This is a genomic window from Sphingobium baderi (assembly GCF_001456115.1).
Classification (GTDB): Bacteria; Pseudomonadota; Alphaproteobacteria; order Sphingomonadales; family Sphingomonadaceae; genus Sphingobium; species Sphingobium baderi_A.
On sequence record NZ_CP013264.1, the window covers coordinates 2,806,124 to 2,863,794 of the forward strand.

Here is a 57,671-nt window from a genome sequence, read left to right on the forward strand (position 1 = left end):
AACCGGCTTGCATTACCTCGGGCGGCGGCAGCGGCAACCCTTCGGTTGGGTAGAAAGCGAGCCACTGCGCCATGCGGTTGGGCATGATGTCATCCCAAACTTCCTTCGTTTCCGCGACGTTGGCGCCGAGCGAACCCATTTTTGCGGCTTCGGCCCGGCACAGTGCGATCACCCGGGCGCTTTCGGGCCCGGCATAGCGCTCTGTGAAACCGAAATCGTCGGTCCAGGCCAAGCGCATGCCTTTCACGCCCCTGTCGATCCCTGCCAGGAAATCATCGGGCTCGGTCTGGATCGAAAAGGGATCGCGGCCATCGGGGCCTGCCATCACCTGTGTCACCAGCGCAGCATCGCGGACGCTGCGGGTGAGCGGACCGACCGTGATACCAGCGGGCGGACGTGGTTTGGTATAATCGAGTTCGGGGATCAACCCGCCGGTCGGATGCATGCCCACGACGCCGCTATAGGCTGCCGGTAGCCTGGTGGAGCCGCCGCCGTCCGATCCGATGGCAACCGGCAGCATGCCGGCGGCCACGGCCGCTGCGCCGCCGGAACTCGACCAGCCGGGCACACGGCTGGTGTCCCAGGGGCTGCGGGCTTCCGCGTCCCAGTTGAAGGGTTTGAAAATGCCTTCGCCTGCCAGCGCACCACCGCCGCCTGCACCGAGCATGCTGTTGGTGCCCATGATGATAGCACCGGATTTTCTGAGACGCTCGACGCCGAAATGATCATTCCGGGATATCGCGGCAGGCTTATCGCCCACCTGATGTCCTTTAAGGCCCGCAACCGGAATATGATCCTTGACCGCGATGGGAACGCCGTGAAGCGCCCCCAACCGATCGCCGCGGGCAATCGCCGCATCGGCTGCCCTGGCCTGCTCCAGCGCTCCGGCTCGATCGAGCGTGGCATAGACGTGAAGCGTCTTGTCGAGCGTGTCGGCACGGTCGAGGAAGTGCTGCACAACCTCCGTCACCGATACATCCTTGCGCGCGATCCGATCGCGAAGGTCGGTTGCCGTGGCCCAATGGAGATCGTTACTCCCAGCCGCAGGGATTGCCGCGCTCACGGCCGCCGGCGCCAATATGCCAGCGGTCGCGCCCGCTGCACCTTTTGCGAAATCCCGCCTTGTCATCGTCATCATCCTCTCCTTGCGGGGCTGGTCACTTGGGATCGACGCAGCTGTAATTGCCTGCATCGAAACCGAAATCGCCCGGTCGTCCGTTGAATTTCGCTGTTTTGGGATAGGCGCACATCAACACCGTGCGGGTCGGGGAAATCATGGCATCGGGAGCCGGGCGTCCAGGCATACCCTCGGGCAAGCCCTCTGGCACGCTGGGGCCTGTGCCAACGATAGTGTCGGGCGCAATGTCGCGCTCACGCCAGGCGATAAGCTTTTCAAGTGCGCGATCGGGGACGTCCTGCGGTCCCATGCCTCCTCCGCAGTGATATGTTCCCGGTGCCAGAAACAGCCGTGCGAAATCGCTGCTGCCGGGGACGGACTGTTGAAGGTCGTTGTAATGGGTGATGATCTCGCTGACCGGGATTCCGGGGTCAGCGATGCCGTGCCAATAGATTACCTTGCCGCCCTTTGCCTTGAAGGCCGAGAGTTTTTCCGGATGACGGGGGGACAGGTCCGCCCAATCATAGCCTTCGGCCAGCCGCTTGACGTCTGCTGGATTGTCGAAACTGAATCCGTCGATCACGTCCAGCTTGGGGTCACGGATGAACATATCGCGCATGAAGCTGTTCGCGATGATGTAGCCTGCCGTTGGGGGCGACGGCGCCCAGGGATTGGCCTGCCCCTTAACGGGCCGGGTGGCGCCCATGAAGAACTGTGTCCAGCCGGTAGGATTGGTAAGCGCAAATCCATTGCGTGGCCGACCGGGATATACCGCGGGCGGGCCAAGGGCGATCGCCTTGACGGTATCTACTTCATCCTTGGTGAGGCAGTTGGGGCCATCGCCTCCTTTGCACAGCAAGGATGCCGGGTCGAAGCCGCAGCTATTGGGGTCTGCGACCAGCCCATTGGGTGACGCACATTGCTTGATGACAGTCCGCTCGATCAGCGCCAGCTTGGCGGGCGCAACCCAGGCATTAGGCGTGCGGAATATCTGCTGCGTGGTCCAGGTGAACCAGGACGGGTCCCATCCCAGCCCCGGCGCCCCCACGACAGCGCCATCGAAATCGTCGGGATAGCGTTCGATAGCCTGCTCGGTCATCCGGCCGCCGCCCGAGCAGCCGAGCATATAGCGATACATTTTCTGAGCGCCATAAAAGGCCCGCGTCAAAGCCTGCGTCGCGACAGCGGTGACATGACCGGCCCGATGGGCGTGGTCCAGCATCGCGGTCGGATTATCCTTTGCAAAACTCCAGTCGAGGATCGTGCCCTGATGTCCCGTATCCGTCACGGCTACGGCGAAGCCCGCGCCAAGCAGCTTGGGGTTGGCAGGCGGCATAAAACCGGCAGCCCCGCCCAGACCCATGAAATAATAGCGGCCGTTCCATTCGTTAGTGGGCAGCGAGAGAGTGAAATTGATCGTGGAGTCGGGCTTGGTCGCCTTGGCGGTTCCGACAATCTTGCAAAAAGGCGTCGGCATCTGCAGTTGATCGGCGCTCAGGATGTTGGTGCCCTGGGGCGCGATTTTCTGGAGCGCATCGACGCTGCATTGCGCCTTGGGTTCTGCGGAGGTGGGGGGAGGACTGTCCGCCGCCACGGCACTCGCGGATGCGATGGCCAGGGCGGAGGTAATAAAAAGACTGATCTTTTGCATGTTCATCTCCTAAACTGCGTTATGATCGGCGCCGCGAGTTCCCCCTTCCGCGGCGCCGCCCTTCCATCAGAATTCAAAGCGTCCTTCCACGCCGAACATGCGCGGTTCGCCATAGAGATAGGCGACCGTCCCGAACTGGGTGGGGAGCTGATTATTGCCGCCGACGATATAGTCCTTGTCGGTGACGTTGCGGGCGAACACCGCGGCGCTGAAGCCACTGCCGGCGATACGCCGCCAGTCGAGACGCAGGTCTATCTTGGTATAGGACGGCGCGATGGAGCCAGGAACGCTGAGCGCCGCTATGGGATTCCCGTTAAAGCGGTTCACCGGATCGAAGGCGATCAGGCTTTGATAGTAAATATTCGCCGTTGCTGTCACGTTCCCCAGGCTTTCCGGTATAGGCAATGTTATGCGCGGCGTGACATTGAGCTGATGCTTGGGCGAATTAGGAAACCGGCTATTGCTCAGGTCGCCAAGCGAAGGGTCGGTGTAGCTGTCATATTTAGCATCTAGATAGGTATATTTGACAGCCACATCGAACCATTTGACAGGTTTGACCACCAGATCGACGTCAACTCCCTTGATCTTGCCTGCCGCCGCGTTCCGGGTGACGGTCGACGCCGGCGTCGTATTGAGGTTCACGAAACGCTGGATGTTTTTGTAGTCGTCATAGAAAAGGTCGACATTGGCTCTGAGCTGCCACCCGCCAAGCTGCCATTGCGATTTCAGGCCGATCTCATAATCCGTAACGGTTTCTGGCGCGAAAAAACGGTCAGCGGGATTAAGCGCAGTGGAATTGAAGCCGCCGGATTTATAGCCCTTCCGGACGGATGCGTAGACGTTGATATCCCGATTAATCTCATAGAGGGCGTTTAGATTCCAGGTCGTCGCCTTGAACGTGCCTGAGACCGTTGCGCCTCCCAGCGGAATTTCAACGCCGGGGAAGGGCACAAGCGTCGTTGCACTGGTCGAAGAGCGGAAATCCTTGGTTCTGCGTATACCAGCGGTAAGCGTCAGTCCGTCGGTCGGACGGAGGTCGAATTGTGCATAACCCGCCTTGCTGGTGTTTTTGCTGTTGCCGATGGCAAAGGCCCTGATCGGCCCTCCGAAAGGCACCAGCACATATTGCACCGTGTCGAACCCAACGCTGGGCGGCGATTTGAAATATTCGTCATAATAGCCGATCGTGCCGGTCAGCATACCGAATTCACCGTGCAGTTGCACTTCTTCGGTACGTTCAATATTGAAATCGGATTGATAGGGATTGCTGACGTCCAGAATGGGCAATGGCGTGCCGTCGATATCATAGTCGGTCTTCTGCTTGAACAAGCGTCGGCTGAAGATGTTCTTGACCGAAATATTGTCGTTGATCTTAGCAGTCGTGGTGTTGACGAAACCCTTGGATTTGAGACCATTGCCCAATGGGAAATTGACATTGATTGTGCGCGGCCCTCGCGCAAGCTGTTCCGCCAGATAGGTGGTCAACTGACCTTCGAGTGGGGCAATGTTCGGATTGAGAGAAGCTGGCGTGAACCCGGCGATGGCGGCGCCGGAGCCTGCCTCATTGATATGGGTATATTGATAGATGAAATAGTTCTCCAGCCATTCAAAAGGCTGGATAACGACGCTGGCCCGGAACGAGGTTTTGCGTTCATTGTCCGTGCGTGAGTTGTCGAACAGGTTTTTGGTGAACCCATCACGGCGCAGAATCTGTCCTGACAAGCGAACCATGAGCTGATCGGGAATGAGCGCACCGCCCATCGCGAATTCCAGATCGTGCCGGTCATAGGAACCAAGACGCCCGATCACATAACCGGAAAACTCATTGCCGGGCTTGCGCGGCACGAACAATACGGCGCCGCCTGTGGTGTTACGGCCGAATAGCGTGCCCTGCGGCCCCTTGAGGACCTGCACATTTTCCAGGTCGAAGAACTGCTTTCCGAAATCGGGCACATCCGCAAAATAGGTGACGACGCCTGGCGAGTTCTGACCGAATGTCTGGCCTTGTCCACGGATGGAAAAGGTGGTGTCGTTGCGGTTGGACGCGGTGTTCTGGACGCTCAGACCGGCGGCCACTGCGGGCAGGTCGTTCAGCGTCTTGACGTTGCGCTCGTTCAGGGTGTCGCCATCAATGGCGATGATCGAAATGGGCACGTCCTGCAACCGTTCGGATTGTCGCCGGGCGGTAACGATGATGTCTCCGCTGAGATCGGAGGATAATTGCGCGGGCGAACTTTGCTGCGCCAGCGCGGGTTGCCCTGCCAGACAGGTAGCGAGCGCCGCCAGGCCAACTTGAAAACGATGATTCATCTGCATCCCCTCCTGTTTTCCATGCCGCCGCCTTTTATGGCCGCTGACAATCAGAAGCTTAGCGGGATGACTCTCCGAAAATAGTGGGCACAATAGATTGGCGCACTCGGATCATTTTGCCGAAGCCGGCCCCATCATGATGAATCGGACATCGAAAAGCCAGAAATGTGCGTCGATGCGCCCACTCTATTGCCCAACCCTCGGAAAAGAGAGAATCCCTTTTTAATCCTCCGCAAGGCGAGCCAAACGGATGTATCAATCAGTTGTTCTCAATTCCGGGAACGGCAGGAATCTGGGCCGTAGCATTTGACGCCTGTCGTTTCGTTTATGCAATCCGTGCCTTCGATTTCGCAGAGGCACGGATTGCATCAGGCATAGCATCAGAAGCGATAGCCGACCGTGCCCATGACATTGCGGGGCGCACCTACGAAACAGTCGCCGCGTGCAAGGCAAGAGGCATAATATTTGTTGTTGAGCAGGTTGGTCGCGTTGACTGCAAAGCGCCAGCTCTGCCAGTTGATCTCCGCCAGAGCATCAACCGTAGTGCGAGACGGGGTGACGATCGACCAGAGCGAGCTGGTCGATATGCTCTTGCCACTATAGACCACGCCGCCACCCAGGCGCAGCTGGGCCGCGTCGGCGAGGCCGAACGTCTTGGTCGACCAGATCGACGCCGTGTGGCGCGGCATATAGTCGAGACTGGTGTTCACTTCAGACTTGAGCTTGCTGTAGCCATAATTGGCGAGCAGTTCGAAATTGCCGGGCAGGGTGTGGCTTGCCTCAACTTCAAAGCCCTTGGTCGTCAGTTCGCCCGACTGGGTCGTCGCATTGCCCGCCAGATAGAGTAGGCGGTTGCGCTCCTTGATGTGGAAGGCGGTGACCGTCACCAATGTGTTTGGCGCGGGCTGCCATTTCACCCCTGCCTCGAATTGGGTGCCGGTCTGGGGCCGGTAGGGAGAACCGATGGTGCCGTCGACATTCTGGATGGAACCTGCGACCGGCAGAAAGCTCTCGGTATAGCTGAAGAAGGGCGAGATGCCGGCACCCATTTCACCGATGATGCCGGCGCGGAAAGTCGTGGCATTGTCTTTTTGGCCCGACGAACCGGTGACATGGTCACGGCGGGCGCCCAGCACGACCGAGACGCGATCGAAGAAGCGAATCTGATCCTGCACATAGACGCCGAGCTGCTTCTGCGATTCATAGACGAAAGGGCCGGTTGGATAGTAGGTCAGCAGCGCATCCCGATCGATCTCGTAGAGGTCGATCGTCTCAACCCCGCCGGCGTAGCGTTTGCCGACCTTGTTCCAGCTATAGTCGACGCCGACGAGCAGCTTATGCTCGATATTTGCGCCCGTGTTAAAGGTGAACTGGAGATTGTTATCGGTCGAGAAGACGTTCATCCGCGCATCGCTGGCGTCTGCATAGAGGCCGATGGTTCGACCATCTGTGTCGAAGGGATTGGTTGGATTGGTGTAGCTGTCGGTATAATGGGTAAAATATTCAAGATTGCTGTCGATATAACGCGCCTTGAGGCTGAGCCGGACTGCATCGGAGAAGCTGTGGGTGATGGAGCCGCCGCCCTGAAGCGAACGGCCATTATAGCGGTCCCAGCCGGGCTTGCCGACGAAGGCATATTGGCCGAGCCGACCAGAAGGATAGGCCTCGTTCGGGCGGAAAGTGCCGACGATCGGCAGGAATTGAGAGGTCGAACCGGTGTCGTCTTCCTGATAGAGGCCGGTCAGGACAATGTCGGTGTCAGGGGTCGGTTGCCAGCGAATCGAGGGCGCGAACATCACGCGGTCGTCGGGAACATGATCGATATAGGTATCGGCATCGCGGACACGGCCGACCGCGCGGATCGCCAGATTGTCGGTCAGTGCGACGTTAACGTCACCCAACGCTTCTTTGCGGTCGAAACTGCCGTAAACCATGCTGATTTCACCGCGCGTCTCGAACCCCGGCGTCTTGGAGACGAGATTGACGAGGCCGCCGATCGAACCCTGGCCGAAAAGCACGGAGGCCGGACCACGCACGATCTCAACGCGGTCGAAATTATAGGGGTCGGATGTGATGCTGGCATAATAGGAAAAGATATCGCGCATGCCGTCACGGAACTGCAGGGCATCGATGCCACGCACGTTGAAACCGTCGACGCGGGTGTCGCGACCATAAGGATTGGCGAGCACGCCTGCGGCATACTTCACCGTATCGCTGATGCTGATCGCGCCCTGCGAAAGATATTGGTGGGAAGAGATAACCTTGATTGGCTGAGGGAGTTCGATGAGCGGCGTTTCCGTTTTCGTGCCGGCATTAGCGGCGGTGACGACGATGCTATCCTGTGCGTCGTTTGAATTTTCAGGAGAAGCGGCGAGCTGATCTTCCGCCCGCGCGGTGGCGTTCGCCGACAAGGCCAGAAGCGCGACTCCGCAAAGAGCAAGCGAGCGAGCAGCGAGCATGGACATCTCCTTCTATTGCGACGCAGTCTTAACTAAGGCGCACGTAGGGCTATTAATAATGAATCGCAATATATGATTTTACATAGGCTGCGATGGCCATGCCCAGGCAGGCATGGCGCAGATCGCCGCCTCACCCAATTTACCGGATAATCACGACGACTATGGTGAAATGGTCGTATAGACCGCCTCGGCATCTGCGATGAATATCGGCTATTTGCCGACCCTTCTTGATCCGTTCCTGCATTATTTTGTTAGGCTTGACGTTGTGAAGATGCATGGGCCACAACCGCTCAATAGAGCGGGATGCATGAGCAACCCAGTCATATCGCTCCATTATTTCAGTGTCCGGGGTCTCCATCCGGCGCGACAGCAACAGGAGGTGAAGCATGCCGGCACTTGGTGGACGTACTGCGATCGTTACCGGCGGGGGGCACGGCGTCGGGCGCGGCATTGCCTTGTCGCTTGCCGAGGCGGGGGCTCAGCTTGTCATCTGCGGCCGCACACCGGAAACCTTGAGTGCTGTACGAAAGGAGGTCGAGGCTAGGGGAGGCGTCGCGCTGGACATAGTGTGTGACATCACCCGCGTAGCCGATCTGGAGCGGCTGGTGGCGGCGACCCTGGAACGGTTCGGCGGCATTAATATCCTGGTTAACAATGCCGCTATCGTACCCCATGGGACGCTGCTGGAGATTGATGATGCGCTAGTGCAGGCGGCTTGGGAGACGGGCCCCGTTGCCACGCTTCATCTGATGCGCCTATGTCACCCACACCTCAAAGGCGATGGCGCGATTGTGAACGTTTCCTCGGGCATAGCCATCTCCGGCAACGCCCATCGGCGTGGCATCTATGCTGCGACAAAAGCGGCGCTCAACGCCATCTCTCGGGCCGCTGCCAACGAATGGGGACCGGATGGAATTCGGGTCAACACCATCATGCCTGTGGCGCGGACTGAGGCTGTGGAACGCTTCTTCGCGGATGAACCGGAGCGGGCAGAGGCCATGTTGGCCGCCATACCGCTGGGGCGGGTGGGTGATACCGAAGAGGATATCGGCCGCGCGGTGGCCTTCATCGTCAGCCCTGACGCCAGATACATTACCGGCGTGACTATCCCCGTCGATGGAGGCTCAAGCTATATCCGCTAGCCGGACGGCCACGGTCGTGGTCCGGTGGGCTGCCGTGTTGAAAGAAGGCCTTCCAACACGGCGACGCCAGGATGACATAAAAGCCTTAGCCCTTTTTCAGGTGGCGGCGGCCTAGCAGTTCCGCAATCTGCACCGCGTTGAGCGCCGCGCCCTTGCGGAGGTTGTCGCTGACGCACCAGAGCGAGAGGCCGTTATCAACGGTTGAATCCTCGCGTACGCGGCTGATGAAGGTGGCATAATCGCCCACACACTCGACCGGGGTGACGTAACCGCCATCCTCGCGCTTGTCGACGAGCATCACGCCGGGCGCCTCGCGCAGGATATCCTGCGCTTCCTTGGCCGATATTTCCTTCTCGAACTCGATGTTCAACGCTTCGGAGTGGCCCACGAAGACGGGGACACGGACGCAAGTCGCCGTGACCTTGATCTTGGGATCGAGGATCTTCTTGGTTTCCGCGACCATCTTCCATTCTTCCTTGGTCGAACCGTCGTCCAGGAAAACGTCGATATGCGGGATCACGTTGAAGGCGATCTGCTTGGTGAACTTCTTCGCCTCCGCCGGATCGCCGACGAAGATGTTGCGCGACTGTTCGAACAGTTCGTCCATGCCCGCCTTGCCCGCGCCGGAAACCGACTGATAGGTGGCGACGACGACACGCTTGATCGTGGCTGCGTCATGCAGGGGTTTGAGCGCCACGACCATCTGCGCGGTGGAGCAGTTGGGATTGGCGATGATGTTCTTCTTCTTGTAGCCGTCGATGGCGTCCGGGTTCACTTCGGGCACGATCAGGGGCACGTCCGGGTCCATGCGGTAGAGCGACGAATTGTCGATCACGACGCAGCCCGCCGCCGCCGCCTTGGGCGCATATTCAGCCGTCGGGCCGGAGCCTGCGGCGAACAGGGCGATGTCCCATCCGGCGAAGTCGAAATGTTCAATATTCTTGCATTTGAGTGTCTTGCCAGTGTCACCGAAATCAACGTCGGTGCCATGCGACCGGGGCGAAGCAACCGCCGCGATCTCGTCAATCGGGAACTCGCGTTCGGCGAGAATGGTCAGCATCTCGCGGCCCACATTGCCCGTGGCACCAACGACGACGACCTTGTAACCCATGACTAAACACTCCACTCCATGCAAAATTGCGGAGTGGGCGCCATAGCGTCGTTGCGTCATTTGTCCAGCTTTATGCGGTTTATTGCGCGAAAGCGTAGCTTCTGGAGAAGGATGTTGGCGCAATGCGGATTGGACCGTCGTCAGGGGGCTGCACTTTCCGGCTTCCCGCCGCGCCGGTCTAGAAAATCCTCGATCGTGCGCCACAGGTGGACGCTGACGCCGGAACCGCCGACGCGATGGGTCTGGCCAGGATAGGCCATCATCTCGAACGGAATACCTGCGCGCTGCATCTTCGCCACGATCGCGGTGGCGTTGTCGAACACGACATTATCGTCCGACATGCCGTGGATCAGGAGCAGGGGGTCCTTGATTTTCACGGAATCGTCAACCGCATCGGATGCCGGGTAGGCGCTGGGCTTGTCTTGCGGCTTGCCCAGATAGCGTTCGGTATAGTGGGTGTCGTAAAGCTCCCACTTCGTGACCGGTGCGCCCGCGATGGCGGCGGAAAAGACGCCGGGAGCCTTTTCCAGCAGCTTCAACGACATATAGCCGCCATAGGACCAACCATAGGTCGCGATCCGGTGCGGGTCGACATAGGGCTGGTTCTTCAGCCATTCCACGCCTTTCAGTTGATCGTCCACCTCGACCGTGCCCATGGCGCGGAAGATATGATCCTCGAACGCCTTGCCGCGATCGGGCGTGCCGCGGTTGTCGATGGCGAAGACGACCCAGCCCTTGCTCACCAGATATTGGTAAATCGGCGCGCCCCACTGGTTCGTCACCTGTCGGCCGCCGCCAGGGCCGCCATAATGTAGCATGAAGACGGGGTAGCGTTTGCCCGGTTCCAGCGGTGGGGTCATGATGCGGACGTGCAGCGTGGTGCCGTCCCCGGCTTTCAGGGTATAGAAGCGCGTCTTTGCATGGTCGGCGAGATAAGGGGCGTAGGGATGTTCGCCCCGGATCGCGTTTTCCTCCAGCCATTGCAGTTGTTTGCCATTCGCGTCGGCGAGATAAACCTGCTTGGGCTGGTCCGTATTGCTGCGGGAGACGACGATCCGGCTCGCCTTGCCATCCATGACAGCATCGTTCCACCAGCCATTCCGGGTGAGTTGGCGGAGTGGTCCCGCTTTGTCGATGGGGGCGACATAGACCTGCTGCTCCAGCGGAGTTTCGCGGTTGGCGGTGAAGTAGACAAGCCCTTTCGACTCATCGACCCCAATAATGTCGCGGACTTCCCAGTCACCACTGGTGAGGGGCGTCCATTGGCTGTCACGGATGTGATAGAGATGGCCATGGCCGGTCTTTTCCGACCACCAGAGGAAGCTGCCGTCGCTTAGCGGTGTGAAATTGTTGGAAAGATTGATCCAGCTTTTGGCGATTTCGGTGAGGACGACCTTCGCCTTGCCCGTCCTTGGATCGACGGCGAGGAGGTCCAGGCGTGTCTGATCGCGGTTTTCCCGCTGGACGTAGAGGGTTTTGCCATCCTTCGACCAGTCCACGCGGGCGAGATAAATGTCGCGATCGGGACCAAGGTCTACTTTAGTCTGACGGGTGCCGTCGGGCCTCATAATGTAGAGGTCGACAAGGGCATTGGCGGTGCCTGCGGCGGGGTAGCGTTGCTGGTAGACCTTCGTGCCCTCTCCGCCGATGGCGGTGCGGGTGACGATACCGACCGGGCTTTCATCCACCCGGGCGACGGCGATATGGGCTTCATCGGGCGCCCACCAATAGCCGGTGCGGCGATCCATTTCCTCCTGCGCGACGAATTCGGCGACGCCCCAGGTCAGCATGTCGCTGGCGTCGTTCGTAAGCTGCCGGGCTTTGCCATCTATGGGCTGAACGAAGAAATTACCCTCTCGGACATAGGAGACATAGCCGCCCTTGGGGCTGACGATACCGTTCAACTCACCTTCGGGCGTGTCGGTGAGGCGGGTGACTTTTCCGTCCAGTGCGGCAAGGTAGAGATCGCCGTCCACAGGGACCAGGATATTCCTGCCATCAGGCGCCCAGTCATAGGTCGCTATGCCGGAGCTGCCCGCAACGGAGCGGTCGCGTTCCCGCTGCATCTTTTCGGCTTCGGAAAGATCTGCTCCGGTTCCGGCCTTCTTCGAATCGACCAGCATCCGCTGCGCGCCCGTGGCCGTATCGACAGCCCAGAGATCGAGGCGATCTTTCTCATCTTCACGGGGCTTGAGCAGGGTGACGAGCTTTCCGTCAGGGGAAAGTTTCAGCGCACGGGGCTGGGGGCCGGAAAGGTCCGGGCTGGCGAAAACCCGCTCCAGCGTCAGCTTTCCCTGCGCCATGGCCGGGAGAGCCGGAACAGCCAACAGGGCCACGAGCGCGGTAGAGCGGGAGAGTTTGGAGGGCATCGTCATCCTTTCGCCTTGGCGCCCTCGCGCGGCCGCCAGATCAGGCGCACAGAATTAGCGTGCGTTGGATGAAAAGATCAATGCCGGGAAATATTATGTCCAGCCATGGCGGCAAGGCCATGGTGGGCGCGACAGGGATTGAACCTGTGACCCCACCCGTGTGAAGGGTGTGCTCTACCGCTGAGCTACGCGCCCGCTGAGGGAGGTGGGCCATTGGCATCCGTGGCGCAGCCTGTCAAGCAGGTGCGACGGGGCAAATTCACAAAATGGGTTTATGCCTCGCGCTTCTCGGCGCTATAGTCGGTCCGTTATCGAAAAGGAGTGTTTATTCCATGCGCCAAACCGCTGCCCTTGTGATTGCCGGGCTTCTTCTTTCCGCCCTGGCCGCCTGCAATACGGTCAAGGGGGCTGGCCGGGATATCGAATCCGTCGGCAGAGCTGGTGAAAAGGTCATCAACTGACCGGGACGGGATGTCGGATCATTCCCTGACTTATTGAAGGACGCGGCCGGCGACGGGCGCGTCCTTGAGCAAGCGGACGCCATCGCAATCGGGTTCCCCGCAGTCGCATGATTCGACAGTGTAGCGATTGCCGCACATCACCAGCACATCCTGGTCGAAGGAATAGTTGGAAATTCCCGCGCGCTCGACCTTTTCACGAGCTCTGGCCTTGAGGGACATGCACGTCCTTTCCGTGTTGCTGCGATGCACAATGCCAGAGTCGCAGGGCTTGTTCCAGTGGCCCGCGGGGGATCGTCTCCAAAATGACACAATTGGACGCCTGCCGGGCGATGCTTGCATGGCTGCGTTCTTCATCCCATATGCCGGGCCATGAACGACCAACGCAGTCATTCCATGCCGGTATGGCATGGCACCACCATCATGTCCGTCCGCAAGAATGGCAAAGTCGTCGTGGCCGGCGACGGACAGGTTTCCATGGGCCAGACGGTGATGAAGCCCAATGCCCGCAAGGTCCGCCGCTTGCATGACGGGTCGGTGATCGGCGGCTTTGCCGGAGCCACGGCGGATGCCTTCACCCTGTTCGAGCGGTTGGAGGCGAAACTGGAGCGGCATAACGGCCAGCTTATGCGCGCGGCCGTCGAACTGGCGAAGGATTGGCGGACGGATAAATATCTTCGTAACCTCGAAGCGATGATGATCGTCGCGGACAAGGATGTCACTTTGATCCTGACGGGCAATGGCGACGTGCTGGAACCATTGAACGGCGTGGCGGCGATCGGGTCGGGCGGGAATTACGCTCTGGCGGCGGCGCGGGCGCTGGTGGATTATGAAGAGGACGCCGAAGTCCTTGCCCGCAAGGCAATGGCGGTTGCCGCCGACATCTGCGTCTACACCAACGACCAATTGACCATCGAAGAACTGGCGAGCGCAACCTGACGCTTGCCGCCCTGTCTTTCTGCGGATTTCAAGACACGATCATGAACGACAACCTTACCCCCAAAGCCATTGTTTCGGCGCTCGACGCGCATATCATCGGACAGGCGGACGCCAAGCGCGCAGTCGCCGTGGCGCTGCGTAACCGCTGGCGACGCCAGCGCCTGCCCGCTGACCTGCGTGATGAGGTGACGCCCAAGAACATCCTGATGATCGGCCCCACCGGCTGCGGCAAGACGGAGATCAGCCGACGCCTCGCGAAGCTGGCCGATGCGCCCTTCGTCAAGGTGGAGGCGACCAAGTTCACCGAGGTCGGCTATGTCGGTCGCGACGTCGAGCAGATCGTGCGCGATCTTGTCGAGGAAGCGGTGCGACTGGAACGCGACCGCCGCAGGGAAGCCGTGCGGGAGGCGGCGTCGGAGGCGGCGATGCAGCGGTTGCTGGACGCGCTCACCGGCAAGGAAGCGAGCGAAGCCACGCGTCTGTCCTTCCGTCAGCGGATCGAAAGCCACCAGATGAATGATGTGGAGGTGGAAGTGGAAGTCGCCGAGGCTCCCTCCATGCCCATGGAAATCCCCGGCATGGGTGGTCAGGTCGGCATGATAAACCTGTCCGACATGATGTCGAAGGCGTTTGGCCAGCAGCAGAAGAAGCGCCGCAAAATGCGCGTTGCCGACGCCTGGGACAAGCTGGTCGAGGAAGAACAGGACAAGAGGCTCGATCAGGACGATGTCGCTCGCGTCGCCATTGCAAGCGCGGAGCAGAACGGCATCGTTTTCCTCGACGAGATCGACAAGATCGCCGTCAGTGACGTGCGAGGCGGATCGGTAAGCCGCGAAGGCGTGCAACGCGACCTGCTGCCACTGATCGAGGGCACCACGGTTTCGACCAAATATGGGCCGCTTAAGACCGATCATATCCTCTTCATCGCATCGGGTGCCTTCCATGTGGCAAAGCCCAGCGACCTTCTGCCCGAATTGCAGGGGCGTTTGCCAATCCGCGTGGAATTGAAGGCGTTGACCGAGGATGACTTCGTGGCGATCCTGTCGGACACGAAGGCCAGCCTCGCGGCGCAGTATCGGGCGCTGCTGGCGACGGAAGGCGTCACCATCGATCTGACCCCCGATGGCATACGCGCCGTCGCGCGCATCGCGGCGGAAGTAAACGGCGAAGTGGAGAATATCGGAGCGCGCCGTTTGCAGACGGTCATGGAAAAGCTGCTGGAAGATGTGAGCTTTGAAGCGGAGGACCGGCAGGGCGAAACGCTGGTCATCAATCAAGCCTATGTCGAAGGGCAATTGAGCAGCATCGCGCGGGACACGGATCTCAGCAAATATGTGCTTTAAGGGCCGTGCGGGGATGGCGGTCGCTTTCTCGACACGGAGCGCCCTTCCTTTTGCTGCCACCGTCATGAAGGATGCAGGCCGTGAATGAAGCGGGAATCGAAACGTTGGAGATCAAGGGTTTCGATGGCCTGCCCATTGCTGTGCATGTAATGGGCGAAGGACGCGACGTGGTGCTGATCCACGGTTATTTTTCCAACGCCTACACCAATTGGATACGCTATGGCCACGCGGCGAAGCTGGTGGAGCATGGCTTCCGCGTCATCATGCCGGACCTGAGAGGGCATGGCGAAAGCGGAAAGCCCCACGATGTCGAGGCCTATCCCGCCGATGCCCTGATGCAGGACGGTTTTGCCCTGGTGGAGCAGTTGGGCCTTACCGATTTTGATCTGGGCGGCTATTCGCTGGGCGCGCGCACCGCGGTTCGCATGGTGGTGAACGGAGCCGCGCCGCGCCGCCTGATCGTGGCGGGCATGGGCGTGGAAGGACTGGTCGATACCCATGGCAAGGGTGGCTATTACCGCAATGTGCTCACCAATCTCGGCACGTTCGAGCGCGGCACGTCCGAATGGATGACCGAAGCCTTCCTCAAGACGACCAAGGGCGATCCGGTCGCTCTGCTGCACATATTGAAAACTTTCGTGGATACGGAACGGGAGGCGTTAGCTTCCATTGTCCAGCCCACCGCCGTCATCTGCGGCCAGGAAGATCAGGATAATGGCAGTGCTTTAGCTTTGGCCGAAGCGTTGCCGGATGGACGTTATATCGAGATTCCCGGCAATCATATGAATGCCGTCACGCGTAAGGAACTAGGACAGGCCATGACGGATTTCCTGTCCGCTTGACTGTATCGCTTCGCTAAGTCACTTTGGCCCCATAGAGACATCTGCAAGGGGCTGTTTCCATGAAAATGCTTGCTTCCATGGCCGTGCTTTCGGCCGCGCTCGTCGTTTCCCCGGCCGTGGCCCAGCAGGAGACGACGCCTCCGGCCACCAACGCCAACGCTTTCCTCGAAAAGGCGGAAAAGGCGATGTTCGATCAGTCATTGGTTCAAAACCATGCGGACTGGATCAATGCCACCTACATCAATGACGATAGCGACGCGCTGGCCGCTTATTTCGGGGCGATCCGCACGCGAATGACAGTGGACTATGCGCTGGAGGCGGCGAAATTCGCGGACGCGCCGGGGCTGAGCGCGGAAACGAAGCGGCGACTGCTGATGCTGCGGACCGCACTGACATTGCCTGCTCCGACGACGTCGGGGGCGGCGGATGAGTTGAACAGCCTCGCGACCAGCCTGCAATCGGCTTATGGCAAGGGAAAAGGGACTTTACGCGGCCAGCCCATCAACGGCAGCGATATCGAAGCCGCCATGGGCACCAGTCGCAACCCCGATGAACTCAAGGAAATGTGGGTGAGTTGGCACGACAATGTCGGCGCGCCGATGCGGCAGGATTATACGGAGCTGGTTTCTATCGCCAATGCCGGAGCGAAAGAACTGGGCTTTGCCGATACGGGAGCTATGTGGCGATCCAAATATGACATGCCGGCCGATGATTTCGCCAAGCTGACCGACAGGATATGGGCGGAAGTGAAGCCGCTCTATAACGATCTGCATTGCTACACCCGCACCAAGCTCAACGAGAAATATGGCAATCCGGTGCAGCCCGACAACGGGCCGATCCGCGCCGACCTATTGGGCAATATGTGGGCGCAGGAATGGGGCAATATCTATGACATTGTTGCGCCCAAGGGCATTGGCGACCTTGGCTATGACATTGGCGACTTGCTGACGGCCAGGGGATATGATCCGATAAAGATGGTGAAGGCGGGCGAAGGCTTTTACAGTTCGCTGGGATTCAAGCCGCTGCCGCAGACATTCTGGGACCGCTCGCAGATCGTAAAGCCGCGGGACCGCGACGTGGTGTGTCATGCTTCGGCATGGGATCTCGATAATAAGGACGACATCCGGATCAAGATGTGCACAAAGGTCAACAGCGACGATTTCGTGACTATCCATCATGAACTGGGCCATAACTATTATCAGCGCGCCTATCAGAACCATCCTTACCTGTATCTGGATGGCGCCAATGACGGCTTCCATGAGGCGATTGGGGATTTCGTCGCGCTGTCGATCACGCCGGATTATCTGGTGAAGATCGGGCTGCTCGATGCAACAAAGGTGCCGGGCCCGGACAAGGATATGGGGCTGCTGCTGCGGCAGGCGATGGACAAGGTAGCCTTCCTGCCCTTTGGCCTGCTGATCGACAAGTGGCGCTGGGGCGTGTTCGACGGGACCATCGCGCCGGATCATTATGAACAGGCGTGGAACGATCTGCGCCGCCAGTATCAGGGCATCGTCCCGCCGGTGTCCCGCGATGAGACGGCGTTCGATCCCGGCGCCAAATTTCATATCCCCGGCAATACGCCCTATACACGGTATTTCCTGGCGCGCGTCCTTCAGTTCCAATTCTATGAGACAGCGTGCAGGCAAGCCGGATGGAAAGGGCCGCTCCATCGCTGTTCTTTTTATGGAAACAAGGCAGTAGGGCAGAAACTTAACACTATGCTCGAAATGGGGGCTTCCAAGCCATGGCCGGATGCGTTGCAGGCTTTCACCGGTCAGCGGGATATATCAGGCAAAGCGTTGCTCGCATATTTTGCGCCTTTGCAGAAATGGTTGCAGGAACAAAATAAAGGAAAGTCTTGCGGCTGGTAATCGTAAAGTAAAGGCATTAATGGGTAGGACCTGTGAACCCTGCCATCATTCTCCTTGCCCTGCTTTTCTTCACCAGTGCGATTATGGCAATCGCTATGGGGATCGCCTGGACGCAATTCGGTCGCCATCGCCATGTGCGAAGCTGGGCGATCGCTTATTGCATATCGGTCGTTCAATGGGCGCTGAACGGCGCTGGACTGTATTTTGGCAGCCCATTGTTGATCAGTATGACGGCGCTGGCAATCATGGCCAGCGCCACCTTCACCTTTATCGGCGTTCGGCAGCGGGCGGGGAGAGCAGTTCCCTGGCGGTGGCTGCTTGTGCCGATCATTCCGTGTGCGATCGTGGGGGTTTATGCGGCTTTGACAAGAAATGGACCGCTACAGGGGATGGCGATCCCCGGATATGCCGGCATCATGATGCTGAGCTCGGCTGCCGCGCTGTGGCCACGGGGCCGCCGCTTCAGCGCGCCGGAAATGGCTTTCTTCGCCCTGCTGTTGCTGTTCGCTGTCTTTGAAGCTTGTCTGGCGACCAGCGCGGGCCTGAACTGGGGAGGACAGCAAGACGCCATGGACAGCTACCGGGTGATCATGGCGTTAGGCTTACCATCAATCTACGTAGGCACCTGCGTTTCGGCCGTGCTCGTCGTCGCGGGGGACCTGGCCCATGAACTGCGCCTCAGGATGCAGCGCGATGTGCTGACCGATGCGCTCAACCGCCTGGGCCTGGAGGCAGCTACCGCGCGCGCAATTGCCAATGCCAAGCGGCATGGTCGTCCGCTGACACTGGTCATTTGCGATTTGGATGGCTTCAAGGCGCTGAATGACAACCATGGTCATATTGCGGGAGACGCGGCCCTGCGGAGTTTCGTCCAACTGGTGACAGCGACGATCCGGCGAGGGGATATTGTGGGCCGCCTGGGTGGCGACGAATTCGGGTTACTTCTGGTGGACAGCGATTCCACCTCGGCCGCTGACGTCATGGAGCGCATTCGCATGGAGATTGGCTGCATGGCATTGCCGCAAGCGCCGCAGGTGAAATTGCAGGCCAGCTTTGGTATCGCGGACCTGCATGAAAAGGACGAATGTCTGGACGATATGGTCGCGCGCGCCGATAGCGCGCTCTATCGGGCCAAGAAGGACGGCAAGGATCGGGTCCGCATCTGGCGTGCAGCCGCCTAACTCCGATCAACGGAAGGGCGGCTCGTTAAAGGCTCTCAATTTGCGGCTGTGCAGCCGGGGGCCTTCCTGACGCAACAGTTCACAGGTTTCTATGCCCACACGCAAATGTCCTGCAATCGCCTCTTCATAGAAGCGATTGGCCTGACCGGGCAGTTTCAGCTCACCATGGATAGGCTTGTCGGAAACGCAGAGCAAAGTTCCATAGGGCACGCGAAACCGATATCCCTGCGCTGCGATGGTCGCCGATTCCATATCTATCCCGACCGCGCGCGAAAGGCTGAAGCGCAGGGCGGAATGGGAATAACGCAATTCCCAATTGCGATCATCGGTGGTCACAACCGTTCCGGTGCGAAGGCGGCGCTTGAAGTCCTCAGGCTTTCCGCCTCCCAAGACGGTTTCTGCGGCTTTTGCGAGGGCGACCTGCACTTCGGCAATGGCAGGAACGGGAATTTCGGGCGGCAGCATCTCGTCCAGCACATGATCGTCGCGAAGATAGGCGTGGGCGAGCACATAATCGCCGATCCGCTGACTGGGGCGCAATCCGCCGCAATGACCGATCATCAGCCACGCTTCCGGGCGCAGAACCGCGAGATGATCGCAGATCGTCTTGGCGTTGGACGGACCCACGCCGATATTGACCAAGGTGATCCCGCTGCGGTCGGGAGCGATCAGGTGATAAGCGGGCATTTGATGCTTGCGCCAGGCGCTGTCGGCTATCATTCGGGCCGGGTCAGCCGTTTCCGGGGTTACATAGACGCTGCCTGCTCCCGAAAGAGCGGTGAAGCGGCTGTCGGGCCGCTGCATTTCTTCGCAGGCCCATGCGACGAATTCATCCACATAGCGATGATAGTTGGTGAACAGGATGTATCGTTGGACATGCTCAGGCGGCGTGCCCGTATAATGCTTCAGGCGCGCTAGAGAAAAGTCCGTCCGCAGGCCGTCGAACAGGGCAAGCGGGCGATCCCCTTCCGCATCAGGCGCAAACAGGCCGTCAGCGATTTCATCCCCGATTTCGGCCAGTTCGGTCGCGGGGAAATAGCGCGCCAGTTCCGTCGGCGGGATGCCGTCCAGCGCGCTGATGTCGAGGCCGTCGAGCACATAGGGAAAAGGGATCTGCTGATCGCTAAGGCCGATGTTCACCTCCACGCCATAGTCGCGGACCAGAAGATCGATTTGTTCGGCGAGATAATCGGCGAACATGGAGGGGCGGGTGATAGTGGTGACATAGCGTCCCGGCTTCGACAGCCGGGCAAAGGATCGTCCGGGCGGAGGCGCGTCGGAATCGCCATTGTGGATGATCCGAAGTTCTGGATAGCAGAAGCGCGGTTTGTCAGCACTGTCGGTGGCCGGCACACTGCCGTCGCGGGCATAGACACGTATCGCTTCACGCAGGTCTTCGATGGATTTCCTGTAAATTCGGTCGAGTTGCGTGACGGCGGCGCGGCCAATGCTTTGTGTCATCGGCTTTGATTACATGAGGGACGTGAAGGAGTGAAGGCAGATGCTCCATCGCCATGCGCTCGCGCTGTTAGAGGCAAGCGCATGGCCGTAGGAAATCAAAGCTGTTCGAGCATATGTTCGGCCGAAGAGAGCTTGAAATCGCCAGGTGCTTCCACATTCAACTGGTCGACGACGCCATCCCGGACCACCATCGAAAAACGCTGGCCGCGCGTGCCCATGCCGAATTTGCTGCCGTCCATGACCAGATCCACGGCTTTGGCGAAATCCCCGTTGCCATCGGCGAGCATCGTGACCTTGCCTTGCGCGCCGGCCGATTTCCCCCATGCATCCATGACGAAAGCGTCGTTGACGGCGGTGCAGGCGACTTCATCGACGCCTTTTTGCTTCAGCGCATCGGCCTTTGCGATGAAGCCGGGCAAATGCTTGGCGGAGCAGGTGGGCGTGAAGGCGCCGGGGACCGAAAATAGTGCAACGGTCCGTCCGGCGAAAAATGCGTCGAAATCGACCTGCTCCGGCCCGTTTTCCGTCATCTTCGCAAATGTAGCAGCGGGAAGGCGCTCGCCTTTTGCTATCGTCATGTCAATCTCTCCTGGCCTGTGAGGAACGGGAGGTCGGCGCTCCCACGGTCGGTGTCAAGGGCAGGGCCGCCACGGAATCTTTCAGGTTGCTTGCCTTGAACTCAGGACAGAGGGGCTTTGGCAATAGGCAAACAGTGCGTATAGTCGGTGCATGGATGACGTACGCTTTTATGGCGGCCAGTTCCTGTTGGCCCTGCCCGGAATGGCGGATTGGCGTTTCAACCATTCCGTAATAGCCCTTTGCGTACATGACGAAAATGGCGCGCTCGGCATTTCCGTGGGGGAGGAAATGGATGGGGTCACTCTGCGCGATCTTCTCGAAAGTTTCGAGATAGACGCTTCCGATGTGCCCGACCGTCCCGTTTTGCGCGGTGGCCCTGTGGAACCGCGGCGAGGATTCGTCCTTCATTCCCTGGACTGGGCCGGGCAGGAGATGGTCCAGGTCGGAGATAAATGGGGTTTGTCAGGCTCGCTCGACATATTGAAGGCCATTGCCGAGGGAAGGGGGCCGAGCCGCTATCTCGTGGCTTTGGGCTATGCGGGCTGGGGGACTGGACAGCTGGAGAAGGAAATGACCGGCGATAGCTGGTTCCTTGCCGATGGCGACACGGACCTGTTGTTCGACACCCCGGCAGATAGGAAATGGTCCACGACCTTCGCTGCGGCCGGGATCGATGCATCCCATCTGGTGAGCGGCGCGGGATCGGCCTGATGTCCACACCTACATAAAGAAAAGTTTATATCGAGTTGCCATGGTTCGCTTCGATTGATAAAGCGGCCCTATCCTCGGCGCTTGAGGCGTCGGCAATTCTAGTTCGATGGAGACTTCCCTTGGCAACCGCTCCCGCCGCTCAAGCGCAGGATTATGTGATCCGCGACATCAGCCTTGCCGATTTCGGCCGCAAGGAAATCGAGATCGCCGAAACCGAAATGCCCGGCTTGATGGCACTGCGTGAGGAATTCGGCGCAGCCAAGCCGCTCAAGGGCGCGCGCATTACTGGATCGCTGCACATGACGATCCAGACCGCCGTGTTGATCGAGACGCTGGCGGAGCTGGGCGCGGAAATCCGTTGGGCTTCGTGCAATATCTTCTCGACTCAGGACCACGCCGCCGCCGCCATCGCGGCAAAGGGCATCCCCGTCTTTGCCGTAAAAGGCGAGACGCTGGAGGAATATTGGGACTATGTCATCCGCATCTTCGATTGGGGCGACACGACCTGCAACATGATCCTGGACGACGGCGGCGACGCCACCATGTTCGCGCTGTGGGGTGCGCGGGTCGAGGCCGGGGAAGAATTGTTCACGCCGACCAATGAGGAAGAGGAAATCTTCGTCGCGACGCTGAAGCGTTTCCTTGCCGAACGTCCGGGCTACCTGACGCAGACCGTCAAGGCGATCAAGGGCGTGTCGGAGGAAACCACCACCGGCGTCCATCGCCTTTATGAACTGGCGAAGAAGGGCAAACTGCCTTTCCCGGCGATCAACGTGAACGACAGCGTCACCAAGTCGAAGTTCGACAACCTCTATGGCTGCAAGGAATCGCTGGTCGATGCGATCCGCCGCGCCACCGATGTGATGTTGGCGGGCAAGGTCGCTGTCGTCGCGGGTTTCGGCGACGTGGGTAAGGGCAGCGCCGCTTCGCTCCGCAATGGCGGCGCCCGCGTGCTGGTGACGGAAGTCGATCCGATCTGCGCGCTGCAGGCGGCGATGGAGGGCTATGAAGTCGTGACGATGGAGGAAGCGGCCACCCGCGCCGACATCTTCGTCACCGCGACCGGCAATGCCGACGTCATCACCGTCGATCACATGCGCGCGATGAAGAATATGGCGATCGTCTGCAACATCGGCCATTTCGACAGCGAGATCCAGATTGCGGGCCTCAGCAACATGAAGTGGACCGAGATCAAGCCGCAGGTCGATGAAGTCGAATTCGCCGACGGCAAGAAGATCATCGTCCTGGCGAAAGGCCGTCTGGTCAATCTCGGCTGCGCCACGGGCCATCCCAGCTTCGTGATGTCGTCCAGCTTCACCAATCAGGTGCTGGCGCAGATCGAACTGTGGACCAAGGCGGACGAATATAAGAACGAAGTTTATGTCCTGCCCAAGCATCTGGACGAAAAGGTCGCGGCGCTTCACCTCGATAAGCTGGGCGTGAAGCTCAGCAAGCTGACGACAAAGCAGGCGGCTTATATCGGCGTCGGCGTCGACGGACCGTTCAAGCCGGATCACTACCGCTATTGATGAAGGCTTTGGGGGAAGGGATCCTTCCCCCTCGGCTCCTTGCGGTCCCATGGCGGACCATAAAAACTTTCTGCCAGCCGCTTCACCCTGCCTGCGAGTTGGGATAGTCCCATGACGATCATGAGCAGGGGTTCCCACGTCGACATAACGGTGAAGAAGGCGCAATGACGCCAATAACCCCGCTTGCCGCCGTCCTGCTGGGCATTGTGCTGGCCATTTGGCTGGCGGCGGCGATATGGGCGCTCATGAACGGCTACCGCATGCGCCGCGAAGGGACGCAGGCGCAGGGGCAGTTCGATCGCCTGTCCATATTGCTGGGTTCCGCCCCGGCAGCCCCTGTCATCATTCATGCCGACGGTCATCTGGAAGCATCCGACCGGCTGGCGAAATGGCTTGGCAAGGACCGGGTTCCCGCTTTCCTGTCCGAATTGATCGCGGAAGATGGCGGATTGGAATCGGATGACGCCGCGGCATTGGGCCGGGAAATCGCGGCCGCCCAAAGAGCGGGGAAGAGTTTTGCACTGCCGATTCGGGGCGTGGGTTCAGCGCGGCTGTTGCTCGTCCGGGGCGCTCCGGCAGGCCCTATGCTGGCGTCGAACGGCGGGGTCGTCTTGTGGATATTCGACGCGACCGACAGTCAAGCTGAAATCGAAACGCTGAAAGGCACGGTCGAACAGCTTCGTGATGCTTTGCAGGCCATGGCCGGACTGGTGGAGGCCGCGCCATTCCCCATGTGGCACCGCACGGCGGACATGCGCCTCAGCCTCGTTAACTCGGCCTATGTCCATGCCGTCGACGGGAGCAGCGCCCGGGAAATTATCGAAAGCGGCACGGAACTGGTGGAAACTGTCGGCGGGATTACGCCGCAGAGCGCCGCCGCCGAAGCCATGGCGGAAGGCGGCCCGGTCACGCGAATGGTTCCCGCCACGATTGATGGTGAGCGCAGGACGATGCGCGTTGTTGACGTGCCGCTTGGCGCCGCGGGCGTTGCGGGGTTCGCCATGGACCAGCATGAACTGGAACAGGCGCGGGTCGAACATCGGCGGCTGGAGGCGGCGCAACGCGATCTGCTGGATCGCCTGTCTGCCGGGGTCGCGCGCTTCGGGCCCGATCGTGCCCTGCGTTTCTGGAACCAGCCTTTCATCAGCCTGTTCGGGCTCAATCAGGATCGGTTGGTCGATGGCCCGTTGTTCGAGCGGGTTCTCGACCAGATGCGCGATGCGCGGCGCGTGCCGGAACATCGGGATTTCCCGGCCTGGCGCGGGGAGCGCCGGGAATGGTTCCTTTCGCCCGATCCGTTGGAGGAAACCTGGCTGCTGGCGGATGGCACGCATTTGCGGGTCTATGCCCAGCCTCTGCCCGATGGCGGGTTGCTGCTGATTTTTGAAGACCGGACGGAACAGGTCCAGTTGTCGAGCGCGCGCGATACGCTGCTGCGGGTGCGGACGGCGACGTTCGACAATCTGTTCGAATCAATCGGCGTGTTTTCCTCCGATGGGCGGCTGTCTCTGTGGAACAGCCGGTTCCAGACGACATGGGGCCTGCCGGAGGAAATGCTGGCGGCCCATCCGCGCATCGACGATCTGATGCAGGCGGTGCAGTCGCGCCTCGCCAAGCCGCAGCAAGTCAATCTCGTTCGCGAACTGGTGCGGGCCGCCACGCTCGAACGTAAGCAGCGCGTGGGACATGTCGGGTTTGCCGATGGCCATATCTTCGAATTCGCGGCGATCCCGTTGCCGGACGGCAATGCGCTCTTCACCATGCTGGACGTGACCGACAGCCGCCGCGTCGAACAGATATTGCGCGACCGCAATGAAGCTCTTGAGCAGGCGGATAAGGTCAAGACGGCCTTTGTCGCCAATATGAGCTATGAACTTCGAACGCCGCTTACCACCATTTCCGGGTTCGCCGAGATGATGAGCGCAGGCTATGCCGGAGCACTCAGCGAAACGGCGAAGGACTATGTCGATGGCATCCTTCAAAGCACGTCCCGGCTGGGGATGATGATCGACAATGTGCTCGACCTGACGCAGGGGGAAGCCGGAACGCTTTCCATCGAACATGCTTCCGTCGACCTGACCGCGCTGGCGCGGGAAAGCGCGGCGCGGATCGCACTGGCGGCAAAGGCAAAGGGGATCGATCTGGCGGTTTCCCTTCAGGATACATTGGGCGCCGTGCAGGGCGATGCCCGCCGTATCGGCCAGGCGCTGGATCATCTGCTGGAAAATGCCGTAAGCTATTGCGGCAACGGCGCACGCGTCCTGCTGCACGGAGACGGCGACGCGGACAGGGCACGGCTGGTAGTGTCGGACAATGGCCCCGGCATCAGGATCGAGCGCCAGTCGGCGATTTTCGACCCGGCGGCACGAGCGGAGCAGGCGCGGCAGGGCGGAAAGGCAGGCATCGGCCTGCCCCTCGCCAAGCAACTGATCGAAGCGCATGGCGGCTCTTTTCAGCTTGCTTCCGAACCGGGGCAGGGCACCATGACGGTCATGGAATTGCCCCGTGGCTGAGGAGATGATCGACCTCCCCGATGAAGACGCCATGCTGAAGCTGGGGGCCGCGTTGGCGAGCCATGTCCGCATCGGCGACGTCATTGCGCTGGAAGGCGGATTGGGTGCGGGCAAGACTACCCTGACGCGCGGCATATTGGAAGCATTGGGGTTGGAAGGAGAAGCGCCCAGTCCCAGCTTCGCCCTGGTTCAGCCTTATGATATTCCCGAGGTGCGGCTGCCCGTCACGCATATCGATCTTTATCGCATAGATGATCCCGCCGAAATCGCGGAGCTGGGGCTGGATGATTATCTGACGTACAGCCTGCTCGTCATCGAATGGCCTGAGAGGCTGGGCAATGCCTTATGGTCCCATGCTCTGCGGCTGCACATAGATATCGCACCTGGTGGCGGTCGGCGCTTGACAGCACGGCTTTCCGAAGATTGGAAAGAGCGATGGTCAAAGATATGATCCCACCCGCTGCCGCCCCCGATTTTCTGAAGCGCGCGGGATGGGGTGACGCCGCGATAGTCCCCCTCGCGGGCGATGCTTCCTTCCGGCGCTATTTCCGAGTGCTCGATGGGTCGCGCCGGGCCGTTTTGATGGATGCGCCGCCGCCGCATGAAGATCCGCGTCCCTTCATCACGATCGCGGAGCATCTGTTGGGGCAGGGTTTCGCGGCTCCGGCGATCTATGCCCGCGATCTGGAGGATGGGCTGGTCCTGTTGGAGGATTTCGGTGATCTGCGGGTCAAGGAATTCGTGGAGGATAATCCCGATCAGGAACAGGAGGTCTATGCGCGCGCGATCGCGTTGCTGGCGGACCTGCACAGGCTTCCGGCCGGGAACCTGCCTCCCTATGACCGCGCCGTGTATCAACGCGAAACCGGCCTCCTGACGGAGTGGTATTGTCCCGCTGCGGAGATGGAAGTGGATGGCGCGGGCTATGTTCGCGCCTGGGACGCGGTTCTGCCGTTGGTCGAGTCGGCCAGCCCATCGGTGACGGTCCTGCGGGACTATCATGCGGAAAATATCATGCTGATCGACCGCCCTTCCATGCGCGGATTAGGGCTGCTGGATTTCCAGGACGCCCTTACCGGACATCCGGGCTATGATCTGGTATCGCTATTGCAGGACGCCCGTCGGGACGTCTCGCCGGAGACGGAGGCGGCAATGCTGGCTCTTTACCGGGAGATGGCTTCCCCACCATCCGATTTCGATGCCGCCTATGCCGTGCTGGGCGCCCAGCGCAATGCAAAGATCATCGGCATTTTCACGCGGCTCTGGAAGCGAGACGGCAAGCCGCGCTACCTGTCGTTCATGCCACGAATGTGGGCGTTGCTGGAACGTGATCTGGCTCATCCTGCGCTGGAGCCGGTTGCCGACTGGTTCGCCGCTAATATCCCGTCGGAAAAACGCCACCATGCGCTGGCCGGGTTCGCACCCGCATGATCGACACCGCGATGCTGATGGCGGCCGGGCTTGGCAAGCGCATGCGGCCATTGACCGCGACACGCCCCAAGCCATTGGTGAAGGTGGCAGGCAAACCCCTGATGGATCACGCATTGGATCGATTGGAGGCCGGGGGCATCCGCAAGGTGGTGGTCAACGTCCACTATCTGGCCGATACGGTTGAAGCCCATCTGCTCACCCGCAAAGGCGAGGTTGATTTCCTCATTTCCGACGAGCGCCGCCTTTTGCTGGAAACAGGCGGCGGGCTGATGAAGGCCAAGCCGCTGTTGGGTGACAGACCATTCATATGCGCGAACAGCGACAATCTCTGGATTGACGGACCACAGGAAACGCTGGGTGCGATGCAGGACATATGGGATCCCGCCCGCATGGACGCATTGCTGCTTCTGGTGCCTTTGGCCCGGGCCAATTGCCATAGCGGACCGGGCGATTTTCATATGGATGCAAAAGGGCGGCTTACACGTCGCAAGCCTTCCCATGTCGCGCCCTTCGTTTTCACCGGAGTCCAGATCATGTCGCCGGCTTTGCTGGCCGATCCGCCGTCCGACGTGTTTTCCACCAACATCTTCTGGAACCGAGCCATGGAAGCGGGACGGCTCTATGGCATTGCCCATCAGGGATTATGGTTCGATGTCGGCACGCCGCGGGCCATTCCAGTCGTGGAATCCATGTTGAGCCATGGGTGATAGCAGCCGCCTCACGCTGTTCAACATACCCGCGCACCGTTCCTTTTCCGATGCGCTGGTCACCGGCATCCTTGCCCAGCACGGCGGAGACCCGATAAAACTGGCGCAGGGCATGGTGCTGTTGCCCAGCAACCGGGCGATCCGGTCGATAAGTGACGCTTTCGTACGAAAATCGGGCGGCGGATTGCTGTTGCCCCGACTGGTCGCGCTGGGCGATGCGGAACTCGGCGAACAGATAGGCGGCGCGCTCGATCCCTTGGGCGAGCAGGATGCCATTCCTCCTTCGGTCGGAATGATGCAGCGCCAGATGATCCTGGCACGGCTGGTTCAGGAAGCATCGCCCAGACCGCTGGATGTCGGGCAGTCGCTTCAGCTTGCCCAGGCGCTGGGCTCAGTTCTGGACCAGATGCAGGTGGAGCGGATTCCCGTCGCGGCTCTTCAGGATCTTCAACTTTCAGAAGCGCTTTCCGCCCATTGGCAAAGGTCGCTGAACCTGCTTTCCATCCTCCTCCATCATTGGCCCCAGGAATTGAAGCGGCTGGGCTGCATCGATCTTGCCGAGAGAAGGAACAGGCTGTTCGATCGCGTGGCGGAGCGATGGAAGGAAAATCCGCCAGGGCATTTCGTCATTGCGGCGGGCCTGTCCACGGCTGCGCCCGCCATTGCGGGGCTTTTGCGGCGCATCGCCATCATGCCGAACGCCATGGTCGTTTTTGCGGGCCTCGATCAGAATATGGACGAGGACGCGTGGAAGACCATCGGCCCCTTCGAGGCGGACCCGGTGACGGGGCGCGTTCCGGCTGGCCATGAAACCCATCCTCAATTTGCCCTGAAACGCCTGCTCGACCGGATGAGCGCCACCCGCGACGATGTGGCCCAGTGGCGTTGGGGGAGCGAACATGATGCGCGCGCGGTGCGGGGGCGCAACATTTCCAATGCCATGCTGCCGCCGCGCCTGACGACGCGTTGGCGCGATCTAAAAACGGCCGACCGCTCGCTGGCGGGTGTGGAGGCGTTGGAAGTCGCCACGCCGGGCGAGGAAGCGCAGGCTATCGCGATTGCCTTGCGTGAAGCATTGGAGACCGAGGGGAAAACCGCGGCGTTGGTAACGCCTGATCGGCAATTGGCGGTCCGTGTCTCGGCTCATTTGAAAAGATGGGGCATAGAGGCGGATGATTCGGCAGGTCAGGCCCTTTCCCGCTTGCCGCCGGGCACATTGTTGATCGCGATGGCACAGGCGGTCGCGGAACGCTTCGCGCCCGTCGCATTGCTGGCGCTGTTGAAGCATCCGCTGGTCATGCGCGGCGCCGATCGCCTGCCCTGGCTTGAACAGGTCAGAGGTCTTGACCTTCTGTTGCGCGGTCCCAGGCCTCAGGCTGGCCTGAACGGCATAGACCTGTTGCTCACCCCTCGCGATGGCGAGGACAGACAGAAAGATCTGCGGACGCGTATAGCCGCGTGGTGGCCGCAGGCCCGTTCCTTGCTCGCTCCGCTCGAAGCGGCTTTTACCGGCGCTCCCGATCTTTCCGCGCAACTTTCCGCCGTTCGAGAACAGGCGGGGTTGCTGACGCGCGATGCTGTTTGGTCGGGGCATCAGGGCCGCATGGCAGCCGATCTGTTCGCGGAGATGGAGGCGTTTGCGGGCGATGGGCCGATTCAGGCTGATATTCGCGCGCTTCCGATGGTGCTGGATCACATGCTGGCCGGCTTATCCGTGCGCCCGCCGCAGGGCGGCCATCCGCGCATTGCCATATTGGGCCTGATCGAAGCGCGATTGATGCAGGCCGATTTCATGATCCTGGGCGGCCTCAATGAAGGGGTGTGGCCGGGCATGCCCACCCCCGATCCGTGGCTGGCGCCCAGCATCCGTAAGGAATTGGGATTGCCCGGACTGGAAAGCCGCATCGGACTGGCGGCACATGATTTCGCGAGCGGACTGGGCGCTCCGCAAGTCCTGATCACGCGCGCGCGGCGAGGGGCCGGGGGGCCGGCGGTGGCGTCGCGTTTCTGGCTGCGGCTCAAGGCCATGGCCGGGCCACAATGGAAATCGGCGGATCGCTATGCCGAACTTGCCCGGAACATCGACCGTCCCAATTTCGTCCGGCCTGCCGAGCGCCCCAGACCCGCGCCGCCTGCCTCGATCCGGCCAAAGCTAGTGCCGGTTACCGATGTCGACCGCCTGAAGGCCGACCCTTACGCCTTTTATGCGCGCCGCATCCTGCGGCTTTCCCGGCTCGACCCGGTGGATGCCGATGCGGGGCCTGCCTGGCGGGGGACCGCCGTGCATGAAATCCTCCAACGCTGGGCGGAAACGGCTACGCTTGAACCGGCGGATCTGGAAAGCCGCGCAAAGGCGATGTTCGAGCGGCCGGAAGTCCATCCCTTGCTGCGCGCGCTATGGCAACCGCGCCTGATGGAAGCTATCCGATGGATCGCTTCGGGAGTGGCCAGGGATAAGGCGGAAGGGCGGACCATCCTGGCGGTTGAAAGCGAGGGCAGGGCGGAAATCGGTGGCATCACCCTGACAGGAAAGGCTGACCGCATCGACCATATGCCCGACGGAACGCTGGCCATCGTCGATTACAAGACGGGCAAACCACCCAGCGCGAAGCAGGTCCGGGCCGGATTTGCGCTCCAGCTCGGGCTGTTGGGGCTGATTGCTGAACATGGCGGCTTTCCGGGCATCGAAGGCCGCCCTGTCGCCGGATGCTTTGAATATTGGTCGCTGGCCAAGAAGGGCGATGCCTTCGGCTATCGGGAAAGCCCGGTCGATCCGCTGGGCAAGAGGGACAAGATTGTGACGGCCGAATTCACTACCTATGTCCATGGTCTCTTCGATCAGATCGCGGCGGATTATCTGAACGGAACCACACCCTTCGAGGCTCAGGTCAATCCGGAAGTGGCCAATTATGGTGATTATGACCAGTTGATGCGGCTGGAGGAATGGTATGGCCGCGACGATGGTTAGGAAAGTAAGCTCACTTCAGCCGCTCGCCGGGGAGCAGGCGCTGGCGGCGGCGCCCGACGCGCATGTCTGGCTGTCGGCTTCGGCGGGCACGGGGAAGACCCATGTGCTGACGGCCCGCGTCTTTCGCCTCTTGCTTCAGGGCGTGCGGCCGGAAAATATCCTCTGTCTCACTTTTACCAAGGCCGGGGCCGCTGAAATGGCGGATCGTGTCCATGACCGGCTGGCGGCATGGGTGCAGATGGAAGAGCCCGATCTCTTCAACGACCTGGCTGCATTGGGAGAGGATGGGGGGCCGGAGGCACGCGACCGCGCCCGCCGGCTCTTTGCCGAAGTGCTGGAATCGACAGGCGGCGGTTTGCGTATCCAGACGATCCATGGCTTTTGCCAGCAGTTGCTGACCTCTTTTCCGTTGGAAGCGGGGCTCACGGCCGGTTTCCGTCCGCTCGATCAGCGGGAGCAGGCTTCCCTCGCGCGGCAGGTTTTGGCCGACATCGCGGTGGAGGCGGACGAGAATGGAGACGTTGCCCTTACGTCCGCATTGCAGGCACTCAGCCTGCGATTGGGAGAGGCGGGGGCGGAGCATTTTCTCCTGCGGAGCGCGGCGCGTCTGGATGCTCTCAATGGCTTGCCGGAGGATATCGGCCCCTGGCTGATGGCCGCCCTTGAACTACCGGCCGGCGATATTGACCAATGGTTGGCGCTGCAATGCGACGACGCCATTTTTGACGTGCGGACCCTGACCGCTATCGCGCAGGCCAATGCGGATTGGGGCACGGGGCGCGGGTTGGAGCGATGCCAACGCATTGCGCGATGGCGTGCCCTTGCACCACTGGAGCGCGCCGCGTCGTTGCCCGATCTGCATACCGCATGGGCCAAGGCGGACGGCGATCTCATCTCCGCCAAGGGCTGGGTTCCTCCGGTCGATGGCTATCTGGAGATGACCGCGCCAATGCGCGAGCGTTGCGCGGAATTGATCGGCGTCAAGCTGCTCGCCGATTATGCGAAATTGCTTGTCAGCGCGTTGCACGCTGGCCGCGCCTATGCTCGCGCCTATGCCCGGGCGAAGGAAATGGCGGGCGCGGTCGATTTCGACGATCTGATCGCCCGCACCGCTACCCTCCTGCAACAGGACGGGATTGCGGATTGGATACGTTACAAGCTGGACCAGCGCATCGATCACATATTGGTCGATGAAGCACAGGACACCAATGTCAGCCAATGGCAGATCATAGGTGCGCTGACTTCGGAATTTTTCGCGGGCGAAGGCGCGAAGGGGGACAGGGTTAGAACCCTCTTTACGGTCGGCGATTTCAAGCAAGCGATCTTCGGCTTTCAGGGCACCAGCCCTGTCGCCTTTGCCGCCGCCCAGAAGGCTTTCCAGAAACATGCGACGGATGTGGCGCATCCCTTCCATACGCTATCGCTCGACCGCAGTTTCCGGTCCACGCCAGCCATATTGGAGGTGGTGGATAGCATGATCGCCACTTTGCAGGCCGACCGGCTCGGGCTGGAGGATCAGGATGTCCGCCATATCAGCGCCAATCGCTTTCCCGGCGAAGTCCTGCTCTGGAAACCGATCGTCGCGGGCCTGAACGAGGATACGGAAGGGGAGGAGGATTGGGCTGCCGATCAGGAGCGGGTGCTTGCAGGCCGGATCGCCCGTCAGATCCGGCAATGGCTGGACGAAGGCTTGATGCTGGAAAGCAAAGGCAGGCCGGTGCGTCCCGGCGACATCATGATACTCGTCCGCCGTCGCAGCGAGCTGGCTCGCCTGATCGTCGCGCGGTTATATGAAGAACAGGTCGCGGTCGCGGGGATAGACAGGCTGCGTCTCAACGCGCCGCTGGCCGTGCGCGATTTGCTGGCGGCGCTGCGCTTTGCCGTGCAGCCTGAAGACGAATTGAATCTGGCGGCCCTGCTCGTTTCTCCATTGATCGGATGGAGCCAGGATGAGTTGATGACGCGGCTGATCGGCCGGGACCGTAAAACCGGATTGTGGCGCCATCTGACCGCCACGCTGGACGAGGATTTGGTCCGGCCGTTGCGCGACCTGCTGGCCACGGCGGATTTCACGACGCCCTATCGCTATCTGGAAGCCATTCTTTCCGGTTCGATGGACGGACGGCGGCGCCTGATCGAGCGGCTGGGGCCCGAAGCCGTCGACCCCATCGAGGAATTGCTGAATGCGGCGCTGGCCTTCGAGATTGACGATTATCCTTCGCTTCAGCGGTTCATCGACTGGTTCGATCGGGGCGAAGTAGAAATCGTTCGTGACGCCGCCGCGCAGGGCGACGCCCTGCGTTTGCTGACCGTGCACGGGGCAAAAGGATTGCAGGCCCCCATTGTCATCCTTGCGGACGCTTGCCTTGATCCCGATGCCGGTCATCGGGCGGATGCGCTGGAATGGAATGGGTTGCCCATCCTTCCGCCCCGGAAGGAGGAACGGCGAGGACCGATAGGGCAGGTTGCCGAAGAGGCTGCGAATGCGGACAGGGAGGAGCATTGGCGGCTGCTTTATGTCGCCCTGACTCGTGCAGAGGAAAAGCTGGTGGTAGCCGGATCGTTGGGGCCTCGCGCCAAAGGGGAGGTGAAAGCAGAAAGCTGGTTTGGCGCGGTGGAGAATGCCCTGATCTCACTGGATGCGGAGTGGGAAGCCGATCCGCTATGGGGCGCGAGACGGCGTTGGCGTGGCATGGAAACATTGCCGCCAAAGCCGTTGCAGCCGATCCATGCCGAAGAAAAAGCCCTTGTGGACAAACCGGCTTGGCTGAACCGACCCGCTCCGATCGAGGCGCGGCCGCCACGCCCGCTGGCCCCTTCGGCCTCGGTGGAGGACGACGCGCCCTATCCCCCTCCCAGCCTTGCGATGCGCGCGGCCGCGGAACGGGGGCGCTGGCTGCATGCGTTGTTCGAGCAGTTGCCCGATATCGCTCCGGCCCGCCGCCGCGAAAGCGCGGAACGCTGGCTGGAGCAGCAGGGCGTCGCAGATGCTTCGATGCGGCGGGAAATTGTGGACCATGTGCTTGCCGTTATAGAAATGCCGGGTTTTTCCGCGCTGTTCGGGCCCGGCTCTCTGGCCGAAGCGCCTATCGCCGCCGTGGTCGGCGAAGCGGTTATCGCAGGCACGGTGGATCGGCTGTGCATTAGTGACGATCTCATTCAGGTCGTCGATTTCAAGACCGGCCGCATCGCGCCGCTGGCCGTGGAGGAGGTGCCTGTGGCCCATATCCGGCAAATGGCCGCCTATGTTTCGGCATTACGGGTGATTTTCCCCAAGCGGACTATTGAAGCCGGCCTGCTTTATACGAATGCGCCGCGCCTCATATCCCTGCCGCAAGACCTGTTGGAGGCAAACAAGCCCGGCTTTGCGGCGGCACAGGACAATTTGTGACGCGACCCGTTGAGCCGATGCCATCGCCACCTTAGATTACTGACAAATTCAAGGAGAATCCTAAAATGGCCACTAAGGCGGTAACCGATACGAGTTTCCAGAATGACGTATTGTCGTCGGATAAGCCCGTCCTCGTCGATTTCTGGGCGGAATGGTGCGGGCCATGCAAGATGATCGGCCCGGCTCTGGAAGAAATTTCGGACGAACTGGCGGACAAGGTGACGATCGCCAAGATCAATATCGATGAAAATCCGGATGCTCCGGGCCGTTACGGCGTGCGCGGCATCCCCACCATGATCCTGTTCAAAAATGGCGAGGCGACAGCGACCAAAGTGGGCGCAGCGCCGAAGGGTGCGCTCAAGGGCTGGATCGAAAGCGTCCTTTAAATCCTTAAACGGAGGGGGAGAGCCGTTTCATTCCGGTGGGAATGCTCTCCCTCCTGACCTGGGTGCGCCGCCGTTCGCGATCACCGAAAAAGAAGTTTTGCCGCCATATCCCAGAGGCGGGGCGATGATGCGCCCAACAGCCCGCGCCTTTGATCTCCCACTTTATAAGGCGATCCGTCGAGCCGCTGGCAGCATCCTCCAGCTTCATTAAGAAAAAGCGTTCCCGCCGCGTGATCCCAAGGAAGCGTGCGGGAAAAGACGGATATGTCGTTTTCACCCAGGACAAGCCGGGGATATTGCTCCGCGGCACATCGGGGAATGTCGACCAGCGTGAACTTTCCTGCAGACCGGCCCTGTATTTCTGCCCTTTCTTCCGGCGTCATGAAATAGACGGCCAGTGCGGCCACCGGCAAATCCGCGGCGCTTTCCCGAGCATGGACGCGCTCGCCGTTGATATGACTTCCTGCGCCAAGAACGCCATGGCAGAGCCGAGACGTTAGCGGATCGAAAATCCAACCAGCCAATGTGGTGCCGGCGTCGGCCAAAGCGATCATGATGCCGAAGGGAGGCCTGCCCGCCGCGAAATTGCCCGTTCCGTCGATGGGATCGATGATCCAGTTCAGCCCTTCTCCCGCGCGTTCCAATATGGCGGGATCGGCCGCGCAGGCCTCCTCCCCAATGATAGAGGCTTCAGGGAGGATCTTGGCCAATCCTTCAGCGAGCCTGAGTTCGCTTTCCCTGTCTGCGATGGTGACGAAATCATCCGCCGCTTTCTCGCTGATCTCGTCGGCGGAAAGGTTCCTGTAACGCGGCATCACGATGTCGCGCGCGACCTGTCGCATGAGCGCGGCGACAGGCGCATGCAACTTTCCGATCATCAGCTGCGATAGTCCGCGTTGATGGAAATATATCCATGCGTCAGGTCACAGGTCCAGACCGTCGCTCGCCCGTTGCCCAGCCCCAGATCGACGCCGACCTGAATATCCTGCCCCTTAAGGTGGGCGGCGACAGGCGCCTCGTCATAATCCTCAACCGCCAGCCCCCCAGTGGCCACCTGAGTTGCGCCGAAGCTTATGGAAAGCTTGTCGCGATCCGCCGGCTCGCCCGCCTTGCCCACCGCCATGACGATCCGCCCCCAATTCGCGTCCTCCCCCGCGATCGCGGTCTTGACCAGAGGAGAATTGGCGATCGACAGGGCGATCCGGTGCGCGCTTGCGTCGTTTTCCGCCCCTTCGACGGTGATCTCGATAAATTTGGACGCGCCTTCGCCATCCCGCACCACCAGATGGGAAAGCTGGCGGCATAGATCCGTCACCGCGGCGTGGAAAGCATCCGCTCCGGGATCGTCCATTGAAGTAAGGGGAGGGTTCCCCGCTCTACCCGTAGCGAAAGCCAGAACCGTATCGCTGGTCGAAGTATCGCTATCCACCGTGATGCAGGAAAAACTCTGCCGGTTGGCGGTCGACAGCATATCTTGCAACAGGCTGGCGTCGATCGCGGCATCGGTGAAGATATAGCCCAGCATGGTCGCCATGTCGGGCGCGATCATGCCGGACCCCTTGATGATACCGACCAGTTCCACCCGCTGACCGCCGATCAATGCGGATACATGCGCGCCCTTGGGATAGGTGTCCGTCGTGCCGATGGTCAGCGCGGCATCTTCCCAGCTACAGGCGGGCGCGGCGAAGGCGGCTTCCAGTCCGGCCTCGGCCTTCTCGACAGGCAGGGGCACGCCGATGACGCCCGTGGAAGACAGGAATATGTCGGATGGCTTGCAACCCAGATGATTGGCGACCTTTGCGGCCATCGCCTCCACCGCCGCACGGCCGCGATGCCCCGTAAAGGCGTTGGCATTGCCTGCGTTCACCACCAGAGCCCGGGCCGAGCCCAAGGGGATGGCATCGCGGCACCATTCCACTTCCGGCGAAGGGCATTTGCTTTGCGTGGTGACGCCCGCGACGACCGTTCCCTCATCCAGTTCCACATAGGTGAGATCGCAGCGGTCCCAATCCTTATATCGGGCGCGGGCGACATGCGGGGTGACCCCTGCGATGGAAGGCAGTTGGGGGAAGGCCGCGGGAGCGAGAGGGGAGCGTTCAGTCATGTTTGCCGCTTAGCGCAATCAGCAAGGCCGTCAACGCAGGATATGGATGAAAGTTTTCGGACGCGCAGGGCATTTGCGACGATATGTTTCCGCATTTTCCGAAGCTGCACTTCGATTGACTAAAGTTCGCGCGCTCCCTAAATCGCGGCGCATGTTTGCGTGCGCTTCCTTCAGGGCGGTGTGCGTTCCCTTTTGGTCAGGAATTTCCATGTTCGGCGCACTCGCCAAGTCCATCTTCGGATCGTCCAACGAACGCTACGTCAAGTCGATGGGAAAGGCCGTTGACCAGATAGCGTCTTTCGAACCCGTGATCTCGGCCATGAGTGATGAGGAACTGGCCGCGCAGACGGTGAAGTTCCGGCAACAGCTTGCCGAGGGCGTCACGCTGGACGCCCTGTTGCCCGAAGCATTTGCGACCGTGCGGGAAGCGGCCAAGCGCACGCTGGGCCAGCGCCATTATGATGTTCAGATGATTGGCGGCATCGTCCTGCATCGCGGCGAAATCGCTGAAATGCGGACGGGGGAGGGCAAGACCCTTGTCGCTACGCTGGCGACCTATCTCAACGCCCTGGAAGGGAAGGGCGTGCATGTCGTCACCGTCAACGACTATCTTGCGTCTCGCGACTGCGAATGGATGGGGCAGGTCTATCGCTTCCTGGGGCTGACCACGGGCGTCATCGTCCCCAACCTTAGCGAAGATCAGCGGCGTGAGGCATATAATGCCGACATCACCTACGCCACGAACAATGAACTCGGCTTCGACTATCTGCGCGACAATATGAAATATGATCGCGCGTCCATGGTGCAGCGTCCCTTCAATTACGCCATCGTGGATGAAGTGGACTCGATCCTGATCGATGAAGCGCGCACGCCGCTCATCATCTCCGGCCCGACGGACGACAAGTCGGAACTATACATATCGGTCGATGCGATCGTGAAGCAGGTCGGTGAAGCGGACTATGAAAAGGATGAGAAGCAGCGGACCGTCACGCTGACGGAAGACGGCACGGAAAAGATCGAGCGGATGCTGGAAGCCGCCGGATTGCTGCAAGGCGCAAATCTGTACGATTTCGAAAACACCGCCGTCGTTCATCATGTGAACCAGGCGTTGCGGGCGAATGTGATGTTTCGCCGCGATATTGACTATATCGTGAAGGACGGCAAGGTCGTTATCATCGATGAGTTCACCGGCCGCATGATGGATGGCCGCCGCTGGTCCGATGGCCTGCATCAGGCGGTGGAAGCCAAGGAAGGCGTCAATATCGAGCCTGAAAACCAGACGCTGGCATCCATTACCTTCCAGAATTATTTCCGCATGTATCCCAAGCTGTCCGGCATGACCGGCACGGCTGCGACCGAAGCGACGGAATTTTACGAAATCTACAAGATGAACGTCGTCACCATCCCGACCAACCGGCCGGTGCAGCGCGTGGATGAGGAAGACACTTTCTACAAAAATCTGGAAGACAAGTTCCGGGGCATCGCCAGGACGATCAAGGAACATGCCGAGAAGGGACAGCCGGTGCTGGTCGGCACGGTGTCCATCGAAAAGTCCGAAATGCTCTCCGAATTCCTCAATCAGGAAGGCGTGAAGCACGCCGTGCTCAACGCGCGTTTCCATGAGCAGGAAGCGCATATCGTCGCGCAGGCGGGCCGCAAGGGCGCCGTCACCATCGCGACCAACATGGCGGGCCGCGGCACGGACATCAAATTGGGCGGCAACCTGGAAATGCGGGTTGAGGACGAATTGCGCGATATGCCCGAAGGGCCGGACCGTGAGGCCGCCATCGCTCGCATCGATGCCGAGATCGAAGTGGAAAAGGCCGAAGTGCTCGCTGCAGGCGGACTGTTCGTGCTCGCAACGGAACGTCATGAAAGCCGCCGCATCGATAACCAGCTACGTGGTCGTTCGGGCCGTCAGGGCGATCCGGGCCTCTCTCGTTTCTACCTCAGTCTTGATGACGATCTGATGCGGATATTCGGGCCGGACACGATGTTTGCGAAGATGATCCGGTCCAATCTGGAAGATGGGGAAGCCCTGCCGCCGTCCAAATGGCTCAGCAAGGCGATCGAAACCGCGCAGAAGAAGGTCGAGGCCCGCAACTACGATATCCGCAAGCAGGTCGTCGAATATGATGATGTGATGAACGATCAGCGCAAGGTCATCTATGAACAGCGCGCCGACATCATGGATGCCGAAACGGTCGATGATGTGGTCGTCGACATGCGGCATGAAACGGTCAACGATCTCGTCGGCGCATCCTGCCCCCCGGGAACCTATCCTGAACAATGGGATATGGAGCGGCTTAAGGCGCGGATCTCGGAAATTCTGGGGCTGGAGCCGGATTTCGACGCTTGGCTCGCCGAAGATGCCGTCGATCCGGAAATGATCGAGGAACGGCTTGTCGCTCTGGCGGACGAAGCGGTTGCCGAAAAGATCAAGGATATCGATCAGGCTGACTGGCATATGATCGAGAAGAGCATCCTGCTCCAGAGCCTCGACCATCATTGGAAGGAGCATCTGTCGACCCTGGATGCCCTTCGTCAGGTCGTGCATCTGCGGGCTTATGCCCAGAAAACGCCGATCAACGAATATAAGCAGGAAGCCTTCGCGCTGTTCGAGCGCATGCTGGGCAATATTCGGGAGGACGTGACGGGCTCCATCGCACGGGTTCAATTCCGTATGGATCAGGCACCCATGCCGGAATTCGACCTTCCCGTGCTGCCGGACTTCATCACCACGCACATCGATCCTTTCTCCGGCGAAGACAATAGCGCGGACATGGATGCAGGGCAGGCGGGCAGCATCACGACGACTATTCCCCGTCCGCCGGTGGGCAATGCCGAGCCAGGCGAATTTGCCAATCTGGACATCAGCCGCAATGCACCGTGCCCCTGTGGTTCAGGGCAAAAATACAAGCATTGTCACGGGTCGCTGAACTGACGCGGGAAATCCCCGGTTGCGATTATCAACCGGGGTAATTCCAGCATAGCTCACCCGAGGTTGCATGGGCTGGCGGATCGGATGGATCGCCGATGGCAAAACACTGCCTCAGTTTCGCAACGGAGGGTTTGTGAACCGTCCCAATGCTTCCGATTTCTTGAGTGACACTTTGGACGGACACCGACCGGGAATCGCCAAATATTTACGTAAAAACAGTGAATTACACGTAATATTGGCGGACAGGGTGGGATTCGAACCCACGGTGAGCGTAAACCCACGGCGGTTTTCAAGACCGCTGCCTTAAACCACTCGGCCACCTGTCCGTTGCTTGGCTTCCTAGCGGACGCGTCGAGATTGCCAAGCGCAAAATATGAGGATGCGCTTCATCGCTATTGGGCAAGAAGGGGATTCACCTCACGCCCGCGCTGTGCCAGAAAAGGATGAGGGAGATTCTGATGCGCTCGTCCATCCTTTCGCTATTCATCGGTTTGGCTGTCATGGCCGTTGGTTGCGTCACACCGGCAGCTTCCGCGCAGACGCAGGATGATGCGGCATTCCGCGCCTATCTTGAAAGCCTGCGTCCCAAGGCGCGCGCCATGGGCATTCGCGATGCGACGCTGTCAGGCGTATTCCCGACGCTCACGCCCAATCCGCGCGTCATTCAACTGGACCAGAGCCAGCCTGGCGGCGGCGCCTATTCTCCGATTCCGGCCTTTGAACCTTATCGCGTAAAGCATGTCGATGCCGCGCGGATCAGCAGGGGGCGCACCGCTTATCTATCCAACCGCAGCCGTCTTGCAAGGATCGAGGCGGAAACCGGCGTGCCCGAAGAAATCATGGTCGCCATTTATGGGCATGAAACCAACTATGGTTCCTATACTGGCGATTTCGATCTGATCCGCTCGCTTGCAACGCTTGCATGGGAAGGGCGACGGCGCACATTGTTTGAACCGGAACTGCTTGCGACGCTGAAAATGCTGGACAATGGTGTGCCACGCGGCCGGCTGGTCGGAAGCTGGGCTGGCGCCACCGGCTATCCCCAATTTCTCCCATCGGTTTATCTCCGGCTCGCAAAGGATGGGGATGGCGATGGAAAGGCGGATATCTGGAGCAGCGAAGCCGACGCACTTGCCTCGATCGCCAACTATTTTGTGCATGCCGGCTGGCGTAAAGGGCAACCCTGGGGGATAGCCGTTTCGGTTCCCGCGAATTTCAATCGCGCTTCGGTAGCCGCGCGCACCGCTCCGGCGCGCTGTCCGCGTGTTTTCAATCGGCATAGTCGCTGGCTCAGCATGGCGGAATGGCGGCGGTTGGGGCTTGTTCCCTCAAGGGCGGGGTGGGCGGCCGACAATGTGATGGCCACGTTGCTGGAGCCGGATGGGCCGGGAAAGACGGCCTATCTCCTTACGAGCAATTATCGGGCTATTCTGGACTATAATTGTTCGAATTTCTATGCGTTGTCCGTCGGTTTGCTGGCAGATGCCGTCAAGCAATAATCTCGCCCGTGCGGGGCTTTGAGAACGCTTCAATCATGGCTAATGATATCCGCCTGTTTCCAACCCGATCCATCGAATCCATCCAAGCGAAGGCAGCTTCATGAACAAATCCGTTGCAGCGATCCTTTTTGTCGGCTTGCTCGCTTCGCCGCTGACTGCGGCCGCACCGCCCTATACCAGCGAAGCGCCCATCGCTTATTTGAAGGATTTGTCTTCGGGCGCCGTCCTGTATGACAAGGGCGGAGAGACGCGGATACCGCCCGCCTCCATGGCCAAGATGATGACGGCCCATGTCGCCTTCCGCCTGATCCAGAAAGGCGAATTGAAGCTCGATACCAAATTCACGGTGCGTCCCGAAACATGGCAGAAATGGCATGGCCCGCAGGCCGGCTCCACCATGTTCCTGTCCGTCGGCGAACAGGTGTCCGTCGAAAACCTGCTGCATGGCATCGTAACGCTTTCGGGCAATGACGCATGTGTCGTGCTGGCCGAAGGGATTGCGGGTACGGAGCAGGCTTTCGTTGCCTTGATGAATCAGGAAGGCGAACGCCTGGGTTTGAAGAACAGCCATTTCGGCACCAGCAATGGCTGGCCTGATGAAGGCGTCACCTACGTGACCGCCGAGGATCTGGCAAAGCTGGCGCAGGCCACCATCGAAGAGACGCCCGATCTCTACAAGAGATTCTATGCGACCAAATCCTTCACATGGGGCAAGACCATGGGGGGCGCGGATATTGAGCAAGCGAACCGGAACCCGATCTTGGGCAAGATCGCCGGCGCGGATGGCCTCAAGACCGGACATACGGAAGAGGCTGGATTCGGCTTTACAGGCTCGGCCGAGCAGGATGGGCGGCGCCTCGTCATGGTCGTTGCCGGACTGCCCACTTTCAACGGCCGCATCGCCGAATCCGTCCGTTTCATGGATTGGGGGTTCAAGGCGTGGAAAGCTCAGCCGCTCTTCAAAAAGGGTCAAACCGTCGAAACTGGCGAAGTGCAATTGGGCAGCGCCACAAGCGTTTCCTTGGTGGCGCCGCAAAATCTGGCTGTGACGCTGCCCCGCACAGCATCCTCGAATATCAGCGTGAAGGTCGCCTATAACGGCCCGATCAAGGCGCCGATCAAGAAGGGGGATAAGATCGCCGAACTCATTGTTTCGACCCCGGATACGCCGCCGCAGATCATGCCGCTCGTCGCCGGTGAAGATGTGAGCGAGGCAGGGGTTTTCGGACGGCTCTGGAACGGCCTGAAATCGCTGTTCGGGTGAAGACCGGGCGTTTCATTTCGCTGGAAGGCGGTGAGGGCGTCGGCAAGTCAACCCAGTTGCGCGCTCTGTCGGCGGCTCTGCGTGCACGGGGAATCGACGTTGTGGAAACGCGGGAACCGGGCGGCAGCGCGGGTGCGGAGGCCATCCGCACGCTGCTGTTGACGGGAGCCGCCGATCGCTGGTCACAGCGCGCGGAAGCATTGCTTTTTGCGGCCGCCCGCGCGGATCATGTGGAGAAAACCATTCGTCCGGCCTTACAACGCGGCTCCTGGATATTGTCCGACCGCTTTGTCGACAGCAGCCGCGCCTATCAGGGCATGGGTGAGTTGACGGATGACGACATATTGACGCTGCATCGCATCGGCAGCGCGGGATTGCTGCCCGATCGCACCTTCGCTCTGACGCTGCCTGAAGCGGAAGCGGAAAGGCGCGCCCATATGCGGGACGGCGGCGATACCGATCGTATCGGCGCACGCGACAGCACATTCCATCAGCGGGTCGCGCGATCATTTCGCGGCTTTGCATCGGCGGAATCAGACCGGGTCCGTATCGTGGACGCATCCGGCGCGGCGCAAACCGTAACGATGCGCCTGTTGCAAGGCCTGGATGACCTCCTGCCATGAAATTTCCCCTGGGCCACGATATCCAGGCGCGCCTGCTGCTGGCGGCGGCGGGCAGCGGCCGAATGCATCATGCGTGGATTTTGGCGGGGCCAAAGGGCATCGGCAAAGCGAGTTTCGCGCGGGGCATCGCCATGCGGCTGCTCGCCGATGCCGCCGGTCCACCCGTTGTCGAGCAGGGCTTCGGCGTTCCGGAGGGGCATCCCATCCGGGCGCTGTTAGAGGCGAATGCCCATCCCGACTATGCTGAGTTGACCCTGCTGGAAAAGGATGGCGTCTTTGCGCGCAATATCAGCGTGGATCAGGTTCGGAGCCTTCAGCGCCTGATCCAATCGGCTCCGTCCCTGTCGGCGCGGCGTATTGTCGTCATCGACAGCGCTGACGATCTGGAGCGAAGTGCGGCCAACGCCCTGCTCAAAAATCTTGAGGAACCACCTACGGACATGGTGTTTCTGCTGGTTTCCCATGCGCCCGGTCGCCTGTTGCCGACGATCCGGTCCCGTTGCCGCACATTGCGTTTCGCTCCTTTGCCGGACGACATGATGCGGATGGCGCTTTCCGCGACGGAGGCCAAGCCACAGGAAGCTGAGATCGAATCCCTTCTGTCGATTGGTGAAGGCTCGCCCGGCAAGGCGCTGCGCTATGCCGGCCTCAATCTCGGTGAGATGGAGGGGTTGTTGCATGCGATCATGACGAAGGGCGATGGCGATAACCAACAGCGTCTGGCACTCGCGAAAATGCTGTCCGGCAAGCCCGCGCGACCCCGCTATGAGGCTTTTCTGGAACGCGCCCCCGCGTTCATCGCGCAGGCGGCGCGTTCTCGTAGGGGCGCGGCGCTGGGCAAAGCGCTGGACCATTGGGAAGCGGTGCGGCACCTTGCCGGCGGTGCGGTCATACTTTCCCTGGAGCCCGGAGCGGTGGTTTTCGAGATTGCCGGCCATGTGGCGGCTCTGGCTTCCGAGAACTGACGCAGAGCGGAAAAGCCGCATAGCGACGCCGAGCGGGCTTTCCGCAGCCTGCAACACTCGCTAGGGAAGGCGCATGTCGCAGCAGCCTTACACCATCACGACCGCTATCAGCTATCCCAACGGCCGCCCTCATATCGGCCATGCTTATGAGGTGATCGCTACCGACGCGATCGCCCGTTTCCAACGGATGATGGGCCGGGACGTATTTTTCCAGACCGGCACGGATGAGCATGGCCTTAAAATGGCCCAGACAGCGCGCAATCGCGGCATTGAGCCGACAGAGCTTGCGGATGAAATGTCCGGATATTTCAAAGATATGAACGACAGGTTGAATATCAGCTATGATCGTTTCATCCGCACCAGCGAACCCGATCATCATCATGCAAGCCAAGCCATCTGGCAGGCCATGGAAGCCAATGGCGACCTCTATCTGGGCCGCTATGAGGGATGGTATTCCGTCCGCGACGAAGCCTTTTACGACGAAAAGGAATTGAGCGAAGGAGAGGGAGGACAGAAGCTCTCGCCGCAGGGCACGGCTGTCGAATGGACAGTGGAGGAAAGCTGGTTTTTCCGGCTTTCCGTCTATCAGCAAAAGCTGCTCGACCTGTATAACAGTCAGCCCGATTTCATTCAGCCCGACAGCCGCCGCAATGAAATCATGCGCTTCGTGGAAGGCGGCCTGTCCGATCTCAGCATTTCACGCACCAGCTTCGATTGGGGGGTGAAAGTGCCGGGCAGCGATGGCCATGTCATGTATGTCTGGGTCGACGCGCTCACCAATTATCTTACCGGTTGCGGTTACCCGGACGATGCTGGGCGCATGGCCCGCTATTGGGCCGAAGGCGGCGATATCACGCACATAATTGGTAAGGATATCGTGCGTTTTCATACTGTTTACTGGCCAGCTTTCCTGATGAGCGCAAAATTGCCTTTGCCCAGGCAGGTATTCGGCCACGGCTTCCTCCTGAACCGGGGGGAGAAAATGTCGAAATCGCTGGGCAATGTGGCGGACCCGATGGAACTAGCGGAGCGTTTCGGCGTCGATCAACTGCGCTATTTCCTGCTTTCCGAAGTCACCTTCGGCAATGACGGCAGCTATAGCGCGGAAGCCATTGTCGCCCGCTCCAATAGCGATCTGGCCAACAGTTTCGGCAATCTGGCTCAGCGCACGTTGAGTTTTATCGCGAAGAATCTTGATGGCCGTTTACCCGAACCCGCCGCAGGGGATGAGGATCGGGAACTGCTGAAAGTCGTGGCCGATGGAGCCCATATTTTCCAGACGGCCATGGCGGATCTTGCCCCCTCGGTCGCTATCGAAGCGTGGATGCGCGCCGTTTTCGCCTGCAACGCCTATATCGATGCCCAGGCCCCATGGACGTTGCGTAAGACTGATCCGGCCCGCATGGAAGCGGTTCTCGCCACGCTTTACGAGGCGATCGCTAGCCTTGCCATCATCATCCATCCCGTCATCCCGGCCAGCGCATCCGCCTTGCTGGAGCAAATGGGCGTGCGCGAGGAGGAACGGGATTATGCCGTCATCGGCACGGAATGGTATGCGGCCCTGCGCGCTTCGGGTTTCGCTATCGGCGCTCCCAAGCCGCTCTTCCCGCGGCTGGAACTGACTGAAACGGACGCTTGATATCATGCTGATCGACAGTCATTGCCACTTGAATTACAAGGGGTTGATCGAGGATCAGCACAATGTGCTTGAACGTGCCCGAATGGCCGGCGTCGACCTGATGCTCAATATCGCGACGCGTGAGAGCGAATGGGACGATGTTTTGGGCACAGCGCTTCGCGAACCCGATGTCTGGGCGACCGTGGGCATTCATCCGCACGAAGCCGATGAGCATCCGCATGTCGACACAGCCAAGCTGGTCGAACGGGCCGCCCATCCTCGCGTGGTCGGCATAGGCGAAACCGGGCTGGATTATTATTACGACCATAGCGACCGCGAACGGCAGCAAAAGAGCTTTCGCGCCCACATCGCCGCGTCCCGCGAGACGGGCCTGCCGCTTATCGTTCATACCCGCGATGCGGAGGAGGACACGCTGGCGATCATGCGTGAAGAGATGGGGCAGGGGGCCTATAGCGGCGTCATCCATTGCTTCACGGCCAGCGGAGCCTTTGCCGACGCGGCGTTGGAACTGGGCTTCTACATCAGCATTTCAGGTATCGTGACCTTCAAAAATGCCAGAGACCTTCAGGAAACGGCAGCACGCTTGCCGCAAGGCCGGCTGCTGGTGGAAACGGATTCGCCTTTCCTGGCGCCCGTGCCGCACCGGGGCAAATCCTGCGAACCGGCCTATGTCGCCGATACGGCTCGCTTCCTTGCGCGGTTGAGGAATGAAGATATGGAGGAGCTGGCCAACACGACTTCGGCGAATTTCCTGACCCTTTTCAGCAAGATCGGCAAAAGCTCTTCCTCATGAGCTTCACCCTGACCATATTGGGTTGCGGCACTTCGTCCGGTGTTCCCCGGATCGGGAATGATTGGGGAGCATGCGATCCCGATGAGCCGCGAAATTACCGGACGCGCGTTTCCATCCTGGTCGAAAGCCCGACAACACGTATCCTGATCGATACCTCCCCCGACATGCGCGCGCAATTGCTGGCCGTGGGCATAGCGGATGTGGATGCCGTGCTGTGGACGCACGATCATGCGGACCATTGCCACGGACTGGATGATCTGCGGCAGATCTATCATCACCGCGGCAGTCCGGTGCCGGGCTATGCGCGTGCTGAAACGCTGGCTCAGTTGCGCCGACGCTTTGGCTATGCCTTTGACGGGCGCAACGGATATCCGCCCACGATCAAAGGTCATGTGCTCTCCAATCATCTGACCATCGGCGACATCGACATCCGCTGCGTGGATCAGCCGCATGGGGATATCATGTCCACCGGCTTTCGCTTCACCTACGACGGGCATAGCATAGGTTACGCCACGGATTTCCACGAACTGACGGCGGAGATGCTGGCGCTGTATGATCGGCTGGACATATGGGTCGTGGATGCCTTGAGGGCAAAGCCCCATCCGACCCACGCCAATCTGGCCATGACGCTGGAGGGCATCGCCACGGCGCGGCCAAGGCGGGCCATTTTGACGCATATGGACAATAGCATGGATTATGCGACGTTGTGTCGGACGCTGCCGGAGGGCGTGGAGCCCGGCTATGATGGTATGATCGTCGAGTTAAAGGAGAGGGCGTCCTGATGGGCGTGGGAACGGATCAGGCCATGTCGAGCATCTGGTATTTGCTCGCGATTGTCCTTGTCGGTTCCGCTTTGCTGACCCGCCGCATGCCTTTGGGAGCCATGATGCGGATGGCGCTCTTATGGGTCGCCATTTTCGCCATTTTGCTCATGCTGTTTGGTCTGGCCCATAGATCGGGGATTTTCCTGCAGAAAACCGAAGGGCCATCAACGATCCTGGAGGATGAAGGGCGCGCGCCCATGCCCCAGGCCCGCGCAGAGGGCGATCGCATCCGCATACCTGTTTCGTCCGATGGACATTATTGGGTTGAGGGCACCGTTAACGGCGTTCCAACACGATTTTTGATCGATAGCGGCGCAAGCGTCACGGCTTTGTCGCAGCAGGCCGCTCAAGCCGCAGCGCTCAACATCGATCCGGCGCAATCCGCCGTCACCATGATGACGGCCAATGGCCGCGTGAAAGCGCAAAAGTCGCAGATCGCAACGCTGGCGATCGGCCCCATCCGGGCAAGCGACCTCGATATCGTCGTATCGCCAGCCTTTGGCGATGTGAACGTCATCGGCATGAACATGCTTTCCCGGTTGAAAAGCTGGGGCGTCGAAAATGGCGAGATGGTTCTGACCCCATGACCGCTACGCTGACTGAGCGGCAGAGATTGAAGGCGATCATCGGCGGCTCGGCGGGCAATCTGGTCGAATGGTATGACTGGTATGCCTATTCGGCTTTCACCCTCTATTTCGCCCCCCATTTTTTCCCAAGCGAAGACCGCACGGCCCAGTTGCTGAGCGCGGCGGGCATCTTCGCCGTCGGTTTCCTGATGCGCCCGATCGGCGCGTGGTTGATGGGCATCTATGCGGATCGCCATGGCCGCAAAAGCGGCCTTACGCTTTCTGTCGCCCTGATGTGCGCGGGATCATTGTTGATCGCGGTGACGCCCGGTTATGAGAAAATCGGGATGATAGCCCCTCTCTTGCTCATCCTCGCCCGCCTCATGCAGGGCATATCCATCGGCGGTGAATATGGGGCCAGCGCCACTTATCTGTCCGAGATGGCGGGCAGAAGCCGAAGGGGGTTCTTCTCCAGCTTTCAATATGTGACCCTGATCGCGGGGCAGCTCGTTGCGATATGCGTGTTGCTGATATTGCAGCAGATATTGACGGAAGCCCAACTGGATGAATGGGGCTGGCGTATCCCCTTCGCCATCGGGGGAGGGTTGGCTGTCATCGTATTCTGGTTGAGGCGCGGCCTCACGGAGACGCAAAGCTATATCGTCGCCCGATCCGAAGGCGCGCCCAAATCCGGTTTGATGGAGTTGTTGCTACGGCATCCGCGTGAAACGTTGACGGTGATGCTGCTGACCGCCGGAGGAACGATCGCCTTCTACGCCTATTCCATCTACATGCAGAAGTTTCTGGTCAATACCAGCGGCATGACCCGTGAAACCGCTTCGCAGATCAACGGAATCACCTTGTTCGTCTTCATGCTGATCCAGCCCCTTGCCGGAGCATTGTCCGACAGGATCGGGAGAAAACCGCTGATGGTCGGCTTTGGGGTGCTTGGCGTCCTTTGCACCTATCCGATCTTTGCCACTCTGGCCCGGACGACAAATCCATGGGCAGCGGCCATGCTTGTCATGGCGGGGCTTATCATCGTCAGCGGCTACACGTCGATCAATGCCGTCGTGAAAGCGGAACTATTCCCGGCGCATATCCGCGCGCTGGGAGTGGCCTTGCCCTATGCGCTCGCCAACACGCTGTTTGGTGGGACGGCGGAATTTGTCGCCCTCTGGTTCAAGCACAATGACATGGAAAGCGCCTTCTACATCTATGTGACCGTGATGATCGCGATCTCGCTGGCGGTCTATATCCGGATGAAGGATACGGCGAAACACAGCCGCATCCTGGAAGACTGAGCGCCTACATAGCTTTTATCGACGCATAACAGAAAACCGCCGCGCGATCAGGCGCGCGGATCGAGACCCTTGGTCAATATATCGACCAGCATGACGGCTATCGTTTCAGGGGAAAGCGATCCTTTCGGATCATGCCAGCGCGCGGGCCAATTGAGGGCGCCCGCCAGCGCGAAGGCGGCCATCCGGCTATCAACCGGCGCAATCGAGCCATCGGCCACCGCTTCTTCGATCAACCCGCGCAAGGCCATGTCGATCTCCCGCTTGAGCGCCCGAAAACGGGGGCGGCTTTCAGGCGAAAGGATTTCCTCGCCGGTGCGAATGATGCAGCGGCCGAAATCGTCCATGGTGATCCTGGCATAGCGATGAAGGAAGCGGATCAGCCGATAGCGGCCATCACCCGCTTCCTGCCGAGCTGCCGTCGCCGCTTCGATCAACTGCTCAAGCCCGAGGGTGACGCATTCCAGCAGCACCTGATCCTTGTTCGCCAGATAGTGATAAATCGTGCGCTTCGATATGCCCAGGCTGGCGGCAACATCATCCAGCGATGTGGCATGGAAACCGCGTTCATTGAACATCCTGACCGCTGCGCGCAGCACCGCGTCCCTTTTCGCCGTGCGCTCCTCCGCTTTCTGTGCCGGGCTGCGGAAAGGGGAAACCGATGACATGATAAGTCCTTTATGCTGTGGATCGGACATTGACAGGAAACTTCGAAACCCACAATACACTCATGAGTGCATATTTCACTTTGGCGTTCAAGCTGGCGGTGCCGGGGCCGTCGATCTTTATCGCCTAGCGCATCGGGAGAAAAATTGTGGACATGAAGGATTTGGCGGCCATCGTCACAGGCGGGGCATCGGGTCTGGGCAAGGCAACCGCTGCGATGCTGGCGGCCAATGGCGCGAAAGTCGCGATCTTCGACCTCAATGAAGAAGCGGGCAGGGCCGTCGCGGCGGAGATTGGCGGCAGCTTCGTCAGCGTTAATGTGGCCGATGACGCCAGCGTCGCGGCAGGGTTGAACGCGGCCGAAGCGGCGCATGGCGTCGCCCGCATCCTCGTCAACTGCGCGGGCATCGCCCCTGCAATCAAGACTGTAGGCAAGGAAAATGTGCCGCATCCGCTCGACATCTATCGCAAGACGATTGAGATCAACCTGATCGGCACCTTCAACGTCATCTCCAAATTCGCGGCGCGGGCCGTAACGGTCGCGGAAATCGACGGCGAGCGCGGCGTCATCGTCAACACGGCATCGGTGGCTGCCTATGATGGCCAGATCGGGCAGGCGGCCTATAGCGCCTCCAAGGGCGGTGTCGTGGGCATGACCTTGCCGATCGCCCGCGATCTGGCGCAACACAAGATACGGGTGATGACCATTGCGCCGGGTATCTTCCTGACGCCGATGCTTGAATCCCTGCCGCAGAATGCCCAGGATTCGCTGGGCGTGATGGTGCCGCACCCAAGCCGCCTGGGCAAGCCTGCCGAATATGCACAGCTGGTGGAATCCATCCTGCGTAACCCGATGCTGAATGGCGAGGTCATCCGCCTCGATGGCGCCATCCGCATGGCGCCGCGATGACCGGGGATGGCCTGACGCTGACGGTCGAGGAGGGGATCGCCCGGATCACGCTCGACCGGCCCGAATCGGGCAATGCCATTACCTTGCCGTTGGCGCGGGCGCTGCTGGCCGCCGCGATCCGTTGCGAAAACGATCCGGCGATCCGCTGCATCATGATGACCGGCAATGGACGGCTTTTCTGCGCGGGTGGCGATGTCCAGTTGCTCGCGGGCGCGGGCCAAAATCGCCCGGAGGTATTGAGCGAACTTATCGCCGCGGTCCATGCCGCTGTGCAGCGTCTGGCACGGGGCTCCAAACCCTTGGTAACTCTGGTCAATGGTCCAGCAGCGGGGGCCGGCTTCAGCCTCGCCATATTAGGGGACGTCGTGATCGGTGCGCGATCGGCCCATTTCACCGCCGCTTATGGCGCCATCGGCCTGACGCCCGATGGAGGGCTGAGCTGGCTGCTCCCGCGTTTGGTGGGGTTGCGTAAAGCACAGGACATCATTCTCACCAATCGGCGGATCAAGGCCGATGAGGCGCAGGCCATCGGTCTCGTCACCCGTATCGCCGATGACGAGGCGTTGGCGGAAGAAGGGCTGACCGTGGCCAGGGCGATCGCCGCCGGGCCGGTGGCGGCGCTATCTGCCAGCCGCGCGTTGCTCTACGACAGTTTCGAAACCGGCTTTGAAACGCAACTCGACCGCGAACTCCGCTCCATGGCCGCCGCCGGCGCCAGCGGTGAAAGCGAGGAAGGACTGCGCGCGCTCCTCCAAAAGCAGACGCCTGATTTCAGGAAAGTTTGACCGGGGGTAGTGCCAAATGTTAGTCCGATAATATATATTATGTTAAATAAATCCAATTGGTATCGAACACGCCTGCGACCTGTCGCCCCCATCGATATCCGCCACCATACATAAAACCCGCCTAACCGGGCAAAGCCCTCCCAAATCCATGGCCGTCTCCGCCAAAACCTCTATACATTCTCGTTTTTCTTCTTGGATTCATGTTTCGATGCCAGTCGATCTCAAAACCAGTCCCGCCGATATCATGCCCCTCGCCGACGTTATGGCGCGCCTGCGCGACCCAGACACCGGCTGTCCTTGGGATATTCAACAGGACTTCGCCAGCATCGCCCCCTATACGATCGAGGAAGCCTATGAAGTCGCCGACGCGATCGAGCGCCACGACATGGCCAGCCTACGCGATGAACTGGGCGACCTTTTGCTACAAGTCGTTTTCCACAGCCGCATGGCGGAACAGGCTGGCCATTTCCGGTTGCAGGACGTCATTGACGGCATCACCGCGAAGATGATCCGCCGCCATCCCCATGTGTTTGGTGACGCTGTCAATCGTGCGGGCGGTCACGCCCAATGGGAAAGCATCAAGGCCGCCGAACGCGCTGAAAAGGACCCCGATCCGAGCGCGTTGGCGGGCGTAGCCCTTGCCATACCGGCGCTCCTGCGCGCAGAAAAGCTTCAGAAGCGCGCCGCCCGCACCGGCTTCGACTGGCCCGACACAACTGGCGTCGTTGCCAAGATCGCGGAAGAACTGGTCGAGGTCGAAGCCGCCATTGCGCCACAGGACCAGCAGGAAGAAATTGGCGACTTGCTCTTTGCTGTCGTCAATCTGGCCCGTCACATGAAAATCGATCCTGAAGTCGCCCTGCGCGCTGCAAATGCCAAGTTCGAGCATCGTTTCCGGAAGATGGAGGATATGGCCGGTGATGCTTTCGCCGACCTGACCCTCGATGAAAAAGAAGCCCTATGGCAGCGCGCCAAGGGGAAATCTTGAAGAGGCCTGACCGATTGGCGATCTTCAGGTGCGATTCCTTTTGAGGAAACGAGCCAGCGCGGAATCTGACAGTCGAACCTCAATAATCATCTCATCTGCTTCCGGGCGGATCGAAAGAACCTCGCCATGCTCGTGCAGCCAAGCAAGCGCAGCGCCGTCGGCGGAAGGCACCCGCAGGACATGAACGGCTGCGCCTGCCGTCATCAGGTTACCGATCGTCCGCTGAAGCGTATCGATGCCTTCACCGGTCAGGGCGGACAGGATAACAACATCATTCCGCCGCTCCGCAATCTCGCGCGTAGCAGCGGCCGTTTCTTGATCGAGGAGATCGAGTTTGTTCCATGCCTCGATAATAAGAGGCGGACCATCACTCGCCTCCTCTGCGCTTTCGCCGGTCACGCCCAACTCGCGCAGCACATCCATCACGTCTTCGCGCTGCGCTTCGGTATCGGGATGCGCGATGTCGCGCACATGGATGATAAGATCGGCGGACAGCACTTCCTCCAGCGTCGCACGAAAGGCCGCGATCAACTGGGTCGGAAGATCGGACACAAAGCCAACTGTGTCGGACAAGATCGCCTTGTCCAATCCGGGTAGGGCAATCTGCCGCATTGTGGGATCCAGCGTCGCAAACAGCAAATCCTGCGCCATGACGTCCGCGCCCGTGAGCCGGTTAAACAGAGTCGACTTTCCCGCATTGGTATAGCCCACCAGCGCGATTACCGGCCAGGGCGCTCGCTGCCGCCGCGCTCGATGTAAGCCACGCGTACGCGTCACCTGATCCAGTTCACGGCGGATTTTCGCCATGCGATCACGGATCATGCGCCTGTCCGCTTCGATCTGCGTCTCCCCTGGACCGCCAAGGAAGCCGAACCCGCCCCTCTGCCGCTCAAGGTGAGTCCAACTCCGGACCAGCCTGCCCGCCTGATAGTCGAGATGAGCAAGTTCGACCTGCAACCGCCCTTCATTGGTCGCTGCACGTTCTCCGAAAATTTCGAGGATCAAGCCGGTGCGATCAATTACTTTAACCGATGTCGCCTTTTCCAGATTGCTCTGCTGGACAGGGCTGAGGGCATTATCGACGATGATCAGTTCAGCCTGCTTTGCCTGGGCAAGCGCGGTGATGCCATCCACCTGCCCGCTACCGAACAGCGTCGCCGGCTTGCGGTCGCGAACGCGGAAGGCCTGGGCCGCGCAAACGTCGATACCGATCGCCAGCGCAAGGCCTTTGGCTTCTTCAAGCCGCGCATCGCTGTCCCGCCGTTCTGCGCCCTGCGTTTCCGCGCGCACGACAATCGCGCGGGCACCGCGGGTGACTTCATCGGATGAATCGCGATTGAAGGTCGCCATGCGAACCTAAACGCCGCGCAACTGAGTCAGACGGACAGTAATGACCAAAGGATCAATCTTCACCTTCACCGGACAAATCTATCGCATGGAGCGGCTGCACCGTGGAGATGGCATGCTTGTAGACAAGCTGGACCATGCCGTCGCGTTCCAGCAACATGCAAAACAGATCGAACGCCGCGATCTCACCTTGTAACATGACGCCATTCACGAGAAACATCGTAACCGGACTGCCGGATGTCCGAACCGCGTTGAGGAATATCTCCTGCAACAAGCGCTGTTTGCCGTTTCCATCACCAGCCTTGCGGATATCCGCCAGATCCATGGGCTGCGCGGGCATGATGGTCGAGATCGCATGCTTGTAGACAAGCTGCGATTGGCCGTCGCGGCGCAACAGCACGGAGAAATTATCGAACCAAGTGATGATGCCCTGCAGCTTGACGCCCTTGACCAGGAACATGGTCACCGGAGTCTTGCTCTTACGCAGGTTGTTCAGGAAAATATCCTGCAGATTGTTCACTTTATCGGCCATGGTCTTCACCGGTCCTTTATTGGCGGGACGTTGCCCGCACGCGCATCCCTGGGCAGGATGTCTTGCCTGCCTCCGCCAATCGGAAGCAAAGAGACGTTACTGCAATTGCGAAGGGTCGTCCACCCAGCATCCCATCAGCTATCCTTGCCTTCGGTGATACCCAACAGCTTGAGCTTGCGATGGAGGGCTGACCGTTCCATTCCAATGAATGTGGCGGTGCGGGAGATGTTTCCAGAAAAGCGCCTGATCTGGATACGCAGATACTCGCGTTCAAAGCTCTCACGCGCTTCCCGCAGCGGAGCGCCCATGATGGCGGACTGACCGATTCCTTCATCCCCGGCATTGCTGGTCAACTCTGCGGGCAGCATATCCAATTCGATGCGGCCAATCCGGTCACCCGGCGCCAGAATCATCGTGCGTTCAATCACATTACGCAACTGACGGACATTCCCCGGCCATTCGTTCGCCTGCAGGGCTGCCATGGCGTCACTGGCGATCTCGGGAGAAGGCACACGGCGATCAGCCGCGAACCGGGCCAAATAATGTTCGACCAGGGGCGGAATGTCGTCGCGCCGCTCGGCCAAGGGCGGAATCGTCAGCGGCACGACATTCAGGCGATAGAACAGATCCTCGCGAAAACGCCGCTCTTCGATTTCAATCGCGAGGTCGCGCGCCGTGGAGGATATGACCCGGACATCCACCTTGACCTGCCTTTGTCCACTGACGCGGGTAAAGCTCTGGTCTGTCAGGACGCGCAGGATCTTGCCCTGCGTCGTGAGCGGCATGTCGGCAATTTCGTCGAGATACAGGGTACCGCCATGTGCCTGCTCAAGATAACCAGGCCGGACCAGGCCGCTGGCATCTTCCACGCCGAACAATTCTTCCTCGACTCTGTCGGGGTCCATACGGGCCGCAGCCACAATGATGAACGGCGCATCGGCACGCCCGCTCCAGCTATGCAACATACGGGCAGCGACTTCCTTGCCCACGCCTGCGGGACCGGAAATAAGAACCCGGCTGCCCGTACCCGCGACTTTCTTGATCGTGGCGCGGACGGCATTGATAGCTGCCGAGGTTCCGGTCAGCTCGTCGTCCTGACCGAAACGGGCGCGCAAGACCTGATTTTCCCGTCGCAGCCGTTCCGTCTCCGTCGCACGAGAGACCAGATGCAAAAGCCGGTCAGCCTCGAACGGTTTTTCGATGAAATCCGTTGCACCCTTGCGGATCGCGGCAACGGCCGTGTCGATATTGCCATGGCCGGAAATCATGAGAACCGGAATAGTGGCATCGCGCCGCTTGATTTCGTCCAGAAGATCAAGGCCATCCATACGCGACCCCTGAAGCCAGACATCAAGCAGGACGAGCGAGGGACGCCGGGAATCCAGCGCCTCGATGGCGGCATCGCTATGCGCGGCCGTCCGGGTCGTAAACCCTTCATCTTCCAGGACGCCCGCGACCAGATCGCGAATATCCTCTTCATCGTCCACTATCAGAATATCAAGCGCCATTGGCCGTCACTTTTCCTTTAGGCAGGGTTATCACCTGCTCTTCTTCCAGTTTTTCCAGCGCCGCGATCGGGAAGTGCAGGGTAACCCGCGCGCCCCCGCCTTCGGCGTCGTCGAAGCGGATTTCGCCCATATGCTCCTCGACAATCTTCTTGACGATGGCGAGGCCCAAACCCGTCCCTTTCGAACGAGTGGTCATATAGGGTTCCAATATCCGGTCACGCTCCGGCGGGAGGCCGATACCATCGTCACGGACTTCCACGACAAGATTCTCGCTCTCCCGCGTCAATGACATGCACACATGTCCGCGCACTTTTCCTTCATCGGATGCGGCTTTTGGTTCAATTGCTTCAACAGCATTTTTCACAATGTTCGTCAAAGCTTGCCCTAGCTGGCGACGGTCGCATACGAGTTCTGCATCTTCGACATCCGACATGAACTGGAACCGGATATCGGGATGCGCCACCTCATGTAGGAAGAGGGCGTGGCGGGCTATATCACCTACAGCCTCCCGACGAAAAACCGGTTTGGGCATGCGCGCGAAGGAGGAAAACTCATCAACGATACGGCGAAGATCTCCAACCTGCCTGACAATCGTTCCGGTGAGACGGGAAAATGTTGCCTTATCGCTGCTGATCTCCTCCGCATAGCGACGCTGCAAACGCTCGGCCGCAAGCTGGATCGGCGTCAGAGGATTCTTGATTTCATGCGCGATACGACGCGCGACGTCCGACCATGCTGCTCGCCGCTGATCAGAAAGCTGCTGCGTGATGTCGTCAAATGTGAGAATGTGGCTGGAAGCATCGGCGGAAACTTTCACCGCCAATGTGCGGATGTCCGTATTGGCGCGCACCTGCACGATCCCGGCATCATCATTGGACGCAATCATCTCCGCCAGTTCCGGTGCCAGTTCGGCCAGGGGACGCCCAACCGGGTCGTCGCCATCCTGCGCCAGGATCGCGGCCGCGGAACTGTTGAGCAGTTGAATTATGCCCTGTCGGTCCACCGAAAGAACGCCAGCGCTCACACCGGAAAGAATGGCTTCGATAAAGGCGCGGCGTTCGTCAAGCTGGCTGTTCGCCGCCACCAGTGCTCCCGTCTGCGCCTCCAGCCTCTGCGTCATTCGATTGAAGGCTGATGCGAGCGTGCCGATTTCATCCCGGCTGGACGGACTTGTAACCCGGGCGGAAAGGTCGCCCGCCGTGATGCGCCGCGCCGCATGGACAAGCTCATTGACTGGCCGAACCATCCAGTCGGCAACGGCCAGTGCAATATATACCGCGATACCTACCAGAAGCAGCGACCCAACAAATAACGCCATATTGAAACGAAGCTGGAGCGCCCGCGATTGCGCGGCAAAAAGGTCATAATCCGCCAGAACCTTTTGCGCCCGCTCAACGTTGCTGAAGGCGGATGAACCGGAATCCCGCGTGGCATAGAGATAAATACGTCGTCCCGGATAAAGTAGCGTTACGGCTTCGATCTGATTGGGCTTGGCCTCCACAACGACATTCTCGCCCGCCGCGAGCTTTTTCACGACTGTAGAGGACAACATCTCGGCTGCGGGACGGCTATCGGGATCGACCGTGGCGGCGGTGCGGGCGACGCCGTCTTTGCCTACCTCAATGATGGCGGAGCGGTTCAGCTTCCGCGTAACAACCTGGTAGATATATCCTTCGGCAAAGCGCGGGCTCGAAACTTCGGACTGGTTGAGGTAATCGCGCAAGTCTCCAGCCATGGTGACCGTTTCATCGCCGACTTCACGCAGGTTCTGTTCATAATATCCGCGCGCCAGATCCGTGGCGTTCTGAAGCATGCCGCGGGCACTGTCCGAAAACCAGAATTGCACGCCATATTGGAACAGAAGCGAAGCGAAGATCACGACCAGCAGCATGGGGACGCTGGCAACGATGGAGAACATGGCAACCAATCGGACATGCAGTTGTC

At 60.1% G+C, this 57,671-nt stretch carries 44 protein-coding genes, 2 tRNA genes and 1 pseudogene (2 of these 47 running past the window's edge); 29 read left to right on the forward strand and 18 right to left on the reverse strand.

Annotated features, from left to right (window positions below; genetic code table 11):
• From ATN00_RS13755 to ATN00_RS13770, 4 genes are all read right to left on the reverse strand, one after another.
• Nucleotides 1-1,138 carry the 5' portion of an amidase gene (locus ATN00_RS13755; RefSeq protein ID WP_231746284.1) on the reverse strand. 353 nt of this gene lie to the left of the window's left edge, so 1,138 of the gene's 1,491 nt are visible here — the first part of the coding sequence; it begins with the start codon at nucleotides 1,136-1,138; its stop codon lies beyond the left edge, outside the window.
• A 19-nt stretch (nucleotides 1,139-1,157) separates the two neighbouring features.
• Nucleotides 1,158-2,768, reverse strand: coding sequence for a tannase/feruloyl esterase family alpha/beta hydrolase (locus ATN00_RS13760; RefSeq protein ID WP_062065627.1), 1,611 nt, complete (start codon nucleotides 2,766-2,768; stop codon nucleotides 1,158-1,160).
• Between the two features lie 66 nt (nucleotides 2,769-2,834).
• Nucleotides 2,835-5,078 carry a TonB-dependent receptor gene (locus tag ATN00_RS13765; protein WP_197413603.1) on the reverse strand — a complete coding sequence of 748 codons (2,244 nt, stop codon included), beginning with the start codon at nucleotides 5,076-5,078 and terminating at the stop codon, nucleotides 2,835-2,837.
• Nucleotides 5,079-5,458: 380 nt separating this feature from the next.
• Entirely contained in the window at nucleotides 5,459-7,537 is a 2,079-nt protein-coding gene (locus tag ATN00_RS13770) for a TonB-dependent siderophore receptor (protein ID WP_062065633.1), read from the reverse strand.
• Nucleotides 7,538-7,923: 386 nt separating this feature from the next.
• Here ATN00_RS13770 and ATN00_RS13780 point away from each other — a divergent pair, with 386 nt between their 5' ends.
• Nucleotides 7,924-8,679, forward strand: a complete 756-nt coding sequence (locus ATN00_RS13780; protein ID WP_062065639.1) for an SDR family NAD(P)-dependent oxidoreductase — start codon at nucleotides 7,924-7,926, stop codon at nucleotides 8,677-8,679.
• A gap of 85 nt (nucleotides 8,680-8,764) precedes the next feature.
• Here ATN00_RS13780 and ATN00_RS13785 read toward each other — a convergent pair whose 3' ends face one another.
• The 3 genes from ATN00_RS13785 to ATN00_RS13795 form a co-directional block, all read right to left on the reverse strand.
• Nucleotides 8,765-9,790 carry an aspartate-semialdehyde dehydrogenase gene (locus ATN00_RS13785; protein WP_062065642.1) on the reverse strand — a complete coding sequence of 342 codons (1,026 nt, stop codon included), beginning with the start codon at nucleotides 9,788-9,790 and terminating at the stop codon, nucleotides 8,765-8,767.
• Nucleotides 9,791-9,930: 140 nt separating this feature from the next.
• Nucleotides 9,931-12,165 carry a S9 family peptidase gene (locus ATN00_RS13790; protein WP_062065645.1) on the reverse strand — a complete coding sequence of 745 codons (2,235 nt, stop codon included), beginning with the start codon at nucleotides 12,163-12,165 and terminating at the stop codon, nucleotides 9,931-9,933.
• Nucleotides 12,166-12,279: 114 nt separating this feature from the next.
• Nucleotides 12,280-12,354 (reverse strand) — tRNA-Val (locus ATN00_RS13795).
• Between the two features lie 137 nt (nucleotides 12,355-12,491).
• On the opposite strand from ATN00_RS13795, the gene ATN00_RS13800 reads away from it, so the two are divergent.
• Nucleotides 12,492-12,620, forward strand: coding sequence for an entericidin A/B family lipoprotein (locus ATN00_RS13800; protein WP_062065648.1), 129 nt, complete (start codon nucleotides 12,492-12,494; stop codon nucleotides 12,618-12,620).
• Between the two features lie 30 nt (nucleotides 12,621-12,650).
• Here ATN00_RS13800 and ATN00_RS13805 read toward each other — a convergent pair whose 3' ends face one another.
• Nucleotides 12,651-12,839, reverse strand: coding sequence for a hypothetical protein (locus ATN00_RS13805; RefSeq protein WP_062065651.1), 189 nt, complete (start codon nucleotides 12,837-12,839; stop codon nucleotides 12,651-12,653).
• Between the two features lie 150 nt (nucleotides 12,840-12,989).
• Between ATN00_RS13805 and hslV the strand changes: the two genes are divergently transcribed.
• From hslV to ATN00_RS13830, 5 genes are all read left to right on the forward strand, one after another.
• Nucleotides 12,990-13,556, forward strand: a complete 567-nt coding sequence (gene hslV, locus ATN00_RS13810; protein ID WP_062065654.1) for an ATP-dependent protease subunit HslV — start codon at nucleotides 12,990-12,992, stop codon at nucleotides 13,554-13,556.
• Nucleotides 13,557-13,597: 41 nt separating this feature from the next.
• On the forward strand, nucleotides 13,598-14,899 hold the full coding sequence (hslU, locus tag ATN00_RS13815; RefSeq protein WP_062065658.1) for an ATP-dependent protease ATPase subunit HslU: 1,302 nt from the start codon (nucleotides 13,598-13,600) through the stop codon (nucleotides 14,897-14,899).
• 71 nt (nucleotides 14,900-14,970) lie between these two features.
• Complete coding sequence (locus tag ATN00_RS13820) at nucleotides 14,971-15,741, forward strand: alpha/beta fold hydrolase (RefSeq protein ID WP_156415284.1); 771 nt, start codon at nucleotides 14,971-14,973, stop codon at nucleotides 15,739-15,741.
• A 59-nt stretch (nucleotides 15,742-15,800) separates the two neighbouring features.
• Nucleotides 15,801-17,615: a M2 family metallopeptidase gene (locus ATN00_RS13825; RefSeq protein ID WP_062065661.1), complete on the forward strand. Its 1,815-nt coding sequence runs from the start codon at nucleotides 15,801-15,803 to the stop codon at nucleotides 17,613-17,615.
• 32 nt (nucleotides 17,616-17,647) lie between these two features.
• Nucleotides 17,648-18,796, forward strand: a complete 1,149-nt coding sequence (locus tag ATN00_RS13830; RefSeq protein ID WP_062065663.1) for a GGDEF domain-containing protein — start codon at nucleotides 17,648-17,650, stop codon at nucleotides 18,794-18,796.
• Nucleotides 18,797-18,802: 6 nt separating this feature from the next.
• On the opposite strand, the gene ATN00_RS13835 is transcribed toward ATN00_RS13830, so the two are convergent.
• Together ATN00_RS13835 and ATN00_RS13840 are read right to left on the reverse strand one after the other, a co-directional pair.
• Nucleotides 18,803-20,257, reverse strand: a complete 1,455-nt coding sequence (locus ATN00_RS13835) for an AMP nucleosidase (protein WP_062065666.1) — start codon at nucleotides 20,255-20,257, stop codon at nucleotides 18,803-18,805.
• Between the two features lie 95 nt (nucleotides 20,258-20,352).
• Nucleotides 20,353-20,835 carry a peroxiredoxin gene (locus ATN00_RS13840; protein ID WP_062065669.1) on the reverse strand — a complete coding sequence of 161 codons (483 nt, stop codon included), beginning with the start codon at nucleotides 20,833-20,835 and terminating at the stop codon, nucleotides 20,353-20,355.
• Between the two features lie 151 nt (nucleotides 20,836-20,986).
• Here ATN00_RS13840 and ATN00_RS13845 point away from each other — a divergent pair, with 151 nt between their 5' ends.
• The 9 genes from ATN00_RS13845 (at nucleotide 20,987) to trxA (ending at nucleotide 34,472) form a co-directional block, all read left to right on the forward strand.
• Nucleotides 20,987-21,547, forward strand: coding sequence for a YqgE/AlgH family protein (locus ATN00_RS13845; protein WP_062065672.1), 561 nt, complete (start codon nucleotides 20,987-20,989; stop codon nucleotides 21,545-21,547).
• 119 nt (nucleotides 21,548-21,666) lie between these two features.
• Nucleotides 21,667-23,076, forward strand: coding sequence for an adenosylhomocysteinase (gene ahcY / locus ATN00_RS13850; RefSeq protein ID WP_062065675.1), 1,410 nt, complete (start codon nucleotides 21,667-21,669; stop codon nucleotides 23,074-23,076).
• Nucleotides 23,077-23,240: 164 nt separating this feature from the next.
• The gene (locus ATN00_RS13855; protein WP_062065678.1) at nucleotides 23,241-25,589 is read left to right on the forward strand and encodes a sensor histidine kinase; all 2,349 of its coding nucleotides are present in this window, start codon (nucleotides 23,241-23,243) and stop codon (nucleotides 25,587-25,589) included.
• Nucleotides 25,582-26,040: a tRNA (adenosine(37)-N6)-threonylcarbamoyltransferase complex ATPase subunit type 1 TsaE gene (tsaE, locus tag ATN00_RS13860; protein WP_062065680.1), complete on the forward strand. Its 459-nt coding sequence runs from the start codon at nucleotides 25,582-25,584 to the stop codon at nucleotides 26,038-26,040. The genes ATN00_RS13855 and tsaE overlap by 8 nt, the downstream gene beginning before the upstream one ends.
• On the forward strand, nucleotides 26,037-27,020 hold the full coding sequence (locus ATN00_RS13865; RefSeq protein ID WP_062065684.1) for an aminoglycoside phosphotransferase family protein: 984 nt from the start codon (nucleotides 26,037-26,039) through the stop codon (nucleotides 27,018-27,020). Before tsaE ends, ATN00_RS13865 begins: the two co-directional genes overlap by 4 nt.
• A complete protein-coding gene (locus ATN00_RS13870; protein WP_062065687.1) occupies nucleotides 27,017-27,727 on the forward strand; it encodes a nucleotidyltransferase family protein in 711 nt (236 codons plus the stop codon). Before ATN00_RS13865 ends, ATN00_RS13870 begins: the two co-directional genes overlap by 4 nt.
• Nucleotides 27,720-30,695, forward strand: a complete 2,976-nt coding sequence (addB, locus tag ATN00_RS13875) for a double-strand break repair protein AddB (protein ID WP_062065689.1) — start codon at nucleotides 27,720-27,722, stop codon at nucleotides 30,693-30,695. The genes ATN00_RS13870 and addB overlap by 8 nt, the downstream gene beginning before the upstream one ends.
• Nucleotides 30,676-34,086 (forward strand): double-strand break repair helicase AddA, encoded by a 3,411-nt coding sequence (addA, locus tag ATN00_RS13880; RefSeq protein WP_062065692.1) that lies wholly within the window; start codon nucleotides 30,676-30,678, stop codon nucleotides 34,084-34,086. Before addB ends, addA begins: the two co-directional genes overlap by 20 nt.
• 65 nt (nucleotides 34,087-34,151) lie before the next feature.
• A complete protein-coding gene (trxA, locus tag ATN00_RS13885) occupies nucleotides 34,152-34,472 on the forward strand; it encodes a thioredoxin TrxA (protein WP_062065695.1) in 321 nt (106 codons plus the stop codon).
• Nucleotides 34,473-34,552: 80 nt separating this feature from the next.
• On the opposite strand, the gene ATN00_RS13890 is transcribed toward trxA, so the two are convergent.
• Complete coding sequence (locus ATN00_RS13890) at nucleotides 34,553-35,350, reverse strand: inositol monophosphatase family protein (RefSeq protein WP_062065704.1); 798 nt, start codon at nucleotides 35,348-35,350, stop codon at nucleotides 34,553-34,555.
• Complete coding sequence (gene argJ, locus ATN00_RS13895) at nucleotides 35,350-36,576, reverse strand: bifunctional glutamate N-acetyltransferase/amino-acid acetyltransferase ArgJ (RefSeq protein WP_062065706.1); 1,227 nt, start codon at nucleotides 36,574-36,576, stop codon at nucleotides 35,350-35,352. The genes ATN00_RS13890 and argJ overlap by 1 nt, the downstream gene beginning before the upstream one ends.
• A gap of 208 nt (nucleotides 36,577-36,784) precedes the next feature.
• On the opposite strand from argJ, the gene secA reads away from it, so the two are divergent.
• Nucleotides 36,785-39,520: a preprotein translocase subunit SecA gene (gene secA, locus ATN00_RS13900; RefSeq protein ID WP_062065708.1), complete on the forward strand. Its 2,736-nt coding sequence runs from the start codon at nucleotides 36,785-36,787 to the stop codon at nucleotides 39,518-39,520.
• Between the two features lie 233 nt (nucleotides 39,521-39,753).
• Here the strand turns inward: secA and ATN00_RS13905 are convergent.
• Nucleotides 39,754-39,843, reverse strand: a tRNA-Ser gene (locus ATN00_RS13905).
• Nucleotides 39,844-39,975: 132 nt separating this feature from the next.
• Here ATN00_RS13905 and ATN00_RS13910 point away from each other — a divergent pair.
• The 9 genes from ATN00_RS13910 to ATN00_RS13950 all read left to right on the forward strand — a co-directional run bounded on the left by ATN00_RS13910 (nucleotide 39,976) and on the right by ATN00_RS13950 (nucleotide 48,994).
• Nucleotides 39,976-41,016 carry a lytic murein transglycosylase gene (locus ATN00_RS13910; protein ID WP_062065710.1) on the forward strand — a complete coding sequence of 347 codons (1,041 nt, stop codon included), beginning with the start codon at nucleotides 39,976-39,978 and terminating at the stop codon, nucleotides 41,014-41,016.
• Nucleotides 41,017-41,116: 100 nt separating this feature from the next.
• The gene (locus ATN00_RS13915) at nucleotides 41,117-42,280 is read left to right on the forward strand and encodes a D-alanyl-D-alanine carboxypeptidase family protein (RefSeq protein WP_062065712.1); all 1,164 of its coding nucleotides are present in this window, start codon (nucleotides 41,117-41,119) and stop codon (nucleotides 42,278-42,280) included.
• On the forward strand, nucleotides 42,277-42,903 hold the full coding sequence (tmk, locus tag ATN00_RS13920) for a dTMP kinase (RefSeq protein WP_062065713.1): 627 nt from the start codon (nucleotides 42,277-42,279) through the stop codon (nucleotides 42,901-42,903). The genes ATN00_RS13915 and tmk overlap by 4 nt, the downstream gene beginning before the upstream one ends.
• Nucleotides 42,900-43,868, forward strand: coding sequence for an AAA family ATPase (locus ATN00_RS13925; RefSeq protein ID WP_062065714.1), 969 nt, complete (start codon nucleotides 42,900-42,902; stop codon nucleotides 43,866-43,868). The genes tmk and ATN00_RS13925 overlap by 4 nt, the downstream gene beginning before the upstream one ends.
• A 73-nt stretch (nucleotides 43,869-43,941) precedes the next feature.
• Nucleotides 43,942-45,507 carry a methionine--tRNA ligase gene (metG, locus tag ATN00_RS13930; protein ID WP_062065715.1) on the forward strand — a complete coding sequence of 522 codons (1,566 nt, stop codon included), beginning with the start codon at nucleotides 43,942-43,944 and terminating at the stop codon, nucleotides 45,505-45,507.
• A 4-nt stretch (nucleotides 45,508-45,511) separates the two neighbouring features.
• Entirely contained in the window at nucleotides 45,512-46,300 is a 789-nt protein-coding gene (locus ATN00_RS13935; protein ID WP_062065716.1) for a TatD family hydrolase, read from the forward strand.
• Nucleotides 46,297-47,082 (forward strand): MBL fold metallo-hydrolase, encoded by a 786-nt coding sequence (locus tag ATN00_RS13940; RefSeq protein ID WP_062065718.1) that lies wholly within the window; start codon nucleotides 46,297-46,299, stop codon nucleotides 47,080-47,082. Before ATN00_RS13935 ends, ATN00_RS13940 begins: the two co-directional genes overlap by 4 nt.
• Complete coding sequence (locus ATN00_RS13945) at nucleotides 47,082-47,711, forward strand: retropepsin-like aspartic protease family protein (protein ID WP_062065721.1); 630 nt, start codon at nucleotides 47,082-47,084, stop codon at nucleotides 47,709-47,711. Before ATN00_RS13940 ends, ATN00_RS13945 begins: the two co-directional genes overlap by 1 nt.
• Nucleotides 47,708-48,994, forward strand: a complete 1,287-nt coding sequence (locus ATN00_RS13950; RefSeq protein WP_062065724.1) for an MFS transporter — start codon at nucleotides 47,708-47,710, stop codon at nucleotides 48,992-48,994. Before ATN00_RS13945 ends, ATN00_RS13950 begins: the two co-directional genes overlap by 4 nt.
• Nucleotides 48,995-49,041: 47 nt before the next feature.
• Here ATN00_RS13950 and ATN00_RS13955 read toward each other — a convergent pair whose 3' ends face one another.
• A complete protein-coding gene (locus ATN00_RS13955; RefSeq protein ID WP_062065727.1) occupies nucleotides 49,042-49,659 on the reverse strand; it encodes a TetR/AcrR family transcriptional regulator in 618 nt (205 codons plus the stop codon).
• Between the two features lie 146 nt (nucleotides 49,660-49,805).
• On the opposite strand from ATN00_RS13955, the gene ATN00_RS13960 reads away from it, so the two are divergent.
• From ATN00_RS13960 to mazG, 3 genes are all read left to right on the forward strand, one after another.
• Nucleotides 49,806-50,567, forward strand: coding sequence for an SDR family NAD(P)-dependent oxidoreductase (locus ATN00_RS13960; RefSeq protein WP_062065731.1), 762 nt, complete (start codon nucleotides 49,806-49,808; stop codon nucleotides 50,565-50,567).
• Nucleotides 50,564-51,352 carry an enoyl-CoA hydratase/isomerase family protein gene (locus ATN00_RS13965; protein WP_062065734.1) on the forward strand — a complete coding sequence of 263 codons (789 nt, stop codon included), beginning with the start codon at nucleotides 50,564-50,566 and terminating at the stop codon, nucleotides 51,350-51,352. Before ATN00_RS13960 ends, ATN00_RS13965 begins: the two co-directional genes overlap by 4 nt.
• A gap of 208 nt (nucleotides 51,353-51,560) precedes the next feature.
• Entirely contained in the window at nucleotides 51,561-52,340 is a 780-nt protein-coding gene (gene mazG / locus ATN00_RS13970; protein ID WP_062065737.1) for a nucleoside triphosphate pyrophosphohydrolase, read from the forward strand.
• A gap of 24 nt (nucleotides 52,341-52,364) precedes the next feature.
• Here the strand turns inward: mazG and hflX are convergent, their stop codons facing one another.
• The 4 genes and pseudogenes from hflX to ATN00_RS13990 form a co-directional block, all read right to left on the reverse strand.
• A complete protein-coding gene (gene hflX / locus ATN00_RS13975; RefSeq protein ID WP_062065740.1) occupies nucleotides 52,365-53,690 on the reverse strand; it encodes a GTPase HflX in 1,326 nt (441 codons plus the stop codon).
• Between the two features lie 52 nt (nucleotides 53,691-53,742).
• Nucleotides 53,743-54,294: pseudogene (gene hfq, locus ATN00_RS13980) on the reverse strand (RNA chaperone Hfq); the annotation flags it as partial.
• A gap of 59 nt (nucleotides 54,295-54,353) precedes the next feature.
• Complete coding sequence (gene ntrX, locus ATN00_RS13985) at nucleotides 54,354-55,727, reverse strand: nitrogen assimilation response regulator NtrX (RefSeq protein ID WP_062065746.1); 1,374 nt, start codon at nucleotides 55,725-55,727, stop codon at nucleotides 54,354-54,356.
• A protein-coding gene (locus ATN00_RS13990) for a sensor histidine kinase (protein WP_062065748.1) crosses the window boundary here: on the reverse strand, nucleotides 55,717-57,671 show its 3' portion. Its footprint extends 301 nt past the window's final position; the window shows 1,955 of its 2,256 coding nt (coding positions 302-2,256); the start codon falls outside the window, past its right edge — the gene reads right to left on this strand; the stop codon is at nucleotides 55,717-55,719. Before ATN00_RS13990 ends, ntrX begins: the two co-directional genes overlap by 11 nt.

Coding starts and splice junctions, on each gene's coding strand:
- ATN00_RS13760 (WP_062065627.1), bottom strand. CDS start 2,768: ATGCAAAAGATCAGTCTTTTTATTACCTCCGCCCTGGCCATCGCATCC.
- ATN00_RS13765 (WP_197413603.1), bottom strand. CDS start 5,078: ATGAATCATCGTTTTCAAGTTGGCCTGGCGGCGCTCGCTACCTGTCTG.
- ATN00_RS13770 (WP_062065633.1), bottom strand. CDS start 7,537: ATGCTCGCTGCTCGCTCGCTTGCTCTTTGCGGAGTCGCGCTTCTGGCC.
- ATN00_RS13780 (WP_062065639.1), top strand. CDS start 7,924: ATGCCGGCACTTGGTGGACGTACTGCGATCGTTACCGGCGGGGGGCAC.
- ATN00_RS13785 (WP_062065642.1), bottom strand. CDS start 9,790: ATGGGTTACAAGGTCGTCGTCGTTGGTGCCACGGGCAATGTGGGCCGC.
- ATN00_RS13790 (WP_062065645.1), bottom strand. CDS start 12,165: ATGACGATGCCCTCCAAACTCTCCCGCTCTACCGCGCTCGTGGCCCTG.
- ATN00_RS13800 (WP_062065648.1), top strand. CDS start 12,492: ATGCGCCAAACCGCTGCCCTTGTGATTGCCGGGCTTCTTCTTTCCGCC.
- ATN00_RS13805 (WP_062065651.1), bottom strand. CDS start 12,839: ATGTCCCTCAAGGCCAGAGCTCGTGAAAAGGTCGAGCGCGCGGGAATT.
- hslV (WP_062065654.1), top strand. CDS start 12,990: ATGAACGACCAACGCAGTCATTCCATGCCGGTATGGCATGGCACCACC.
- hslU (WP_062065658.1), top strand. CDS start 13,598: ATGAACGACAACCTTACCCCCAAAGCCATTGTTTCGGCGCTCGACGCG.
- ATN00_RS13820 (WP_156415284.1), top strand. CDS start 14,971: ATGCAGGCCGTGAATGAAGCGGGAATCGAAACGTTGGAGATCAAGGGT.
- ATN00_RS13825 (WP_062065661.1), top strand. CDS start 15,801: ATGAAAATGCTTGCTTCCATGGCCGTGCTTTCGGCCGCGCTCGTCGTT.
- ATN00_RS13835 (WP_062065666.1), bottom strand. CDS start 20,257: ATGACACAAAGCATTGGCCGCGCCGCCGTCACGCAACTCGACCGAATT.
- ATN00_RS13840 (WP_062065669.1), bottom strand. CDS start 20,835: ATGACGATAGCAAAAGGCGAGCGCCTTCCCGCTGCTACATTTGCGAAG.
- ATN00_RS13845 (WP_062065672.1), top strand. CDS start 20,987: ATGGATGACGTACGCTTTTATGGCGGCCAGTTCCTGTTGGCCCTGCCC.
- ATN00_RS13855 (WP_062065678.1), top strand. CDS start 23,241: ATGACGCCAATAACCCCGCTTGCCGCCGTCCTGCTGGGCATTGTGCTG.
- ATN00_RS13865 (WP_062065684.1), top strand. CDS start 26,037: ATGATCCCACCCGCTGCCGCCCCCGATTTTCTGAAGCGCGCGGGATGG.
- ATN00_RS13870 (WP_062065687.1), top strand. CDS start 27,017: ATGATCGACACCGCGATGCTGATGGCGGCCGGGCTTGGCAAGCGCATG.
- addB (WP_062065689.1), top strand. CDS start 27,720: ATGGGTGATAGCAGCCGCCTCACGCTGTTCAACATACCCGCGCACCGT.
- addA (WP_062065692.1), top strand. CDS start 30,676: ATGGCCGCGACGATGGTTAGGAAAGTAAGCTCACTTCAGCCGCTCGCC.
- trxA (WP_062065695.1), top strand. CDS start 34,152: ATGGCCACTAAGGCGGTAACCGATACGAGTTTCCAGAATGACGTATTG.
- ATN00_RS13890 (WP_062065704.1), bottom strand. CDS start 35,350: ATGATCGGAAAGTTGCATGCGCCTGTCGCCGCGCTCATGCGACAGGTC.
- argJ (WP_062065706.1), bottom strand. CDS start 36,576: ATGACTGAACGCTCCCCTCTCGCTCCCGCGGCCTTCCCCCAACTGCCT.
- secA (WP_062065708.1), top strand. CDS start 36,785: ATGTTCGGCGCACTCGCCAAGTCCATCTTCGGATCGTCCAACGAACGC.
- ATN00_RS13910 (WP_062065710.1), top strand. CDS start 39,976: ATGCGCTCGTCCATCCTTTCGCTATTCATCGGTTTGGCTGTCATGGCC.
- ATN00_RS13915 (WP_062065712.1), top strand. CDS start 41,117: ATGAACAAATCCGTTGCAGCGATCCTTTTTGTCGGCTTGCTCGCTTCG.
- ATN00_RS13925 (WP_062065714.1), top strand. CDS start 42,900: ATGAAATTTCCCCTGGGCCACGATATCCAGGCGCGCCTGCTGCTGGCG.
- metG (WP_062065715.1), top strand. CDS start 43,942: ATGTCGCAGCAGCCTTACACCATCACGACCGCTATCAGCTATCCCAAC.
- ATN00_RS13935 (WP_062065716.1), top strand. CDS start 45,512: ATGCTGATCGACAGTCATTGCCACTTGAATTACAAGGGGTTGATCGAG.
- ATN00_RS13940 (WP_062065718.1), top strand. CDS start 46,297: ATGAGCTTCACCCTGACCATATTGGGTTGCGGCACTTCGTCCGGTGTT.
- ATN00_RS13945 (WP_062065721.1), top strand. CDS start 47,082: ATGGGCGTGGGAACGGATCAGGCCATGTCGAGCATCTGGTATTTGCTC.
- ATN00_RS13950 (WP_062065724.1), top strand. CDS start 47,708: ATGACCGCTACGCTGACTGAGCGGCAGAGATTGAAGGCGATCATCGGC.
- ATN00_RS13955 (WP_062065727.1), bottom strand. CDS start 49,659: ATGTCATCGGTTTCCCCTTTCCGCAGCCCGGCACAGAAAGCGGAGGAG.
- ATN00_RS13965 (WP_062065734.1), top strand. CDS start 50,564: ATGACCGGGGATGGCCTGACGCTGACGGTCGAGGAGGGGATCGCCCGG.
- mazG (WP_062065737.1), top strand. CDS start 51,561: ATGCCAGTCGATCTCAAAACCAGTCCCGCCGATATCATGCCCCTCGCC.
- hflX (WP_062065740.1), bottom strand. CDS start 53,690: ATGGCGACCTTCAATCGCGATTCATCCGATGAAGTCACCCGCGGTGCC.
- ntrX (WP_062065746.1), bottom strand. CDS start 55,727: ATGGCGCTTGATATTCTGATAGTGGACGATGAAGAGGATATTCGCGAT.